This is a genomic window from Nostoc sp. JL34, assembly GCF_017114945.1.
GTDB lineage: Bacteria > Cyanobacteriota > Cyanobacteriia > Cyanobacteriales > Nostocaceae > Nostoc.
The window spans coordinates 1-57671 of record NZ_JABXKQ010000089.1 but is presented as its reverse complement, the minus strand read 5'-3'; the positions used below and the strand labels follow the sequence as shown (position 1 = coordinate 57671).

Below are 57671 nucleotides of genomic sequence, written 5' to 3'. Positions count from 1 at the left end.
TTACTTTCAGTACTATGAGAAAAAGTTACCCAATAAATGCATGAAATTCATAAGGTATAATTTAAAAAAACATTATTTCATGTGTTAAATTTATGTCAATTCAATACAAGTTTAAATAAGCTAATATCCATTCAGAATAGATGTTTGAAAAATGAGAACTTAGTAAAATCTCTAATTAAATAAAATTTTCAAATACTGGTGTCAATATTTGTATAGAATCTCAAATGACTTAAATAAATTAGCAAAGTATAGCAATCCTAAATCAACGTGAGTTCGATGAACCTCTCCCTCTCAGAAATGGAAAGGGAGAAGCAATGAAAAATTCAGCTTTTTGCTCCCCTCTCCGTGTCGGAGAGGGGTTGGGGGAGAGGTCAAATAAGACTTGTCAAACTCACGTTAAATCATTTGTAAACAACGAGATTCCCGACTTCTTAGATAAGTCGGGAATCTGAATCTTGTTATTTTCACAAATTAAATAGGATGATGATATGTAATAATAATTACAATAGTTGGGAAATCTACTGTGTTAACTCAAGATAAAAAACTGCTTTTAATTGGTCAGGTAACAGATTTAAGCGGAATCCCCATTAGGACAATTCGTTATTACGAGAGTTTAGGTTTAATCAATTCATTAAGACGAACAGAGGGAGGCTTTCGCCAGTTTTCATTGGATGTGCTAACTCGTCTAGCATTCATTAAAAGGGCGCAAAATCTTGGTCTTAGCCTAGAAGAGATTGGAAATATTCTTCACGTTTATGACCAAGGACAAACTCCCTGTGGTGAAATCAAAGAAAAACTTGAAGAGAAGGTTTTGCAGATTGATCGCCAAATTGATCAGTTGTTAACTTTACGCTCTGAAATAAAGGGATTACTTTCAGGTTGGAAGAATATCAGCGACCACCATGAGGATACAATTTGTCCGATTATTCAAAATCCTCCTCAGTGCTGTTAGTGGTAGCAGGGCGTTTAACCTGGGATAAGTAAATAAAAAGTAAGAAATGAAGTTTGAGCAATTTCTTCATTATTCACTCATAACTTAAGATTCAGGACTTTTATAAAGAAGAAACCACCACAACTCTACCCCAATTAAGGCTAAACCTGCGATCGCAACACCAACTTTCAAGCCCAAAGGTTGCTCAATGCGTTGAAATTGGCTAGTTTGCTCTGACGAGTGGGCTGGCATTTCGGCTAATGTTATACCTGATGTGCTAGTGAGCAGCACTACAGCTATCAGGCTTCCCCAAAGCGTTTTTTTACTGAACATTTCCTAAATTACCCTGCAATTATGAGATAGCTTTTGGTTGAAAGTTACGCAACCTGAGGGCATTGCTAACAACAGAAAGCGAAGAAAGAGCCATCGCAGCGCCGGCGATAATTGGATTGAGTAACCAACCAAAGATAGGGAACAAAATTCCTGCTGCAATGGGAATACCAATGACGTTGTAAATAAAGGCAAAGAAGAGATTTTGCTTGATATTGTTAATGGTGGCGCGGCTTAGTTGAATTGCTGTGACAATTCCTTGCAAATCTCCAGAAATTAGGGTGATATCGCTTGCTGCGATCGCTACATCTGTTCCCGTACCAATAGCAATTCCCACATCAGCCTGTGCTAGCGCTGGCGCATCATTGATGCCATCACCTACCATTGCAACAAGGGATTGGTGATTGGGGAAGGTGGGGCCCCCTCTGGGGATAAGGGGTAATGGGGATTGGGTATTTTTCCCTAGTCCCCAGTCCCTAGTCCCCAGTCCCTCTCTTTGCAAAGATTGAATAATTGCCGCCTTTTGGTCTGGACGCACTTCGGCAAAGATTCGCTGAATGCCAACTTGTCTTGCGATCGCATCAGCAGTTTTACGATTATCTCCGGTGAGCATTACTACTTCTAAACCTAACTTTTGTAAAGCTTTCACCACTGCTGCTGAGGAGGGTTTGAGGGCATCAGCAATACCCATTATTCCTTGTAGTTCGCCATCTACAGCAATCAAAATGACTGTTTTACCAGCAGTTTCCCAAGCATCTTTATACTGCTGGAGACTTATGGTGTTAATTCCAAGTTCTGTTAACCAGCGTTGTGTACCAATTTGCACAAGCTGATTTGCAACAACTGCTTGCACGCCACTACCTGCATTAGCTGCAAAGTTCTTTGCATCTATTAAACTCACTTCTTGAGACTGGGCGTATTTCACCACCGCTGCTGCTAAAGGATGCTCAGAATTTCGTTCTACCGCTGCTGCTAATTGTAAAAGCTGGATTTCATTACTATTAGCTGTGCCGTTGACAGTTACAAAGTCTGTAACTGTCGGTTTACCCTGAGTCAAAGTGCCAGTTTTATCTAAAACGATGGTTTGAATTTTGTGTGCTAGTTCTAAGCTGTCCGCACCCTTAATCAAGATGCCATTTTCTGCACCTTTGCCCGTTCCTACCATGACAGATGTGGGAGTAGCTAAACCCAAAGCACAAGGACAAGCGATAATTAGTACACCCACCGTTGTCATTGTGGCTAGAGTGAGGTTGCCCGTGAAAATAAACCAAATGATGAAAGTGGTGATCGCAACGGCAATCACAGCTGGTACAAACCATCCTGTCACTTGATCTGCCAAGCGCTGAATTGGTGCTTTAGAACCTTGCGCTTGTTGCACTAGTTTGACAATTTGAGCCAAAAATGTATCATTTCCGACTCGTGTCACCCGAAACTGAAATGCACCCGCACCGTTAATCGTCGCTCCAATTACCTCATCTCCTGGCTGCTTTTTGACTGGCAAACTTTCACCAGTCACCATCGCTTCATCTACCGTCGAAGCGCCTGCAATAACTTCGCCATCTACTGGAATCTTTTCACCAGGACGCACCAAAATCACATCGTTGATTCTGACTTCGGCGATGGGAAGATCAATTTCCCTACCATCACGAATGACTCTGGCATCTCTAGCTTGTAGTCCAATGAGTTTGCGGATGGCTTCAGAAGTTTGTCCCCTAGCACGATTTTCCAACAACCGCCCCAGCAAAATTAAGGTAATGACAATGGCGGCAACTTCATAATAAATATGAGGAATCAAGCCCTGAGCAATAAAAAATTTCGGGAAAATAGTGACAAACAAAGAATATAGATACGCTGCACTTGTGCCCAAAGCAATCAGCGTGTCCATCGTCGCCGTATGGCGCTTGAGGGATTTCCAGCCATTTTGATAAAAAGATCCACCACACCAAAAGACGACGGGTGTTGTTAGCACTAACTGCACCCAAGAATTTTGTAGGAAACTTGGAATTAAGGGTAAGTTCAGCCCAGTCATCATGGGCAACGACCCCAAAAGTAGGAAAATGCTGATTACACCTCCCACTACTACCTTGAGGGAGAGTTGGCGTTGTAATGCTTGCCTACTCGCTTTCTCAGCATCATCTTCTTCGGAGAGCAATTCTTCCTGGAGTGAGTCACAAGAGTATCCCGCAGATGCGATCGCAGTTTGGATTTTCTCTAAATTGGCTAGAGAGCGATCGTACTTGATGGTGGCTTGCTCTGCTCCAAAATTAACGTTGCAGTCAATTACCCCAGAAACAGAGCGAATTGCCTTTTCGATATTATTGGCGCAAGCAGCACAACTCATGCCTCGAAGTTTGAGTGTGAGAGTATCCATAAGTAGATGAACCGCTGTGATTGGTGTGGGAGGATCTTAAAAATTAAGCAACTGGATAGCCAGCAGCAGCCAACGCTTCCTTAATTGCTGTTTCTGATGCTTGAGTTTCTACATTGACCAGCTTGGTTGTTGGATCAGCCTGAACGCTAGCATTGGCATCGACTGCCTGAAGTGCTTTGGTGATCTTGCTTGCACAAACAGAACAAGACATGCTGGGAACTGTGAGTTGGAGAGTCATAGATTTACGGGATAAAATACACAACCTAGCCAGATTAAGCTGGATGACTGAGACGTATCCCTCACACGTCAGAAATTTCTGGTTGAGGGTCGCCTTGAATTCATCCTAGACTCTCTAGCCGGCTAGAGAGTCTAGAGATTTTTAAAAGTTTTTCGCTAAACTTCAAATTTCTTTACAAGTTTGGTTTAACTGAGTAACTTATATCTTGCACCAGGCGACTAGAAGTCGCGGCTACACAAGACTTCTAGTCGCCTCCGCAGGTTGAAAAGCCTTGATTTTGCCTTAGTCCGCGTAGGCGGACGTTTGTATAGCCGCGGTTTCTAATCGCTAGGGCTAGGTGCAAGATGTGAGGTAACCGTTGCCCATCAAAAAATACAACGTACTACAAACACTTGTCATCCGATGACAGTGTGTGTTATTAAGGCTATATAACCACATTAGTCAGAATTAACCTGTTGTTTTGCCCACAGTTCTGGAAAAATGACCTTCTGCACTAATTGAGACGCGGCTGCTGAACCAAGTCTCCTCCTCTCTTCACAACAAAGGGTCTTCTTTAAGACCTTATTTGGAGTTTTCATGCAGCCAAAAAATCTCAAACGTCTCCTGCGTGCTTTAGAGCGGCAAGGTTTAGATGTAACTTATAGCGATGTCTGGCGACAAGCCGCTCCGTGTCTACGCACTTATTCTGTCCGTCTAATTAGTTCTCCCGATGCGCCTGTAGCAGAAGTGTTACTACCAGAAGACTTCCCCGTAGAAGCTAAGGCATTGAAGCAGTTAGCAAATTTAGCAAGCGTCCGTCACCCGTCAGGTGGATGCGTTTGTCGTGCCTGTGCTACGCCTGACTTTCACCCAGGTGATGCGGGTGTTGCTATTGGTTCAATTGTAGAAACTGTGGGTCAGGTCATCCCTGGTGCTGTCGGTTCTGACATCAATTGTGGGATGCGCCTGCATGTTGTTGATTTGACAATCGACGAATTTCTAGCAAAGCGTGACCAATTCGTAGAACGGATGAAGGGGGATTACTTCTTCGGTACGCGTGATGTGACGATGACTGCTGACGCAATGCGATCGCTATTTCAGTATGGAGTTCCTGGTTGGCTGGATGCCATGCTAGATCAGCCTACTGGGAGTGTAGTGAAGTCTGATTTGCAACAACTTGCCCAAGAGAGCAAACGCATCTTCTTAGGTGGTTCAATGGATGGTGACTGGAAACTAGCACCAGAAGAATTGGTTCCCGATGCCGGACTAGTACGCGATGGCGGACTAGCAACCATTGGCGGTGGTAATCATTTTGTCGAAGTGCAACGGGTTGATAAAGTCGAAAATCGCCCACTTGCCCACGCCTGGGGAGTGCGCGAGGGACAGCTAGCTTTTATGATTCACTCTGGTTCTCGAAACGTGGGTAAGTATATCGGGGGAATGTGGCGAGATAAAGCTAAGGCGACTTGGCAAAAAGGTCTGAAGTATCCTGATTCTCAGATTTTTCCTCTTTCTACTTATTCTCACCCCGAACTAGTTACCAGTTACCTGCAAGCTGAAGCCACTGCTGCTAACTATGCATTTGTCAATCGCCTCCTATTAGCGGAACTGCTACGTCTCCGTTTACGGGAAGTATACAAAGATGTGGAAGCACCGCTAGTTTATGACTTGCCTCATAACATCACCTTACCAGGAGGTGAAGGATGGGTGACACGCAAGGGTGCTTGTCCCGCCTATATAGGCCAACCAGTGATTATCCCCGGTTCAATGGGTGCTTATTCTTATCTGATGGTGGGTAGAGGCAATCCAGCATTTTGTAATTCAGCGTCACATGGGGCGGGAAGAATTCGTTCTCGCTTCGATCTCAGTCGCAAAGGTGCATCTCAAAGTGAGACAGAACTGGGATTAACCGGAGTAGACTGCATCACCCTGCGTGAAGAACGCCGAATTGAAGAAGCACCCGCCGCCTACAAACCGATTCAGTCTGTCATTGATGTGCAGGTTGAGGCTGAAATGGTGGACGTTGTGGCGCGGTTGAGTCCGGTGTTGACGTTTAAGGCGTAGCTGCCAAATAAAAAGCCCCTGGTGTTGACCAGGGGTATCCATCTTTATTCCCTACTTATTAGAATCGCATCTGTGAAGCTATAGTAAATCCGTAGTAATGTGATTAACGCATCGACTTGATGATTATTTTGCAATCAGCTAGTTTAGATCGGAATTTACTTAGCTTCATGGAAAAGAGTGATGTCTACGAGGGGCTATTGGCGTCGCTTCTTACTCTTCACTTGATCAAAAAAAGGTTTAGCACTCAGCTAAACCTCTGTCTATATATTTAGTGCTTAAGCAGATACTTAGATTAATTTAGACCTATTTTGATAGCAGTTCATCTTCCTATAGACTGTATCCAAATATGCTGAAAACTGATGCAACATTACTTGATAAGTCATAATAAAAGGCTTGGTTAAACCAAGCCTTTATATATACCAAGCATTTACTACACCAAGATTAATTTAGAATGACTCTTACTTTACTTCATCTTCCTATAGGCTGTGTCCAAATATTCTGAAATCTGATATAAAATTTTCTGGTTACTTGTTAAAAAAAAGGTTTGGCTGTGAACCAAACCTCAATAATTGCTGTGCTTAACAACGTACTAAATTAATTTAGTTCTACTCTGTTTACAGATCATCATCCTAGAGGATGTGTATAAATATTCGGAAATCTGGTATCAGAAAAATTGGTATAAATCATAACTACTTTCTTAAAAAAGTATATAAAAATCTACCTAAAGGATGAAAAAATCTTGGCTTGAAACCAAGCCTCCATATATACTAAATATTTACCACATCTAGTTAATTTAAAATTACGTTAACTTCATTTTATCATCCTAAAAGATGTGTACAAATATTCTAAAAACTGATAGTCCATCAGCTAGGCATAAATTTGAAGAATAATTCTAGATTCTAACGTATAAGAATATCGACGTTCAATTTATCTTTACTCCAATGAGAGTCTATCTTTCGCTAATCTGATTTTTTATAAAAAAAGACCCTGGGTATTATTCCAGGGTGCATACACGTTTTTCAGGCATTAACAGGCTGAATAATAACTCTGTAAAATAGTTATTTCTACTATCCATAGAGTGATAGGAATATTAAGCTATGTATGGTATTAGTAGTTTTTTGTTGCTTGGTCTATTTATATCTGGTATTTTATAATACTAAAATTTTAATATATGATGATCTTTTATCTTCCTTTAGTATCAGGTAAAACTTTATATAATCTGATAATAACCTCTTATTTAGATTAAACTCAGAGATTTGAGAAAAGTATTTTACTGATTCTTACTTAATTGGTGTTACTCACAAAAAAGGCATGGCTAAAAGCCACGCCCTATATATACCAAGTGTTTACCATACCTAGCTAATTTATAATTACTTTGATTCCAGTACATCTGTCTCTAGTAGGTTTACAAAAATTCTACAAAGTGTTGGTAGATTGACAATTTATCGATGTAAAAAGGCTTGTATTAAACTAAATATTAATCTAATACCAGTGCTTTAGACAATTTATGTGAAATTATACTTAATGGTAACTCATATCAATTAAAAGATAAAGTGAGAAGTATGACCTACAAACAAATCTAGGGACTGAGTAAAAAATATATTGTCAGCAAAAGTAGTTACATAACAACAATTATTGTGTGTAATTCTGTCTGAGAATTTGCCAGATATTTAATCAGTCAATTAATAAAAAAGGCTTGGTGATGAACCAAGCCTTAGATAAGAGTAGAGTCTATCAGCAGAATTTAGTTATTTTAGTCTATCAATACATCTATCGTTAGGGAGTATACAAATATTGTAAAAATTGCTATAGGGCGATGATGTAGCCATGAAAAAGGTTTAGCACTCAGCTAAACCTCCATAGAAAGCAGTTATTCGACACACCAGAATTAATTTAGAGCTACTCTTACTTCTGGTCATCTTCCTCTAGGATGTGTACAATAATTATAAAATCTGATAGTAAGTCATATCGACAATTTAACAAATAATTCAACCTCCTTTAGATAGATAAATAGTTAAATATAGGAAAATCAAAATAAAATTTATCCGCTCTCAAACTAACATATAGTAATTGTCTAATTTAATCAATAAATAGCAGGTTTTTTCGGCAAAATTTTGATTGGATTAAACTTCAATTTTTTTCAATTAATTCGTGTATTTAAGCTAGTTTTATTTTCGTGTATGGCAGAAAATATATCTATATTTGAATCTAATTGATTAGAAAAAATTCTCCAAATAATTTTGCGATTGCTAATAACTAAACGAGCATAAATAAACAAAAAAATGTAGTAATCACTGAAAACTTTTACCCTGAATACTAAAGTAATTCCTACGACCCATAATTTGTATTTTCTGTTTAACTAAGTTTACCTACTTAGCAAGTATCTGTGAAATTTTACATTATTTAACCCCTAACTGTTGCAATCCCCTTACCTGGAAATATAAGGTTTGGTTATGATATTTTTTGATATTTTTGTAGCATCTGATACTATATAAAATCTCAATAATCTAGAAACAAATTTATGTACTCGCGCTATGGTAAAGTAGTAGGCAGGGTTAGAGAAACAATGATTGTCAATAAAGAAGCAATATCTCACGGTCAGCCGCTTCTTTTCAGCAACCTATTAAACATTAATCTCTTAGTTTACCTACTTGTAAAAACTTATTCAATCGCATCTGTAAAACTAATTAAGATTGTGTTTTCATTCTATTCAGTACGTAAACTTCAGTACGGAATTTAACAGCTAATCGTTTGGATTACTTGTTTATCCAGTATCTTTAAAAGCTCAAAGCATACACAGGTAAAGCGATACTGTTATAAATAATCATCTGATGTTTCTATATAAACTTATGATGAACTCATTCAGAAAATATTCTGTAATTTTGCGTATAATCGAAAAGTATCTGCTAAACCTATCAGCTTGAGGTTTTCTTACCTCAGCAATTTTGTGTGGATAAGGATTACCAACTAGGCAAAAGCAAAATACAAACTAATCCTGACTGACCACTATTCTTTTGTTCCCAGGATTTATCGTCTTTATCTTCCTATAAAGACGATAAATCGTAATAAAATCTTCTGGAGAAGAGATGTATTTGACAAATTCATTCATGAGTGATGAAAAGAAGCAAAACTCTCACCAGCCTTTGATTTTGGCAGTGGAAGACCATGATGATAGTCTTCTACTAATTAGTTATGCCCTTGAGTCAATGGGTTGTAGATTTATTTGTCAAACAGATTGTTCTGCAACGGTGCTGGTAGCTAAAGAGTATCAACCAGATTTAATCTTGTTGGATATTTTGTTACCAGGACTCAGCGGTATCGATGTTGTGCGTCATCTGAAGCAAGAACCTCTAACTTGCACAATTCCAGTGGTAGCAGTCACAGCTTTAGCTAGCGCAGAAGATCGTGAGCGTATCCTCAAGGCGGGGTTTAATGATTACATCAGCAAACCTTATATGATTGAGGAATTAGAGGCTATAATTTGCCGTGGGCTTGGGAGAAGATTGGGTATTCACTCCGCTTTTGAGCTTTGTCAGGATTAGCAGTCCAACAGAGAAAGATGAAGGTGAAGGAGAAGAACTTATTATTAAGACTGACGCAGCAACGCGGAAGGTTTTTTAATAAGTAATTAGGCGGTATATGATATCAAGTGTTCTTAGGTAGTTGCACAGTAAACAAACTACCTTTACCTACTTCAGAGGTGACCTGGATAGTTCCTGTGTGCCCTTCTACAATCCGGTGGGATAGATGTAGTCCTAAGCCACTACCTGAGCGTTTATTTCTGCCTTGGCGAAATCGCTCGAAAATTGTTGCTTGATCTTCAGGCGCAATTCCATATCCTGTATCTTGTATCTCGATTGTTACCAAATCTGGATTTCCTGAATGAGGTGATGTTTCAAAAATGCGGATTGTTATGCCTCCTGTATCTGTAAATTTGATGGCATTTGCGATCAAGTTGTTTAGCACCCGCCGTAGTTCCAAGCGATCGCCCATAATAATACCAGCGTTTTTACCCAGGGTATCTAATTTACTAGTGTCTATTTTCAAGATTAAGCCTTTTTCACTAGTTAGAGGACTTAGTTCGCTGACTACTTCTTGAGATATCTCACGTAAATCGCATATCTCCCAATTCAACGTTTTTTTACCTGCCTCAAAGCGATAGACTTCTAACAGGGTGTTCACCATTTCCATTAAATTTTGGTTACTGCGAATCATGACTGCGATCGCCTGTTTCATTTCCGGCGAAATTTTGCAGAATGTTTCCATCTCAAACAAATTCAACATCCGATCGGCGGCTACTAAGGGAGTTCGCAAATCATGAGTCAAACGGGAAACAAAGTCTTCCCGTTGGCGGGCCATTTTTTGTTGTTCGTCCAGACTGTGCTTGAGACGCAATAGCGATCGCACTCTTGCCAGTAGTTCATCAGTATCAAATGGTTTACGAATAAAATCGTCAGCACCAGCATCCAAACCTTCCACAACGCTCGATTCGTGAAAGGCAGTAATCAACAGAATTGGGATATAAGAGAGTGCAGGGTTCTTCCGAATCCGACGTGTGACTTCATAACCATCAATCCCCGGCATCATCACATCTAACAAAATCAGATCGGGTGGAGATTGGTCAATTTGCCGCAAAGCCTTTATTCCATCTGAAGCCAAATCAATTTCATACCCCTCACTTTCTAAAATTGTTTGAACCAAAATAAGATTATCTGGAGTGTCGTCAACTGCGAGGATACGATAAATTTTATTATTTTCAACTACAGACATGATTTATCAACTTTTATCAATTTCTTTGGAAGTAATTTATAGTTTAAATTTAGGATATCCTATTGGTGCTTTCCGGCTTTGAGAAGATGATTGATGTGGATTCTTAGCAGAGCAAAAAACTCCGTCACTATCTCCCTGTATAGGTGGAGGTTCGCCTGCTCCCGTCGGCAATGTGATTTGACGCGGCAATTCAATTTTAAACATTGAACCGATCCCCAATTTGCTCTCAAGAAATATTTTGCCGCCCATCATTCGTACCAGCGAATCTATAATTGCTAAACCCAGACCTGTACCTGGATATTTGCGAGTGATAGTTTGATCGACTTGCCGAAATGCTTCAAAAATACGTTTAAAATCTCTGGGGGCTATACCAATACCTGTATCCTGAACAATAATTGCCACTCGATTTGCAGGTAGTTCCTTAACCTCAACCCAAATATCCCCAGACTCTGTGAACTTAATGGCATTAGAGAGTAGGTTAATTAAAATCTGTTTGATCCGAACTGGATCATTAAATACCAAAGGATTTTGCAAATCGGTTTGCACTAACAATGAGAGATTCTTGGCGTCAGCTAGGGAACGCATTTCAGCGACAGCAAGATTTATTACCTTTGATATATCAAATATTTCCGCCTTTAAGTCTAATCGTCCTGCCTCTAGCTTGGAAAAGTCGAGAACTTCATTGAGTAGCATCAGCAAATGCTTCCCATTATTTAAGATGCGCTCAACCATATCTGCTTGCTGGTGCGTTAGTTGACCGAACTTAGGACGCAATAGTATTTGCGAAAAACCAATAATCGCATTCATTGGCGTTCTGAGTTCGTGGGACATAGTTCCCAAAAAATGTGATTTTAGTAGTGATGCCTCCGATAGCTTGAAGTTTTGCATTTGAATCAGTTGCTGTTGTCTCTCCAATTCTTGGTTCTTACGAATCAGTTGTTCATGAGTTTCTCTGAGTTGCTGGTTTGCCAAATCTGCCTGCATTTCAGCCCGATAAACCCGAATCGCACTCCGCAAAACCTGTGCCAAGCTTTCTGGGGATATTCTCGACTTAGAGAGATAGTCTGTAGCACCAGCTTCGATTAATTGGAGAGTAATTTGTTCATCTCCTTGACCAGTTAGGACTACTAAAGGAACTTTAATTTCCGAAAAACGTAACTGTTGGATCAAGGTTAGTCCATCTTGGTCTGGTAAGTGATAGTCGAGGAAGACACAATCATAGGCACTAGTGCTTAAGGCAGAAAACGCATCATTACCATTGCCTACTTCAGACAGTTCCATTTGAACACCTGCTTTAGTCAGGGCACAACGAACTGCCATCCGGTCTACTTCGTCATCCTCTACAACCAAAATTTTCAGCGTCTCTTCCATCGGTTTTTATTTTTGCCGCCAAACATAGGTTGATGTATAACATTTCTCTTTTCAGATTATCCAACTAAAGAATATAAGATTTCGGACATCTAAAATCTGTAACTTGATTGACTAAGACATTTTGCATAATAATCGAATACTTGTTGAGCGTTGCCATTATCTCAACAAAGTTAAGCAAGGTCAAAGGCGTCAGGATATATCCAGTTTGGACATTTCCTTGATCTCAATTCAGTCTGTTGTATCTTCAATCTGGTTAATTTGCCAAAGCCTGGGAATTAAACTCCTCGCAAATGACCAATGGCTCTCAAAAAATTAGCAACTAACAAATCGAAAACTATTGAGCTGAAAACAGCAGACAGAACTGACATAAAGTAAAATAAAATACTTTACTAAGCTTAAAACAATTGTAAATGAGTGAGCAAGCGACCGTCGTCAGCCATTGGTGAGAGTTGCATACAATTATCGTGTACCATAAGCTTGAACAGTTTTGCCCATTAGATTGATTAGAGTAAGTAAAGAAGAAAGTACTCTCTATACATATTTGTAAATGTTAAGTAATCCTACCTCCTAAAACTTCAATAATTTTCTTAAATATCGCCAGACCTCTGTTGGTATTTTTCTGGCGATCGCGATCTTTCAATGTTCGCAAAATTACCAAGACCTTCTCGTGAATTTTAGTCAGAATACCAACTGCTTCCAAACCCTACTATCTGGACGCAGGCGTGATTGCCACTTGTAGTTGTGCTGGAATTTCTTTTGAGATTGTCCACCATCGAACCTGAACTTTTCACGTTATGTGGAAATATCAACAAAACCTACCCCCTAAGCAAGCTTCCCTACAGTTGGGCAAAAACTCAAAGCCTCTCCCTTCAAGAATGGAAGTGAGGGATTCCATATATGGTGAAAAATCAGACCAACAAGCTTGTGACAAAGGACGACGAATTACCTTGCTGCTGGTGATTCCCCCAAATTTGAACGTTTCCATGAGGATTCTTATTGGCTCTATCAATCCGATGAATCCAAAAGTTTGATTAAAAATCACTCGAAACCATCGTTCACTTTCTCGGAAAGCAACTTCGACCCATTGTAATTTGTCCATTTTCGTCAGCTTTTTTCAAAGCTTTATACAAGATAATAGTAATCAACGAGTAGAAGATGGCAATTCAAAGCTGAATTTTAAGCAAGAGGGAGCAATTTGGCATTAGTGTCAATAATATTTCATACTTTTTGTACAAGTATCCATATATCTCCAGCTAGATTTGTCCTCTATCGAAATATCAAAAAATCGGAGATTTATTATTTCTATCGGTGGATGCATACTGGTTGAAATATCATCTATCTTAGGTTTGGGAAAATAATGAGATAGTGCTGACAAAAGGTAATATTTTGAAAGATGCAAACAGCGCAAGAGTTGAGTGTAGCGATGAATGAAATTAGTATTATTTTAATTGAAGATCATGACTTAACACGAATGGGGCTACGAGCAGCATTACAGTCTCACAGTGCATTAAAAGTAATTGGCGAAGCGGCAAATGCTACCCAAGGATTAAAACTTTTAGAAACGGCAAAGCCAGATGTAGCTGTTGTAGATATCGGCTTGCCTGACATGGATGGTATCGAACTTACCCGTAAATTCAAACGTCACCAAGCTGAAACTGGGCAATCAACGACGAAGATTCTCATCTTGACAATGGATCATACAGAGGATGCTGTACTTGCAGCCTTTGCAGCAGGTGCTGATTCTTATTACATGAAAGAAACTAGCATCAGTAAATTAACTGAGGCCATCCAAGCAACTTACGGCGGTAACTCATGGATTGATCCGGCAATTGCCAATGTGGTATTGCGAAAGATGCGGCAAGGTATTCCTGGAGAGAGCCAAAGCTCTGACAAGCCGAAGACAGTAAAAATAGAAGCGCTGGCGTCAGAATACGAGCAAGTTTTGGAAACATACCCCCTGACTCAACGGGAATTAGAAATCCTGGAGTTGATTGTAGCTGGGTGCAGCAATGGGCAAATTGCCGAGAAACTCTACATTACAGTTGGTACTGTGAAGACCCATGTTCGCAACATTCTCAATAAACTCTGTGCTGATGACCGCACCCAAGCTGCTGTGAGGGCCTTACGTTCTGGATTGGTGGCGTGAGGAATTGGGGACTGGTGACTGGGGAGTGAGGACTGAATTTTTTCCCAATAGTCAATACAACTCTTGGAGAGGCTGCGCCAACGGCAAAGCTCAGTACAAGTGCCCAATGCTCATTCAAAATCGTTCCTGTAAACATTCCGTAATGCGTAGTGCGGCTCCTGGTTTACCCATGCGTCGCCGACCATTTTCGGCAATAATTTGCAAAATATCAGGATCTTTGAAGAGAGACTGTACGACCTTGGCAACTTCTGTTGGCTGATCAATTAAAATCAAAGATGATCCGAGAAGACGACTTTGCGCTTCAGCAAAGGTAGGGTTATATTGTGGCCCATTACCGGGAATCGCGATCGCAGGTTTGCCTAAACCGATAAACTGTTCTGTGGCTGTACCTGCCATTGCGATCGCTAAATCTCCTAAATGCAAGCAATCATTATAAGCTTGTTTTGTCAGAATCAAATATGCATTTCTTTGTTTAAATGTCAAGATATTTGGATCGGGAAGTTGGATAGGAGATGCTGATTCAGTTCGCCAGCCTTGGGATTGCACACTTTGGGATAAAATATTCGAGTCTAAACTAGGTGCGATCGCACCTAAAAACACTACTTTGTTAGAAGTATAGAAGATTGAATCTCGCTGTTGAAAACTTGCCATCAATGCAGATACAGCAATCATAATTGTTTCCCAGTTGGTGTATGCTTCTGGCGCACGAGAACCAGGAAGAAGAGTCACTACAAAAGGTCGAACTGTCTCTTGCTGTTGAGTATTCTGACTATAAAATTGTTGGCGTGAAAACGTCGGTTCTAGACCATCCATCATGGGATTACCCAAATTAAAAGCTGGAATTGGCCATTGTTTTAATGTTTCCGTCGTCAGTGCATCTCTAGGAAAAACCGCTTTACAACGGCGACGACTCATCAACCAACGTTCCCAGGGATGGTAAACTGAACCAGAAAAGTTTTCCCAACGTGCATCTTTGGATTTTCGCGGTAATATTCCCGCTTCATCCCGCACATAATATTCAGATTTTGCCGTACCCACAAAAGCATAATTAGCGCCACTGAAAGTTGCAAACAGCAGCGGGACAATATCTCCCACTGCTAAAATTGCTCTATTATTACCTAATTTTTTTTGAGAACTCACCCAACGGCGGATAGCTTTAATTTGGTTGAGGGTAAGTTGCAATAAACCACCGCGGACATCCCGCGCTAATTGGCGGCCATCCATATAAATAAAGCCGCCAGAAGGCATAGTCAGGACTGAACCGATAAAGGGGATATCCAACTGTTCATAAGCACGTCCTTCACCCACCAGAGGTAAAGCAAATATCTCTGGTGGGTTTGGTTGTCGTTGGAGTTCTTGCAAAATCCGAACAGCAATCATATCTTCCCCATGACCATTACTTAATACAAGTAACCGCAAAGGAGAAGTTGCAGCTTGGGAGTTAGAGCCTAGGTATGACCGAGATATATTACTCATAAGAAACAAAATATCAAAATTAACTGTCTGTTTGGGTAAGAGGTATAAATAGGGAAATCGGCGAAGAAGCTGGAAATTAGTATTATCCCTATTTCTTTACTTCCCTACAACTAACACCAATTTTAGATAGGTAGTATTATTTGAAATTCCTGTAACAGGCTTTTGTCAAGACTTTTAATCCAAAATCTAAAATTCAAAATTGGTATAACTCCTAGTTAATTAGGTTAAATATTATGCGAGTTTCTGCTACTGCAATTTTTACTTTAGCTACTTTAGCTGCTGCCAATATTACTCAGCAAGCAACGGCTGCATCGGCTAAAACCGTTACTCCAACCGAAAAAGCTGGTAACTTGGTAGTGCCGATAATTGAAGATACTCCCGCACGGATAGAGACAATTGCTTCCCCAGAAACTATAGTTGCACAACAATTTTCCCAAAATCCCGTCGCCGTGCAAACAGGTGCAAACAAAAATTCCCCAGTAGTCTTAAAATCAGCACAAGAGTTAAATTCCAAAATAATTCTCCCTGCTTCCCCTACTCCCCCTCTCCCCTCTTCATCCCCCAAAACCCCTACTACTGAAAGTGATTTAGTCGTCACAGCTACAGAAGTACAGGTAGTGGGAGCCAATCAAGAATTGCAAGACATTATTCGCAAAGTAATTAAAACGCAGGCTGGTGGAGAAACCAGTCAAAGTCAGCTACAAAAAGATGTAGCTGCAATATTGGATACAGGTTTATTTAGCAACGTCAGTGTGAATAGCTTTAGCACACAGGCTGGATTAAATGTAGTTTATCAAGTGCAACCAGTGATTGTGCGATCGCTGCAATTATCTGGTGCTAAAGTCCTTACCTATCAAGTCGCTCAACAACGTTTGCAATCTCAGATTGGAACCACCATCAGCCCTGCTGGACTGCAACAATCAGTAGCAGAAATTAACAAGTGGTACGCCGACAATGGTTATAACTTGGCGCGGGTGCTATCAATTAAACCCAGTTCTCAAGGTATTCTCACTGTGAATGTGGCTGAAGGTTTGGTGAGTGATATCAAGTTTCGCTTTGTCAACGATGAAGGTAAAACCGTTGATAGCAAAGGTAATCCCGTCGGCGGACGTACCAAACCAGATTTCCTCCAACAGCAACTCAAGTTGAAACCTGGTGAAATCTTCCAAGAAAATGTCGTTAAACAAGATATCCAACAGCTATATCGGACTGGTTTATTTGAGACTGTGAATGTTGTTTTAGAAGGAGATGCGACAAAACTTGATTTAGTCTATCAACTCAAAGAAACTGGGGCGCGTGGTGTTAACTTGGGTGGTAGTTACAATGCAGATCAGGGTTTAGTAGGCACAATCAGCTATCAAGATCAGAATGTCGGCGGTATTAATGATACCTTAGGTGTGAACGTTGGTGTAAGTAGCCGAGACTTACAGTTTAATACCAAATTTATCAGTCCCTATCGGACAACTAACCCCGATCGCTTCGGCTACACTGTAAATGGTTTTCGGAGTCGGGAACTTTCGGAAACCTTTGATGACAAGATTACGCTAGCTAACGGCGATAAAGTGCGGGAAGCTCAAATTGGCGGTGGTGTCAGCTTGCAGCGACCAATTGACGACTGGAGTACCTCATTAGGATTAAACTATACCCGAACTAGTATTCGCGATCGCCAAGGTAATATTACCCCAACCGACGCTCAGGGCAATCCCCTATCTGTCAGTGGAACTGGCGTTGATGACCTAACTACTGTATCCTTCACCGCCACCAAAGACCAACGAGATAATCCCCTCAATCCCACTCAAGGTTCCGTTTTGAGTCTGAGTACAGAACAATCTGTGCCCATCGGTGAAGGTAATATTTCTCTCAATCGTCTTAAAGCCAACTACAGTCAGTATTTACCAGTCCAATTATTTAATAGCAAACAGCCACAAGTCTTTGCAGTAAATGTGCAAGCTGGTACCGTCATTGGAAATTTACCGCCTTACGAAAGCTTTAACTTGGGTGGTTCCAACTCAGTGCGCGGTTACGATTCTGGAGAAGTTGGCAGTGGTCGCAGTTACGTGTTAGCTTCTGCCGAATATCGTTTTCCCGTTTTACCAATCGTAGGCGGTGTATTATTTGCCGACTTCGCCTCAGACTTAGGCTCTGGTGATACTGTATTAGGAGATCCTGCGGGTGTGCGGGATAAACCAGGTTATGGTTTTGGTTATGGGGCGGGAGTGCGATTAAATTCACCACTAGGCTTAATCCGGGCTGACTATGGCATTAATGACCAGGGAGAAAGCAAAGTACATCTAGGTATTGGTCAGCGATTTTAATCTGAGTTAAGGTGTTGCTGAAAAGTTCCAAAAATTAAATATGCGTTGTTCAGAACCCTTGTAGAGACGTAGCAGTGCTACGCCTCTACATTCTTTTTGGCTCATATCTCTATTAGCGATCGCCTCTGAAAATGACTTTTATAAATTGACAAATTTATTACACAATATTTAATAATATATACATTGCAATAATCATAGGAAAAAAGCTATTGTCACGTTTTCACGGACATTAATTTTTTAATAGTACTAGTCATGCAGAATCTAAAAAAATATTATAAATAATAGCATGGAAAAAAGTGTTATTAATGCCAGCCTTTCTACTCAAAACCTAACCTTTCGTCCAGGTGATACTCCTGTAGCATTTGAGGTAACTGTCAATAATGACAGCGATCGCTTTGTCAATTTTCAGATAGAAATTGCCGCAGCGGGAGAAACTCGAAATACAGGATATCGTTGGTATCGGCTCGAACCAGAGGTAGCAGCAGCCAAGCCACCCGGCAGTAGTACCATCTTCCAAGTCTTCATATTCAATACACCCATTGCGGGATTTGTCGGTACTGTCAACCTGATGGTGAAGATTTTTTCGCCACAGTTAGCACAACAGTCCAGACTTGTGCTGCGTCTAAAAATCGAGCGAGATAACAGACCAACACATTTAAGTGTAGAATTGCCTGTACGAGAGTTCCAAGTTTATCCCCGCAATTCTGTAGATATACCAGTACGGGTGCGGAACTTGGGGCAACAACCGACTGATGTGGTATTACGTTTTACAGGCGTTGATCCATCTTGGCTAGTTGGCAGTGCAGAACGCCGATTATCTTTAGATCCAGGTGGTTTAGCTGAAGCTACATTCCAATGCCAACCTCCATCTGTAGTGCAAGCGCCTAGTCAAAATTACCCTTTTACTATTGAAGCTGTTAGCAATAATGGTTATCCAACTAATGCTGAAGGCAACGTTGAAGTTTTGCCTGTGGGTTTTATAGACTTTACTACCATAGAAAAACACCTGAAAATTCCCAGTAAATCGGCATGGTTGCCTGACTGGAAATCTGATACAGCTTCCTTTGAATTACTATTTAAAAATGCTAGCAATCTCAACCAGCAAATTAACGTGCAGGTGCAGGGTAGAGACTGGCGAAAATGTAGTTTTAAAAAGCTACCCGAAATTGCCAATCTCCATCTAGGAGAGACAAGTAAAGTCATCCTTGATGTTAAAACAAAACGCCCTTGGGTAGGAATCGGCAAAACTTTATTATTAGAGGCCAAATCTGAATTATCCGACCAACGTTTAGGGAGTACAGATCCCGCCACGCAGACATTAGAAGTGAAGACTTTGCCAATTATACCTTTATGGTTACAATTAGCTGCGATCGCATTATTAGCCGCACTCCTAGCATTAATACTGCAACCAAGAGATGTAATGCATACTCGTTCTGTAAACTCAGTGCGTTTTAGTGGCATTGGTTTATCTGTAGTCAGTGGCTCAGATGATTGCACCTTAAGACTTTGGAGAATTGGTGCTGATAGCTTAGATCCCGATGATACAGTCAGATATGCTGGGCAACCCGTTGCTTGCGATCAACCACAACAGCCCAAAGGGTTGATGGCGATTACCGATGATGCAGTACAAGTCTTACGCTTCATGCCGTTACAAAACGATCGCGCCGCTGTTGGTCTAGATAATGGTGTAATTGAACTCAGAGATGTCCCTTCAGGTGCAAAGATCAGCCAACTTCAAGACCTTAAAGATCCTAAAGCAAAAGGCGATCGCGTTTTTGACTTAGCTTTCACCTCAAACTCACTTAACTTATTCAGTGGTTATGGCAGTGGTAAAGTTAGAGTATGGTCAAGACCAGCGCCTAACAGCGATTTTCTGCCAGAACCACAAGTTATCGACGTACAAAGTACATTGAAACTATCAGGTTTCCAAGTCCGGGCATTAAATCTCAGCCCAGATGCAAAAACTCTAGTAATTGCCGGAAACTTTAAGCGTTTCATCTTGTGGCAGTGGAATCCAATTCAATCTGGTAAACAATTCCCAGGTTTATCAGTGCAAAGTCTAGAAAAACTAGACCCATTAGTTGGGCGTGAAGACTATATTTGGGGATTAGCTTTTGTTCCTAACTCGGCAGAAAAAATCCTTGCAACATCCGATTCTGCGGGATTCATTACGATTTGGAATTTAAATCAGTGCCAAACTATCAAAAATCCCAATCCCCTCGAAAAAGTAAATGAACTCAATTGTTCGCCACTAGACCGCTGGCCAGCATCAAAAACATCTGTGCGTAGTCTGGCATTTAGTGATGATGGAGGTCTGTTAGTAAGTGGTGGCGATGATGGACGAGTCATTGTTTGGTACTTAACCCCCGAACATAAACTCGACAAAACCAAGGCAGCAGAAGGTAAAACAATTTACCAAAGCTCTAAAAAAATCAATAGTATCGACTTGAAAACTAATCAAGGAACCATGATTGTAAGTGGTAGTGAAGATTTTCAGGTCAAACTTCACCGCATCAAATAAGGGAGTCAATGACATGCAAGCTAAATTCAATCCACTGCAAGTTATTATCAACCCACCTGGAATTCAATTTGGGATGCCAGGAGATACCATTAAACTGTATGTTGTTGTGATCAATCAGGGAGATCAGAGTGCGGTTATTGACTTATATTTTGTTTTTGACGAAGTATTTCAAAATTTAACCGGTTGGTCTACTTCTCCTAGAGAAAGTTTAGCATTAGCTCCCCAACAGAATAGCGACGAAGTAACATTTGAGTTTCAAATCGCTGCTAATGCTCTCCCAGGAACCTATGACTATACATTAGTTGTAGATTCCCCTCTACATTATCCCCAAGATACTCCCATAACCTTCCCAAACCAAATTAAAGTTCTGTTAAAAGAACAGACAGCAATTCGGGTGAATGACCCGACATTTTCCATTAGACCTAACACCAACCCCAATAAACCACTAATTTTCAATCCTAGTGAGCCTCTGCAAGTAGAGGTAATAGTTGACAATCGCTCTTATCTTGTAGACAGGTTCCGCTTGAGTTGCCCAGATTTAGACGATGACTGGTTCACAATTAATTATCCTGCAACTGGATTTGAGGGGCCAGGATTAGTTTCTGAGGTGACTGCACTAGAACTCAATCCTGGTACTCAAGGTCAAATATTGTTGAAATTTCACCCACCTGGGGATACCCTCGCGGGAAGTTATTCTCCGACAATCCGCTTGTATTCAGAAAACTCTCCAGACTTAGTACTACTGGATTTGGTATACATCCAAATCCCCACAAATTATCGCCTAGATATAGAACTTAATACCATCTTGGGACAAGTTAGCCGGAGTCTTGGCAAGTACGAATTATCACTAACTAACCGGGGCAATATTGTCCGTGAACTGATATTAAGCTTAAAAAGTCGAGACGAAGAAGAACTATATACTTACAAATTTGATCCGACTGAAGTCAGATTATTACCTAATAGAAGTGCTGTGACCAATTTGACGGTCAAACCCAGACCTTGGTGGCGACGACCGTGGTTTGGTGCAGGGCTAGTAATCAACTTTCAACTCGACATCAAAGACCAACAAAATTTACCTTTACCTAACACATTGCCTCAAGGAACTTTGGTATGGAAACCACGTCCTTCGTGGCAATTTGTTCTGTTAATTTTAGCAGCTTTGGGGTTACTAGGAGGGATAGGATTCATCATTTGGCGACTTTTAAACCCCGATCCTTTGAGGTTAGAAAATTTTAGTGCCAATAACCCTCGAATTACTGAAGAGGAGGATGAGGTAGCTTTGAAATGGGATATTCACAATTATCAACAGTTACAAAAGCTGGTTCTAACAGCCAAAGGTTCGCAACCCATTCAGCCTATTACCTATGACTTTAGCAATGGCATTCCTGAAACACTGGGTAAGGGAAGTGCTAATGAAATTCCTCCTTGTCAGGTGCAAGAGAAACAAGAGCTAATTTGTAGCAACGTTAAAACTGGAGTAAAAACAAAAGGGAATTACACCTTTGAGTTACAAGCATTTTATCGGAATGGGATAAAATTATTTTCTCCAAATAACCAAGTAGCAACGCAAACAACCCAAGTAGAAATAGCTGAGAAACAAATTGCCGAAGTTGTTAATTTTCAAGCAGATAAACCACAGTATACAAAAGGTCAAAATATTCTTTTAACTTGGACAATTGTCCGTCCATTATTGCTGGCACAAGTTCAAATTACTGGCAATGCAGATGATGGTACATCTTATGGTAAACCAATTGCTTATAAATTTAATCAAGGTAATCTTGCAGACCCTAGACTTCAAAAGTTATGTACACAACAAAATCAACAACTCCGATGTATAAATATTCCTTTACCGGCATATAAAGCTGGAAAATATGCGTTTGAAATCAAAGCTTTTCCTAACAATGGAAGTCAAAAAACTAGTTTTAAAAAGACTGAATCCAAAATTGAAATATTACCGAAACCATTTAAGATTGTCTCTTTTAGAATCAACGGTAGCGAGCAACCAAATCTGGTTCTCAAAGAAGGGGAATCTGCTACCCTGAGTTGGAGAGTAGAGGGAGAAAATATTCAGGTTAAACTTCTACCATACGGCAATGACGTTCCACCAGTTGGCTCAATGAAGCTTCCAGTCAATCAAGCCTTCCCTCCTCAAATTGGACTGCTAGTCAATGATATCTCTGGTAAACAACAACCCCAGCAAAGAGGATTTGCAATCACAGTGCTCAAAAAAGTAGAGCCGACTCCTATACCTGGAATTAACCCAATTCCACCTATTCTTCCACCTAGCAATAGCCCATTTAAGACTCCCTTACCTCTGAGGTAAGTAAATCGGCACTAATATTTCAAGCTATGTTAATAAATTTAAATGTAGGGGGCGTTAGGCTTTCAACTAACGCACTTTCTTTATCTTGGTGATGGTTTTATCACTTTCCATTCATCCAAGATTTTCACACATCCTCTTAGAGACATTCTCCATAGACTATAAAAGACTTAGTTAAACCAAAAAACTTTTCTTCGTAAAGTTGGGCTTCGGGGAACAAATTCAGGAATTTTCTCTTATTGAGTAGCTTAATTGAAGTAGCTATACTTCTAGCCAGCTGTTTATCACCCACCTTGTCATACCATCCAAGAGCAAAATTGGTTAGTAGCCATACTCTAATACTTATAGGCATAAATTGAAATAAAGGAAAAACAAAGTGGGGTTCAATCGGAAAAAAAAGATTAGGTGTTTGAACAAAATATTTTTTTCCCACTCGCATTATTTCATTGGCCATTTGGCGCTGTTCATCATAATCTCCTACATGTTCAATCACTGAATTTGAAAAAACTATATCAAACTCATTGGATTGATAATTTTCCATATTTGTAGCATTTCCAATAACTTGCTTGATCTTTGGATGTGTTGAGCTTGTTTCGATAAATTTTATATTTAGTAAAGTAATTTCTACATCTTTAATTTCTTCATTCAAAAAACCTAAATTCTCCCAAAAGCTTACCGTTCCCCCAACATCGAGTATTTTTATAGGAGAGGGTATTGAGTCTAATATAGATGTGAATAAAGAGAAACGCTTCTTTCTAAGTCTACTTGCCAACGAGTCAGGAAGATGAACATCATATACTTTACGTATAAATTTATTCATTTTTTATTACCATAAAAATGATTTTATTTACCAGTGATTCTTTCGTTTAGGTAACTGGCAAAGGCCTTTTAAATCTAATCATACCAATTCTGTATGAAGATGCCCTAAACTACGTCAAACTTATAGATAGGTGCATTTAGTAATGTTAGTTATGAGTTGTTCATTTCAAATCGAGATTTAAAAAAGCCAAGAAGAATTGGAGAAAGCTCTCAGACATGTCACAGAGGCAAGTAGCAAAGAAAGATTGCAAATGCTCTATTGGCTCAAGAGTGGTCAAGTGAGCAGCAGGCGATCGCGCTTCTGAACGTTTAGAGCGTGATGAAGCAACCATAACTCGTTGGGTGAGAAAGTATAAAGATGAAGGACGAAGGGGTTTGCTTGAAGTCAAACATGCACCCGGAAAAGTTCCAAGTATCAGTGGTTCAGACTTAGAACGCAAGAAACAAAGCGGTTGAACGAGCCATCCGGGTTTCAAAGCTATGGTCAAATTCAAGAATGGCTCAAGAGCGAATTAGGACTTTCACTTGCCCACAAAACAGTGTATGAAATTGTTCGCTTTTCGTTAGGTGCGAAGTTGAAAGTGCCTCGTCCTCAAAGCACCAAACAACAAGAGTGAAAGCCTATCTCACTTAAAAAAAAACTTTCTCTTTATCCTTGAAGCTTTATTTAGCGCAGCTTCATAAAAAATTGGCATAAGCTCATTCACCGTCTTTTGGTAATCAAGTAGACATGATATTACGAGTGATTTAGCAGAAATTATATAAATACTTTTGTAGATGGGTAAGACTAGATATCCTTCCATCTGGCTAAATTTTAGAGTACTGACTTTTTAACTTTTGGCGAATTCTCAAGCTTGTTTGGATTCACCCAACGATTGACAAATTCTTTATTATCTTTGTACACCTTGATTTGCACTTGCTTGGAACTTAACTTGACTACTTCGGCGGGAATTCTTTGGACATCGCTAGAATCTGTGCGAGGCTTGTAAAGCCAAATGACTTTTTGCCCAACTTCAAAGTAGTTAGGATTGCTAGTTAAAGAAAGCGTGCTTTCTGCCCAAGAGGGAAAAGCAAGTGCTAAGTTGATCAAAAGTACTAAGACCACTAGAGTGATTTGGAAAAGTTTCATGATCATTGCACTTGTCTTGGGTTTGGTGGGGCAATCAATCTGCTGCTCTAACATTTAGCTATTGTCCTCCTTTGCTTTCTCAAAGTTGAAAGGTAGATACACTATTCGCTGACCAAGTATTGATTTGGCTTCAGCTTCTTCTAACAGTTGCTTTTGGGTATTGACGTTGTTGATTGATGATTTTGCAGAATTCATGTTGCACCTCTTTTTACCTAAGTTTGATCGCACTAGATATTTGGGGAGTTAATTACTCAGCTAAAAGCTTGTATTAATCGAAAACCAAGTTTGTATTTGTTCAAGTTCAAATCTCTACTAATTTCAGGATAAAGCGACTTATACAATAAAGTCAAATAGTCTTATTTCTTAAAAGGATAAATTATACTTATGGTAATAATTATATTGTGATGCTCTGAGTTGAGAGCAGAATCTCTATCTCAAGAGTAATAGACGCAAAAGAACACTCTGTCATAAAAATTGATAATAATATATAGTCCTTTATAAAGTTTGAGCTATATGCCTTACAGTAAAAGCATACTTGCGGCAAAGCAACCTAATATTGGCAAACTAGTTCGTGCCCTGCGGCAAGAGTTAAATCTATCTCAAGAAAAATTTGCAGCCGAGTTTGGTGTCACTTTCCCAACAATTAACCGTTGGGAAAATGGACATGTAACACCTTCTCCTTTAGCAATACAGCGAATTAGTAGCCTACTCAATGAGTTAGGTGAACGTGGTCAAATTCTTAAAGAAACATACTTCCGAGAAGAGGAGTAGGCTTTCTGAGTTCTGCATCAGAATCGGACTTGGTAGCTTAGAATATCGATGATATAAAGGTGACAATAAAAAATAACCAAAACAGCAACTTGCCCCTAAAAGACGATTTCAATGCTTTGAAAAGTCACAGTATTGGCATTTCACGCTGTATATGCCCTTGAATATCCTCCAAAATGACTGTTTAGAAGCGTAAACGTCTGATTTAGAGAGGACTTTGACCAAAAGACGACACAGATGTAGCCTGTAACCGACGCATGACCAATCGAGAGGAATCAATGAAGAACGAGTCAACGTCAGCAAGCAACGCCGACGTAAATTTCCTTCTTGGCGGGGGTGAAATGGGTGCGCGGATGCGAGAATGGGATTGGTCAAAAACTTCCCTTGGCCCAACACAGCAGTGGCCACAGAGTTTGAAGACTGCTGTGCGGATTATGCTGACTTCTCGTCAAGCCATGTTTGTTTGGTGGGGCGAGGAACTGATTAACCTTTACAATGACGCCTACAAGGCTATTATTGGCGGTAAACATCCAGAAGCACTTGGACAGCCAGCTTCCTACGTGTGGCGGGAAATATGGGATCAGGTTGGGCCTCGAGCCGAATCAGCAATGCTGAAGAACGAGGGCACTTACGACGAAGCGCTGCTGCTAATTATGGAGCGCAACGGCTACCCGGAGGAAACCTATTACACTTTTTCATATAGCCCGGTTCCTAATGACCAGGGCGACACAGGTGGGATCATCTGCGCCAATACAGACGACACACAGCGGATTCTCGGTGAGCGTCAGTTGGCACTTTTGCGCGAACTAGCGGCGAGAACGGCAGACGCGCGGACATTCGATGAAGCCTGTACGCTGAGTGCAAGTTGTCTGGAGAGTAACCCTTACGATCTCCCTTTCGCAATGATTTATCTGGTTGATCCTGCTCAGCAGCAAGTTTTTCTGGCTGGAACGTGCCGCATCGAGCAAAATCACGTAGCAGTTCCAGAAACAGTGGCTCTCGATGCTGATGGGGTTTGGCCTTTTGGGGAAGTGATCAGAACGCATCAGGCAAAACTGATTTCTGATTTGGAAATGTCTTTTAGTAGCTTACCTTGTGGTGTTTGGCAGCGATCGCCCCATCAAGCGATCGCAGTACCCATTGCCCCATCCGGTAAAACCGGAAAAGCTGGGATATTGATTGCTGGTTTAAACCCCTTCAGGCTATTCGACGACAATTATAAAGGATTCATCGATTTAGTTGCGGCTCAAATTGCAGCCAGCATTGCTAACGCCCAAGCTTACGAGGAAGAACGCAAACGCGCTGAAGCCTTGGCAGAAATTGATCGCGCTAAAACGGTCTTTTTCAGCAACGTCAGTCACGAGTTCCGTACCCCACTTACCCTGATGTTGGGGCCATTAGAGGAAACCTTAACCAATTGTGCCACTCTGCTGCCAGTCAAGGAACGAGAGCAGTTAGAAATGGTGCAACGTAACGGACTCCGCCTACTGAAACTGGTCAACAGCTTGCTAGACTTCTCGCGCATTGAAGCCGGACGGGTTCAAGCCTCTTATGAACCCACCAACCTTGCCACCTTCACCGCAGAATTAGCTAGTGTATTTCGTTCAGCAGTAGAACGGGCAGGGATGCAGTTATCAGTCAATTGTCCTTCCCTTCCAGCACCAGTATATGTAGATCGAGAGATGTGGGAAAAAATTGTTCTTAACCTGCTCTCGAATGCATTTAAGTTCACGATGGCTGGAGAAATTGCAGTCAGTTTGCAGTGGTCAAATGAACATATTGAATTCGCAGTCCGAGATACAGGAATCGGTATCTCAGCCGAAGAAATCCCTCGCCTTTTTGAACGATTCCACCGCGTCAAAGGGGCACAAGGACGCACTTTTGAAGGGTCAGGAATTGGATTGTCACTGGTGCAAGAATTGGTGCAAATGCATGGTGGAACAGTTGATGTTACCAGTGTTCTAGGAGGAGGCAGTTGCTTTACTGTGTCAATTCCGACGGGATATGCTCATTTACCTCCAGAGCGGATTAGTGCCTCTCGAACTTTAGCTTCAACCGCATTAGGTGCAACACCCTATCTAGAAGAAGCTATGCGTTGGCTACCAGAAGAGGGCAGGGGGAGAAGAGAAGCAGGGGGAGAAAAAATTGTTCAAGAAGACTACACATCATATATACATTCTTCCCCTGCCTCCCCTGCCTCCCCTGCCTCCCCTGCCTCCCCTGCCCCCCTGCCCCTCCGCTCCTTCCCCCGAATTCTCCTAGCTGACGATAATGTAGATATGCGCGATTATCTCAAGCGGCTATTAAGTCAGCAGTATGAGGTGGAATCAGTGCCGGACGGATTAGCTGCTTTGGATTCTGCTCGGGCGCGTGTCCCAGACTTGGTACTGACAGATGTCATGATGCCTGGATTAGATGGTTTTGGACTGCTGCAAGAATTACGAGCTAATCCGCAGACACGAAAAGTTCCAATCATCCTGTTGTCGGCACGGGCGGGGGAAGAGGCACGGGTGGAAGGGTTAGAAGCGGGAGCCGATGATTATCTGACTAAACCGTTCTCTGCCCGTGAATTGTTAGCGCGGGTAGAGGCAGCCCTAAAAATGGCTCGTATCCGCCAAGAGGCAATGGAACGCGAACAAGGGCTGCGAATTGAAGCTGAGGTGGCAAAAGCCCACCTAGAGACTGTCCTAGCTGGCATCCAAGACCAGTTTTTTGTGTTGGATCGAGAGTGGCGTTATACCTTTGTCAATGACCGGGTAGCAGCAGTTGTTGGTATCCAAAAGGAAAAGTTGCTAGGTAAGAGCATTTGGGAAGTGTTTCCAGATATGCTTGAAAGCGAGTTTTATACTCAGGTTCATTTGGCGATCGCACAACATACTGTTGTTCAGTTTGAATACTTTTATCCGGCTTGGCAGCGCTGGTTTGAGAATCGCGTCTACCCCAATGCTTTGGGAGTAAGCATTTTTGTTACAGATATCAGCGATCGCAAACAGGCAGAGAAAGCACTTCGCGAAAGCGAAGAAAAGTTCCGCAATATGGCTGATAATGCTCCTTTCATGGTTTGGGTAACAGACACCGAGGGCTACTGCACCTATCTCAGTCAAAGCTGGTACTACTTTACAGGTCAGAATGAGGAAATGGGTCTGGGATTTGGCTGGTTGAATGCTGTGCATCCAGAGGACTACAATGACGCCAGGAATATTTTTCTGGAAGCTAATAGGAGCTGCTCGGCTTTTCGTTTGGAGTACCGCTTGCGGCGCAAAGACGGCGAATATCGTTCTTGCATCGATGCTGCTAATCCCTGGTTTGGGGTGGATGGTCAGTTTAAAGGTTACATCGGCTCAGTGATTGACATTACAGAACGCAAAGTAGCAGAAGCCGAACGCGATCGCCTCCTGAAACTTGAGCAAGCTGCTAGAGCTGAAGCTGAAACAGCCAACCGGGTTAAAGATGAGTTTCTGGCGGTGCTTTCCCATGAATTGCGATCGCCTCTCAATCCTATTCTTGGTTGGGCGAGACTCTTACAGACTCGTGAGTTTGACGCCGCAGGGCAGAAAAAAGCTATTGCAACTATCGAGCGGAATGCTAAATTACAAGCTCAACTAATTGAAGATTTGCTCGATGTCTCTCGGATCTTACAAGGTAAGCTCAATCTCAACATGTTTCCTGTCAACTTAGTGCTTGTGATTGAGGGGGGATTGGAAACAGTGCGTTTGGCAGCAGAAGCTAAAAATATTCAAATTCAGACAATGCTGGATGCTACTTTCGGGCAAGTTTTGGGTGATTCCGGTCGTTTACAACAAGTGATTTGGAATCTGTTATCAAATGCTGTTAAATTCACTCCTGAAGGAGGAAAAATTAATATTCAACTAGAGTGCGTTGACACTCAAGCTCAGATTACTGTCAGCGACACAGGTAAGGGAATCGGCCCTGACTTTCTCCCTTATGTGTTTGAATATTTTCGTCAGGCTGATAGCACAATAACTCGAAAATTTGGTGGCTTGGGGTTAGGGTTAGCAATTGTCCGTCATTTGGTAGAATTGCATGGCGGCACGATTTGGGCAGAAAGTTTAGGTGAAGGGCAAGGAGCTATTTTCACAGTCCGACTACCGCTAATTAAAAAAGATTTAACCCCTAAACAACATATAAATATTGCTGCATTAAATCCTTCTCCTGTGACTGAAATTCTGGCAGGCATCGAAATTTTAGTTGTGGATGACGACAATGATACTCGTGACTTTCACACTTTTCTGCTAGAGGAGGCTGGAGCAAGGGTAATTGCTGTGACATCAGCAAAAGAAGCACTGCAAGTATTGGCAGAGTCAGAACCAGATATTCTGCTCAGTGATATTGGGATGCCAGAGACAGATGGTTATATGCTGATGCAGCAAATTAAAGTATTGCAGGCAAAACAAGCTAAACAAATTCCGGCGATCGCTTTAACTGCTTATGCAGGAGAAATCAACCAGCAACAAGCACTCAAATCTGGGTTTCAAAAGCATCTGTCCAAACCCGTCGAACCAGAGGAGTTAGTGAAGGCAATTGCAACTCTAATTGGTAGAGGTGGGAATTTCTGAGTGTTCAGTTGCAGTGTATAAACCGTCTAAGAGGTTGTTTGAAAAGTTGTAAAGTATACTCAAAACCCCGCTTCCATTCCTCTTCCCAAAAGGTCAAGAGGCTTTGAAACCCCCCTTCCCTACAAGGGAATGGGGGAAGGGGGGCTGGGGGGTTAGGTTTTCGAGGCTTTAGATGTTACAAAAAACTTTTCATATCAAGTCCGGTTAATTACTTATGATTACCGCATCCGTGCAAAAATCAGGAAAACCTCTTTCTCCCTGCTCCCTGCCCCCTGCACCCCTGCACCCCTGCACCCCTGCGGTCTAAATGATAAGTCTTTACCCGAACATGATATCAAACATCCTCTAAGAGGATTCCTCTGTCTTTGCGTCAGCCCTAAATGATAAATATTCAACAGTAGTTGATATTATTAACTTTTTTGAGAACTTTTGTTGTTTGTTGAGGCTAGATTTATTCTTAAGGAATATGTGTTTATTCTTAATTAATCAAGATCAAAAAACTTTTTCCTACTATAGCTTATTTTTCCCTTTGTTTCGTAACCTAAATTGTTGATCTAACTCCTCATTATTTTGCTTGATTGTACAAAGTATCTCGGCAATTAATTTAATCTTTAGTATAAAAATTCGTATGTGTTGATGAGTCACTTACTCAGCTAAATTATTCAGTTTACTTAACTCATCAAATCTTCATGTATTTGAAGTGTAGTTTATCTTTTACAGCAAAAATAGTGGGAATAATAGAATAAATTGGATTGAGCAAATTAGTTAGCCATGAGCCAAATATGTCCTATCTCCAAAACCTGTGCTTGTCGCAATGTTGCACGCTGCCGGACTAAGGAGGCAGGTAGGCTCTTTCTCTGGTTCCCCGTTCCACATACCCTGAAAAAAGTCACCTCTTACCTACAGCAATTTGCCCTTGAGTATGAACTGATGCACGAACGACCAGGTTTGAGTTTAAACTGTAGACCTGGACAGTCCCTAGAAATTGCCCGTAACCTGGCCAAACTACTTGCACCGCGAGAATTAAAAGAGACGCAAGCCCTTTTCATTCGAGGCACTATCCAACCTCAACTCCATGATTTTAGTGACATAGCCTCATTACAACGCTTCATTAAGTTGAACCAATCCGACTGGCTAGTTGAAATGCTGGCAACAGAACGATTTACCAGTTACTTCCAACCAATTGTCTCAATTAACGATACATCGCAGATTTTTGGATATGAATCGCTCTTGCGGGGACTGGATGAAGAAGGCAATTTATTACTGCCGGCACCAATTGTGGAATTAGCAACCGAAGCTGGACTCCTACCACAACTCGACCAAGTTGCTCGCCTCAGCACAATCACTCAATTCAGTCGGTATGAAGTGAGTGGGCATATCTTCATCAATTTTGCACCAACGTCACTTTATGACCCAGCCTTTTGCCTGCGTAGTACAGTAGAGGCAATTGATACTGCTGGAATTTCTCACGATCGGGTTGTTTTTGAAGTCGTGGAGTCAGACAATCCTCAAGATTTAAACCATCTCAAGGCAGTGCTGCAATACTACCGAGATGCTGGGTTTTTAGTCGCCCTTGATGACCTCGGTTCTGGTTATTCCAGCCTCAACTTGCTGCATCAGTTACGTCCAGACTTTATTAAGCTGGATATGGAGTTAATCCGAGATGTGCATCAAAACCTTTATAAAGCCTCGATTACCGAGAAGCTTCTAGAGATTACTCAAAAGTTAAACATCCAAACCGTTGCTGAAGGAATTGAGTGCATTGAGGAACTGAATTGGTTGCGAGAACGAGGTGCAAATCTTGCTCAAGGCTATTTGATTGCTCAACCCAGTGCAGTACCTGTGACTACAACCCCTCACTTTGATCCGATCGCATTAACTGTAGCATCAACACATTCTCAGCAGATTGGGCAGCGTGTCCAACACCAAAGCGAGTCTGAGCGAATTGTCGCAGCTGTAACGCAGCACATTCGCCAATCGTTGGAGTTAGACGAGATTTTACAAACCACAGCAGCCGAAGTGCGACAACTGTTTGAGGTAGACCGAGTGCTGATTTACCAGTTTGAGCCTGACTGGAGTGGGTTAGTCGCTGTAGAATCCTTAGCAGAAGGGTGTATGTCGATTTTTGGATTTCACGTCATGGATACGTGCTTTCAATCCACGCGTGCAGCTTACTTTCAACAAGGTAACACTAGAGCGATCGAAGACATTGAAACTGCGGGACTATCGCCGTGTCATATTGACCTCCTCCGAAGTCTGCAAATCAGGGCAAACCTTGTCGTGCCCATTTTGCAGCAAGAGGGTTTGTGGGGACTATTGATTGCTCACCAATGCTGTAGTAGCAGACAATGGCAGCAATCAGAGATTAACTTATTTAACCAGTTAGCAGGTCAAGCTGCGATCGCTATTCAGCAATCAGAACTTTATCACCAATTACAACAAGCAAACCAGGAATTACAGCGTCTTGCCTGTTCGGATGGTCTAACCCAAGTGGGAAATCGCCGCTGTTTTGATGACACGTTCAATGCGGAGTGGCAACGATTGGCACAAGAGCAAGGCTCGTTATCTTTGATTTTGTGTGATGTCGATTATTTTAAGCTTTACAACGATACGCATGGACATCTGGCAGGAGATGATGCACTCAGACAAGTTGCCAAGGCAATTTCTCAGACAGTTAAACACTCCGCTGATTTAGTTGCTCGTTATGGTGGAGAAGAGTTTGCAGTCATTTTGCCGAATACTGATATCGAAGGGGCTATTGCAGTTGCAAGAGATATTCAGACCAATGTTAGTGCATTACAAATGCCTCATTCCCATTCTCAGGTTAGTGAATTCATCACCCTAAGTCTTGGTGTGGCAACCATCACTCCTCATAGCCAATTATCTCCTGCAACCTTAATTGCTGCTGCTGACCAAGGACTCTACCAAGCAAAAGCACAGGGAAGAAATTGTGTGGTGCAGATGGATTGTGAGGATGCTGACCGAATAATTCATAATTAAAGACACTGTATTTATTGGCATCGGATCAATCCCACTCTCTCTGCCTGATAAAATGCCAATCAAGCGAATATGTTTTTCAATTCGGACTGCTTGCAGCGATTTTGGTAGAGTGCCTGCACGCTCCAGAGTTATAGGAAGCAAAGAAGGGACTGGGAAATTAGAGCGTGCAGCACTTACTGCTGATATCATAAAATCCCAAACATTTTGTTTCCCCGCAAGGGGATGGAAATTGAGTAAAATACTTGACATCATTTGCATAGTAATCAGCGATGGCAAGAGCAGCTACATCCACCAGGCGCAAAACCAAGCCGCAGGCAGAATCTCCCTCTTCCCTTCCCAGATGGGCAGATGACACTGAACTGGTAGGATTGGTGTTTGAACTTGAGCCAACCACTTCGACTTCCCTCTACTCCCAGTACACGATTGGACTCCATGCCTGGTTTCTTGACCAAGTAAGGCAATTCAACCCAGAACTTTCTGCATATCTTCATGATGGAGAGTCAGAAAAGCCCTTCAATATTTCGGCGCTATCAGGTCAACTCCTCGCCAGTGGAAGACAATTGCAATTGGAAGCCAAGCAAATTTACCGTTGGCACGTCAATGCTTTATCTCCAAGAGTGGTGCAGTTTCTCAAACAATGGTTAACCCAACTGCCCCAAATCCTGGACTTAAGAGGCGCTCCCCTGCAAATAAAACAGGTGAGTATCGCCCATTCAGCCACTACGTACGCGCAATTATTGCAGTCATTACCAGAGAAAACCGTCAACTTCAGCTTTGTCTCGCCTACCAGTTTTCGCCGTAAGGGTCATCATTTTCCCCTGCCGGTGCCAGTTAATCTCTTTCACAGCTACCTGCGCCGATGGAATGACTTTTCGGGTATAGCAATCGAACAAGAACCTTTTCTCGATTGGATAGATGAAGGAGTAATTATCCATCAGCATCGGTTGGAATCGATGAAGGTAGCAGCTGGAAAGCGGGGTTCGGTGACTGGGTTCACAAGGGTAATGTCCTGTGGTTTGAGTAAGGCGGCTTTGGCGAACTCTGAGTTTACCCCATTGTTTTATGCTTTGGCACGACTGGCTCCCTACTGCGGTACGGGACATAAAACTACTTTTGGACTGGGACAAACTCGCTTAGATTGGGTGGAACCAGAGACAAACGTACCCACTCAGGTGCTAACAAATCTGCTGGGAGAACGCATTGATGAGTTGACAACGCTATTCACCGCACAACGAAAACGCACAGGAGGCGATCGCACTGATAAAATTGCTTCTACTTGGGCAACTATCCTAGCACGTCGGGAGATGGGAGAATCATTACAGGTTATATCCCAAGATTTAGAGATGCCCTACGCTACTGTGAAAACTTACGTAAAATTAGCTCGGCGGGCGCTCAAGGATAATGTCAATTAATGAAGGGGACTGGGGATTGGGGATTGGGGATTAGGGAGAATAATTAATAAGCAATGCCCTTTTATTCTGTACCGAAGTTTACTTGGGCAAAATACAGACGATACAATTCACAGGAAAAGTTAACGCGATCGCCACCCAGTTTCACTAAACCTATACTTTCTAATTTATAAGCGAGGATGGATTCTAATTTTATCCGATCTTGTGCAGCAATTAACTGTTTAACCACAGCACCCAGTTCTGGCTCCTCTTGAAGTGCTGCTAAGAGTCGCCGTAAGTGGTCGTTATAAATTCCCGACTCAGTGGCTGCCTGTTCCAATAACTCCTTTAGGGTGACTTGAGAGTGAGAAATGTGATACAAAGCCAGACGCACTAAATAGGGATGTCCCCCTACCATTGCCATGAGTTGCTTGGCTTCTTTAGCATCTGTCCAATTTAGTCTATGACGCTGTGCTAAATTCTGTATCTGCTCTATGGTAAATGGCGGCAACTTCAGTGGTAACCCGATATTAAACGGGGATTGGTTGAGCTTTAGAGGAACATAAATTTCCGTTGAATAAGCTACGAGTAGCCGAAGTTTTTGCCAAATTTCCGTTTGTTTGGCTTGCTCGTGCCAAGAGCGCAGTAAGGGCAAAAATTCCTGAGCAATTACTGGATACTCGAAAACCCGATTCACTTCGTTTAATGCCAAGACCAAGGGACAGACTAGATGCTCTAACAAATACCCTTGAAAATAGTTAGTGCAGCTGACTTTGCTGCCGACCTCTTCATCCCAATAATCATCAAGTCTGGATTCTAGCTGTAACTTACTACTGATATTGGCACAAAACCAGCGTAAAAATTTATCGAGATTGGCAAAGACTGCTGAATCTGCTTGTTGAAAGTCTAAATTCACACTACGGTAGCCAACAGATGCAGTGTAATCGGTAATGCGTAGCATCAGGGAGCTTTTGCCCATCTTACTAGAACCTTTGATGCGAATTACGCATCCAGGTTCAGTTATTTCTGCGTAGGCGAGTTCTTCGATTGGAGAGCGAGGGATGTAGAAGTGAGAGGATAGCATTACCGGACCACTGGGAAATTCTAGGTTAGGGGCCTTACTGCTGGTGTATTTCTTGATCAGTTGCTGCTGCACTTTGGTGAGGGGGCGTAGCTCTAGAGTGTAGCGGAAGTTGGCTTTAGCGATCGGTTCTCCAAAGATTTCACTAAGCACATGCCACAATTGCGAAGCCACTTCTCTAATACTTTGTGCTCCATAATGGGCTTGGGCTGCCATGCTAACATAAGTTTTTCCCTCCCAGCAAGAGCGCAATACTAATTCTTGGAGCCGTGTCAAAGCCTTTTTCTGCTTTACTTCTAGGAGTTGTAGTACTTCATCAATATTCATCTTCTGGATGTATACGTTGCATTCACCTCAATTAGAATTTAGGCAACTCGGATAACAAAAAATGTAGCCAATGTTTAGGCTGTGTTTTGGAGTTAATAACAGTATATTTTTGAAAAAGCCTACAAAGCAAGTATTGACAATTTTACTTATCTCTGAAACAGTTACTATCTTTTGATAACAGCAGTTCTCAAGGCAATCTTTTGAGAAAAGTAGACTGTTATTGAGTTAAATATTACACCACTTTTGGGCTGATATTCAGTAAATTTAGAACACAAAATGTAGGCAATTTCTGAGACAATGAAGGGTTTTCAGGGGAATAAAACAACACTTTTATCTTTACTAAATTCTGAAGATGATTGAACAATACTTTTAAGGATCAAGCAAATATCAAAAAGATATCTAAATAGAAGGGTAACAATAAACGATTCCTGATGACATTGGGTTGATGAGGAATGTAGGAAGTTGCTTATATGACAAAAATTAAAGCAGCTAGGATTATGAGACATTAGTTATTAGTAGAGAACAAGCAATTTATATTCTTTAATATAGGTTGCTTTATTCCCACCCACCTGACTTGAAAGTGCTGAATGTTGAAATGTTAATAGCTTGACAATTTTAGATTGTATGAAATAATTATCATTGATCTATAGGGATACCTTGATCCTCTCAATAAGTTTTGATAATACAACCGTTAAATTAATTCCGTTTTATGCTCACGTATGAATATATTAATTATTTTGGCTGAAGTCAGCCTTGTAATCTTTGTTTTTTTATTACTGAACTGGCTTGTCAGCAAGTTATTTAAGCTACTTATTAAGGCCTCTATACTGAAGAGTGAAAATAGGAGTATAAAAACCCTGCGCCGGAATCTCACAGGGTTGTTGTTACTTGCTTGCTTGGTGTCGTGCATTCTGATTGTGGGTGCTAATGGTTATCTAGTTTATCGCGGCGAAAATCTTCAGCAATACACGCAAGCACTGATTGAACGTGTCCCATCAGGATTTTGGGTAACTCTGGAAATTGGCATAGCTCAGAGCATTGGCACTTTTATTTTAGCGGCGATCGCACTGAAATTTCTGAAATATTGGCTGAAGGTAGTCAGCACTCACGCCAAGAACTTAGAAAAAAATACTGCCGATGATCAAAGTATTGATGCTTTCTTTAGCGCTCTCTATGACAGAATCAGCGGTGGAATCTGGCTGTGGGCTGTCATCTTGTGTGCCCAGTTTCTCAGATTGTCAGCAACGGTTTCAGAATATCTGTACATTGGGCTACGGATCTATCTAATCATTGCTGTCGGGTTGCTTATACTCAAAGCAGTTACTGCGATCGTTGATAGCCTAGATGCTCTCAGTCTCAGATACTCCAACCCTGATAACCTCTTGAGATTCTACGATCGCCTCCGACACCTGATACCCTTTTTAAAGCGGTGTCTGGAATTTGTGATTTATGTCTGCATGGCAACATTGGTAATTCAGCAGGTGCAGTTAATCGCCAATATCGCCGCTTTTGGCCCGCGAATTATCAAAATTATCGGCATCATCTTCATTAGTCGTGTGTTATTTGAGGTTGTCTACTTATTTGTTGAAGAGGTGCTGTTCAAAGACCAAAATCTGACTGAGATTCAAAGAAGTAGACGCCTAACGCTCGTTCCTCTGTTTCGTAGTTTCTTACAATATCTGATTTACTTTGGTGCTACAGTTTCCATTCTCTATGCCCTCGATATTGATCCAACTCCAATACTTGCAGGTGCTGGTATTGTCGGCATAGCTGTGGGTTTAGGGGCACAAACACTAATCAACGATATAGTCTGCGGCTTCTTTATTTTGTTTGAAAACTACTACTTAGTGGGTGACTATATTGAGGCTGGAAAAGCTGAAGATAAAGTTGTTGAAGGTATTGTCGAGGCGATTGAACTGAGAACCACTCGGATCAGACATCCCAATGGCCAATTGCAGATTATTCAAAATGGCAATGTTGGCTCAATTACTAATTACTCCAAACAGTATATCTTTGCAGTTGTAGAACTTGGAGTACCTTATGATTCCAATTTAGCGCATGTGTACAAAGTGATTGAAGAAGTGGGACAGCAGTTAAAAGTAGATGAGCCAGATGTACTCGAAGGCACACAGGTGGATGGAGTCGAAAGTCTCGGAGAGTCTAACTTGTTGCTGCGGACATTGACGAAGGTGAAGCCAGGAAAACATCTTCAGATTCAGCGCATTCTTCGGAAGATTTTTACAGATGCCCTGCTGCGAGAAGGAATTGTAATTCGTGTTCGTACCGAAAGTGCCGAAGCTTAATTTGGCAATATTTTTCAACAACTTATTTTAAATAGCAATACTTGAAGTAGACATCAATGAATTATCCCCTGATCGCCCAAGTGGCAGCATCTGCATCAAAAACTCCCGTAGTAACACCACCTCCAACTTTACCAACGGGCGCACAAATTAGCTCTTTCTTCTATACATTCGGCGCATCCATAGTTGTTGTCTTCATCCTCTACATATTACTGTTCTATCTACTGCGATCGTTTTTTCGCCGCACAGAAAAAGATACAGCCTTGTTTATTCTTGGTATCTTACAAATCCCAGCGATCGCTATTTTTATCCTTGCCAGTCTAAAACTTTCTCTGACTCAACTCGGTTCAGGGGGAATTATTAGTTTGATTGATCGAGGACTTACGGCTTTTCTGATTCTTGCTTTCACTTACGGCATAACTTTGTTGTTTACGGAAGCAGCAGTATACTATTTAAAAGACTACGCTCGGAAAACTGAGGCCGTTTGGGATGACGTATTAATTCCACTCCTCCAAAATTTTATCCCAGTCATCACTTACCTAATTGGAATATCTCTGTTTTTCAGTACCATCGGGGTTGATTTAACAGGAATTGGGTTAGCAATAGGTAGTATTACTGTAGTGTTGGGGTTGGCAGTAAAAGATATTTTAAGCGATTTTTTCAGTGGATTGGTTTTGTTAGTTGATACACCTTTTCGATTTGGAGATGTCATCTCCATGCCAGATGGTTCAATTGCAATTATTAAACACATTGGCATCAGGGTGACAAAACTATATCTGATTAACGAGCATTGCGAGGTGTATACACCAAACACGACTTTGGGAGGTCAAAATATAGTTAATCTCAGTCGTCCTACAACTCACTATGCTTATACAATTCAAGTGTCAGTTAGAGTTGATGCTGATGCAGTCGTAGCAACAAACATTCTGCAACAAATTATCCTCGGACATCCAGACACATTGGGCGATATTGATGAAAAGCTTCAATGTTTGGACAGTTTTGCGGCATTGAGAGAAGCAGAGGGCGATAAACTGTCAAAAAAAGAAGCTGGACGCCTACGTTTATTAGTTGAAAAAGATGTCAATAGCCAAATGCAAAAAATTGAACAAGCATTTGAAGATTTTGTTAGAGAGGTTAAGAAGTTAGAAAAGGGGGGATTGAATACAGAAGAACTGAAAAAGCTACAAAAAAGCTACTTGGAAATATTGAGTATTATAGGGCTAGTAGTTATTACAGAACGTAAGGGTAAACGTCTGCGATCGCGCTTAGAAGAACAAGAAAAAACTGAGAAACCAACTCTAATTAGTTTGATTCGCCAATGGTATCAAACTTGGTTAAAAGATCCTGATTTAGTAATTGAAGACCAACATCTTTTACCAGACGAATGGGAACAAAAAATTGAACTTCTGAAAATTAAACTGAGTAAATTATTTCAGAAAATCTCAAATCCTGGAGTCGATGAAACCAGATTAGATGACTACTCATTAAAATTTGTGGAATGGCTGCATGATAGTTTTAAAGAGTCTAATACTGCCTGGAAAGAACCACAAGTTCAGCTAACTGATATCCAAGGCTCTGCTATGCAATTTTCTGTCCGGTTCTACGTTGATAATATTCAGTTAGAACACTGGCGACGTGGAAACCGTGTCCAAAATGAGGTGCGTCGAGAGATGGTACGGCGCTTAAGACAAGCTTATATCTACACACTAGGATGATGATTTTCAGGTATAAAATACTTTGCCTATCGATAATATAATAAAGACCCGACACCGCAACGTCCTTACTGTGGGTATTAAATAACTCATCCACTAATTAGTGTTGTATCAGACTGGATATGAAAATAGGAAATAAACTTGAAAGCGAACAAAAAATGTGTTGATTTATACAATAAAAGGGTAATGATTGTTATAGGCTTGAAAAGCCCTTTACTTTTATACTTTTGGCGAAACTTCACCGCCAAAAAAGCACCAGAGTGATAGGAAATTACCTGTAACCAAATGCGATTGATACTTATCAAACGCCAATCTGGTTAAGTTGAACATATTCCTGTCAGCAGTATAGGCGACTTCCTACGCTCTGGTTATTTCTTTGAATTATTTTAGGTCAACGGAATTCAGGTAATAGCCAATACCATCCAGAACCTTTACGGGTTAGCCAAGAGTCGTCAAAGTCTGCATGATTATCATCTAAGTACAGATGATCAGCAGGAACATCAGAAAAATCCGAGTTGTCTTGAGAGCGAATCCTGAAATTGCGACAACTTCCCTCTACTTGAATGATAACAGTGTGATTGCGATCGCTAGGAGTAGGTTGTAGGATGCTATCTCTGATGCTTTGCCGTTTTCTATCTACTTCTTGTCTATCTTTGGAAAGACAACGCACTTTCACCAATGAGTTTTCATTGGGATTATCTAGCAGATAGGGAAGAATTTGAGAGTCATGAATTGTGTGAGGAGGGTTGGCAGTTTGTGCGCTTGCCAAAGATGTTATGGATAAAAACATACTGGTAGTCAGGGCAATAATTTTCCCTCTTAGCCTGTTTTCCATAGTTTCTCTTAACGGCTAAAGAAAGCAATTGTTTGTTGTCCTTTGACTGCTGAATTTTTCTTCAGTAACAGCTTATTTATTTTCCAGCAGTTGATTGACTTGCTGTCCCCGACGACCACTTTTTATTTCATAGCGTTGGGTGAGATTATCTTCATAATTCATATCTCTAGCAGCGGCGGAGTTAACAAAAGCATCGCAATTCCTACCTTGGACGACTGTTGAAGAACTACTGCTATTTTCATCTGTGCGGTTGCTGTTTTGATCGCGGGAATTACTGTTATTTTTACTACCTTGACTAGAACCACTACCACTAGCACCAATACCTAAAAAGCTAAAACCACCACCACCACCGTCATTGTGGCTTTCAGCAGAACTGGAACGAGTATTCGTAGAGTTTGCCAAAGCAATTTTGCTAGAACTGTTGCGGGTGTTATTACCCAAGCCAACATCACTGCATAAAGCGCGGGGGTCATTTGCTAGTGTTTTCGGGTCAACCCAAGATTGATGGTCACCTAATCCTTGAATTTCAGTATTACTAACTGCATTGCTGGGTGAAGCAGGAACAGAAGTGTTAGGAGTTGCATTCCCTACAGCGGCTCCAGGGGTAATAGTAACCGGTTTGAAGATACCAGTAGACTTGACATCAAAAGGGCCGGCAAAAGCTGGTAGTGTACTACCCAGAAATGCGGTAGCTGTTAGCAAAGAACTAGCGAAGTGACGGAATTTCATGGCCATTCTCCTAATGTTTAAGCGTTAGTGTATGTTTTGGGTTTTAACCCCTGCACTTACTCAATAGGTTGACCTTGATTTTTTTATGCAGCCTAGCGTCACATTTTTTGTAAAACTAGTACAACACGGCGGAAATAAACCACCCATTCCAAATCAATGAAATAACCCTGTATTCATTTTTAATTTTTAATTTAAATCAAGGGTAGGTATTTAAAACAAGGGAGACAAAGGGAATAACCCATGCTCAATGCCCCATGCCCCCTTGTTAACTATCTCCTAGACTGAATTGCCTTGATTAACTCATAAAAAGGCTGCCAATTATCTTCCTGAGCAATTGATTCCCAAATAGACTCAATCACTGGTCTTAATAATGCCGTTTTGGGATTATTAGCAGCTAGAGTTTGGGCAATTATGTCGATGCGTAGGCGTAGCCCGTCGTAGACATCGCACTCCAAATCATTCAAAATTTTATGGTATAGTATACACCAATCATCAAAAATTCCTGAAGCACCCGGTACTGGTACAATATCTGAACTATTCATCACAAAACCTGGTTCATCTCGCCATTTAGATGAAAAAGTGCGAGCCATCTCATAAAAGAACTGGTGATAACCAACTTGGCTCTCTTTCAAAAATTCAATCGTTAGATTCAAGAGTTCTTGAGCTTGTGAATGTGGCAATTCCACAAAACCCAACTTTTTCAACATCAAAGAACTGTATTCAGCTTGATAATACTCATCAAACTTCGCTAATCCAGTCTCCATATCACCTTTATCAATAATTGCCTTCAAAGGTTCCTGGAGCATTTCTAGATTCAACTTGCAAATACTTGGTTGATGACTGTAACAGTAGCGTCCAGAATAGTCAAAATATGCAGCTATAAAGTATGGGTTATAAGTAGGGATAAATGCGTAAGGCCCATAATCAAAACTCTCTCCCGTAATCGACATATTGTCAGTATTGAGGACTGCGTGACAAAAGCCCGCCGCCATCCACTGCGCTACTAGTTCTGCAACCCGTTTAACTAATTCGGCGTAAAACAGGGCATATTTATCTTGTTCAGCCCTTAAGTGTCGATAATACTGCTCAATTACGTGGTCTAACAGCTTCTTAGTTAAATCTGGACGCTGGAAATAGTGTAGTCGCTCAAAAGTGCCAAACCGAATATGAGAACTGCTCATTCTCACCATCACAGATGAACGGGTAGGCGAAGGTTCATCGCCCCGCCAGAGAGGTAAACCTGTTTCAATCATGCTCAGACAGCGCGAGGTACGTACACCCAAGTAGTGCAACGCTTCCGCAGCCAGAACTTCCCGTACCCCACCTTTGAGCGTGAGCAAACCATCGCCACCACGAGAGTAGGGCGTTCTCCCAGAACCTTTAGTGCCAAAATCGTACAATTCGCCATCATTGGCGCGAACTTGCCCGTAGAGAAAGCCTCTACCATCACCCAACTGTCCGTTATATTCACCAAATTGATAGCCGTGGTAACGCAGTGCCAGCAGGGGCTTCCGCCCTTGAAATTGACCAAAGGCTGTGATGAAATCTTCGTCTTTGACTACTTGGGGGTCTAGACCGAAACGGGGTAATAGTTCATCGTTACGCCAACGCAGGAAGTGTTGGGGAAATTCCGCTGCTGCAACCTCGTCGTAGTAGTCACCGCCTAGAGATTCTAAGGCGCTTTCGTAGTTGAGGGTGAGAAAAGGATTGCTAGAATTCTTGTAATTTGGAGTTTCAGCCAGAGTCATTACGAGCAAAGCTTAATTCATTCTTCTCTTAATACTACCTCTGGCATCAGCATCAGCATAGACGCAAAAAGCGACCCATATCTAAAATATGGCAGCGCTACATCAAAATCTGGAATGCATAATGAATAAAATTTTGCAATTAAAGAAAAACTTAACTCAGTTAGCTATTTTAGACGCTACATTTGAGGTTTTTGGCTCAGAATCACACCAATATCAATTTAAACCTTGCTTGAGTAACAAAGATATTCAAGTGTTTGAATCCAGATACAATATTATACTACCAAGTGAATATCGAAACTTTCTCTTAGAAATTGGTAATGGTGGTGCGGGGCCAGGATACGGTTTATCTGGACTGTCGGGAATTAAATATGAAGATATCATTTCAGAAAAACTATCCCAAGAGAACTACGAAATTCTTTCTAAACCGTTTATTTTAACAGAAGCATGGAATGATTTTGATTTGATTGTCAAGAATAATAGCGGTTTTGTTGCCAACAGTGATGCTTACTTTGATGATCGATTTATTCCAGGCACTCTCACTATTACAAATTATGGTTGTGGAATTTATGCGATGTTAGTCATTAATGGTAAGCAGTCAGGAAAAATCTGGATAGATGACCGTACTAATGATAATGGGATATATCCTGCTTCTTTGACTTTTTGTCGTGCTTTTCATGACACCAACCCTGATGATTTTCATTCAAATAGCGATGAAGAACAGCCTTTGAATTTTTATGATTGGTATGAAGACTGGCTCAACCGAAGTTTAGAGCAAATCCGCCAGTCTTCTGAAACTTAACCTTAATTAAATAAAACTGAGTTTTTTATTTTTGAGTTGGTTGTGATGTTGGTGTAGTAATTCCTACTGAGTTTGATGTTGCTTGTGATGCCTGTGAAGATAGAATTTTTTTCACTTGCAGATTATAAGTTTGCAAAATTGATTGAACCTGTTTCTGTTGATCTGGATTCAGATCCAAAGATTTTAACACTATTCTGATTCTTTGACGGGATTGTAGTGCTGCCTTAAATTTAGTATCTTGGGATGGGTTTAATAGAGCCTCAATATCCTTATCTCTTTGCTGGCGAGCCACTTGGATTTGTAGGCGCTGTTGGTTTGTGAGTTTGATTGGCTGGTGTGATGCAGGACTAGTCTGAGTTTTTAAGACTGGTGTAGGGGCAGGATTTGGAACTGGTGCTGCCAAGACAATTCCGTGTAAGATGGTAGCAAAAGTGAAGATAGTAGAAAAGACAGATAAGCGCTTTATAGAATTAATGGACATTTTGAAAAACTCCTCAATTAGTTAAGAAAATTGGACACATCGGCTAAAGCTAACCTTAATAACTGAGCCGGGTAGTAAACAAATATTACTATTGCATTGGTTTGTGGACTTGTTGTGTATTTATTATGAATTTGCTATGAATTTGTATATGTTCACAACTGATATATTTAATTCATTCATATTTAGATATTGTATGATTATAAATAGCTGTCATGTAGGCAGTCCTCACAAACTAAAAATAAGTATTTGATCGAAAACCAAGCATTGCTTACTTAGAGAATTTGCCTAAAATACATTTATAAATAGCAGTTATAAATAAGTGAATTTGTAACTAGGTATCGTGAGTAGATAAAATAAATATTCTCGGCAAGACTATTCAGAAAATGTTAAAAATTAGGTGCTTTCCAATGAGGATTTGTAAGACTCGTTAAAATGTGATCTTCCCATTGTCCATTAATTAACAAATAGTCTCTAGCATATCCTTCAATAACAAAACCGAGTCTTTTGAGTACATTACCACTGCGCCGATTGTGAGGCATATAATTAGCCATGACCCGGTGAAAGTTTAACTCTTGAAATAGATATTGAGTTGCAGCTTTTAGTCCTTCTGTCATATATCCTTTAGCTTGTTTCTTTTCAGCAAGGCTATATCCCACATAGCAAAAATGAGCGGCTCCTCGGACAAAATTACTAAAATTGACAGTTCCGATAACTACTGTGGGATTTTTTTTGGTGAAAATAAATAGTTTTAACGATTGACCATTGATAAATTCCAGAAAACTATTCTCTATCTGATATTGCCAATATTCTTCAGTGAAAAAACCATCAGCCCAAAGAGGATAGAATGGAGTGAGATAAGTTTTGTTATCAATGAAGTATTTGAGAATTTGGGGTATATCTTCATGGATCGCTGCTCGTAATAATAGGCGATCGCTGGCAATTATTGGCAGTTCTGATATCATAAATTGCTTAATCGGCGGGATCTCTTCCCAGAACATTCTCTAAATTTTATAAATTCTCTCATAACCTGCGGTTTAGCAGCATCAGGTAGATTAGCTGTCTCATTATCAGGACTTATGCAAGTGTCATAGTTTTTTCATAAAGTTTGTCAAAAGTCAAGGGTCAATGAATTGATTTTATATAGACTCTGAACTCCTGACCAGCATGACAAAAGATATATGCGCCACTTGCATAAGTCCTGCCAATACCCAATACCCTTTACAACAGAGAGAGTGAGTATTTTTGCTCTTAATCTGCCATTCAAGCAAAATCTTGATAAGCTGATGTCTAATATCTAGAGCGGAAGGATTGAGAGCCAATGGGTGATAAAGCACAGTGCAGGGTACAACTTCGATAAAATCGCTTTGCCCAAACGCTGTACCGCAGCAGATTTAAGCAAAAGACAGCTCAAGATTCAACCCAGTCTACAAGAAGGATAATGATGTGGTGGGAATACGCTACGATTGGCAGGAATTAGAGATTCGGGCGATTTACAATACGCCATTGCTAGAGCTTATTTATCAAGCTGCTAGCGTGCATCGCCAATATCATGACCCAACAAAAATACAAGTTTGCAAGCTTATATCTATCAAAACCGGAGGTTGTCCAGAAGATTGTAGCTACTGCGCCCAATCTTCCCGCTATAAAACAGAGGTAAAGGCGCAAGCACTCCTAGAAAAGGAAACAGTAGTTAGCATCGCCCAAAAAGCTAAAGAAACTGGTGTTAGTCGCATTTGTATGGGTGCAGCTTGGCGCGAAGTCCGGGATAACTCACAATTTGAGGAAGTCCTGGAAATGGTCAAGGATGTGACTGCAATGGGTTTAGAAGTGTGCTGCACTCTGGGTATGTTGACGGCAAATCAAGCCAGAAAATTGTCAGAAGCGGGACTTTATGCCTACAACCATAACTTAGATACCTCGCAGGAATATTACAGCACAATTATTACCACAAGGACATATAGCGATCGCTTGAACACAATTGAGAATGTCCGGCAGACAAATGTTACTGTCTGTTCCGGCGGCATCATGGGTTTGGGCGAAACTGTAGATGACCGGGTTGGGATGTTACAAACTCTGGCAAACTTACATCCACATCCAGAGTCCGTACCGATTAATATTCTTTCACAAGTACCGGGCACACCCTTAGAAAATCAGCCTGATGTTCCCATTTGGGATATTGTGCGGATGATTGCCACAGCCAGGATTTTAATGCCAGCTTCCGATGTGCGTCTTAGTGCGGGAAGGGCGAGACTTTCTGAAGTTGAGCAAGCTTTCTGCTTTATGGCAGGAGCCAATTCTATCTTTTCTAGCGACGACAACAAGATGTTGACGGTGACAACTCCCTGTCCAGATTACGATACTGACCGAGAAATGCTGAATTTACTTGGTTTGGGAATGCGTCCGCCTTCCCAAAGACAAGAGAAAGTAGCAAGTCCGGCTGTTGTCGGATAAATATCTGATTGTGGGATAGCCGAAAGGCCTATCCCACAATAAATAATTGGATATTTTTTACCTAAATTCCCTAAGCAGGTGTCAATAAAATCAACTGCTGTTGCAAAAGGCTTCTTACCTCATCCAATCCCAGTTCTACATTTGTCAATATCTCTGCAACTGTGGAATTTTGATCGCATCTTTGCATAAACTCAAACTCTGCTACAGATAAATTCACAATTTGGTAATCGTAATTAAAGAAACATTGACTGGGAAATCCCTCAAGACAAGGATTCAGTTCGGGAATCGCTGCTAGTAGAGCGTTATCCTCTGACCAGTCAGCTTTGATTAAGGGAGGACGACCGAGGAAAAACTCGTAATGAGTTACTTCTGGGTCTAATAATTCTATCAGGCGATAAAGCTGGCGATCGCTCAATTCTTTTGCCCGTTCTACTAACTCTGGTGCTTTGCCCAAAAGTCTCTCTAAATCCCAGAAACTCGGATTCGAGAAACCAATAAATTCCAATCCCGAAGCATCAATTAATTCAAATAGCGTTTCAATGTTGTAGTCAATTTCTTGAGGATGAACGTACATATCAGCAAAGTATTCATCCTTGTTGTTTTCTAATGACCAACGTTGTTTATCGTATTTGACAATTCGGTTATTTTCTGGTAAAGAAGTGAATATTTGTCGCCCGACTTGGACACCATCGCGGTAGTCGCCTTTTTTGTCACCTTGAATAAGTGCGATCGCTTTTTGCATGAGTTGAATTTCCCAACGTCCCAACTCCCCGTACACAAAAATGTGCATTAAGCCGCCTGGGGCTAACTTCTTCGCCAAAGCTTGAATCCCGCGAATGGGATCGGGAGTATGGTGCAAAACGCCAACACAGTTAATTAAATCAAACTCACCCGGTAACTGTTCCACATCAAACAAACTGAGGTGATGAAATTCAACGCGGTTAGCTCCAGAACGCTGACAACGCTCTTTGGCTACAGCTAAAGCGCCAGTACTGAGATCAATTCCTACAACAGAAGCTTGAGGATTGAGGTGAACCAGGTACTCTGTACCCACACCAGTACCGCAACCTGCATCTAAAATCCGAATATCTTGCTTTTGAGGTTTTTGACCTGTGCAGAAGTTATGAGCGGCTAGCCAATTCCAGCGCCAGTTATAGCCTGGAGGTGGTTCATCCAACAGGGCTTCCGGCGGAAAGGGGTAGGTATTGTAGAGTTTGGCAACAGCAGCACTAACAGTTTGGGAATCGGACATGATGAGGAATAACGCAGCATTTCTGAGTTTAGCGGATAGTGGCTGATCAGGGCAAAGATTATTATTGTTTATTTCCTGATATTTATCCAACAGCAAAGTCAGTAAATTGGTGTTTATAAGGAGCGTGAAATCCTAATACAATATCTTCTTTCGGTACACCAGCAGAAATTAATTCATTAGCGATACTGATTTATGTACCATCTCTTTGTATCCAATTTTTTTGTCCTTGATATCAACATGAATGATAACTCCATAAATTCTCCGTTGTTCTTTTCAACCAATATTTAAGAGTTGATAATAATGAGGTTATGCATCAAATAACAATTGAACCTCTGTGCCATTAGCCACATCATTAACTAAATGTTTATTTAAAATCTCTTGAATAATTTTAAAGTAGTTTATTCCTTCCATAAAACAATATCCTGACTTAAGGAATTATGGGAACCTGACATTTCATGAGCAATATTGCAGCAATTCTGAGTTTAGCTAATGCGGAACACTTCAGGTAGACAAATAATTACGATCGCCATCAGCCCATATATTTTAAGTAGGAAAGTTGTTTCAGCAATGGCTGTTTCTAAGCGAGTTTGCAAACTTTGACTTAGCTTTTCTATTGCTTCCGTTTCGGTATTTCCTAAATCTTCACAGTCTGGTAAACCTAACAATATTGCTTTAACTGTGCCATCTTGTTGATTTTCAATCAACACATCATAAATTAACTTTGGTGTAGTTGTTAGAGGGGTAGTTTTTATAGCTAAATTCATAGTATTTTGATCTTTCAGATTTTATATTGATTATAACATTTAGGTCAATTTAGCCTTGAGACAAATTAAGATCACTTACTTGGTTAATTTGTGGTTTGATTTTGATCATATTGTTTTTTGCGATCGCTCCAATGATTTACAACCAATCAGAGTTTGATTTACGCTGTGAATGGGGGCTACAAGGAGTTGCTCAACTCGCTCCCATCAGTGATGTAATTGTAATAGTTGACGTTCTCTCTTTTTCTACTTGCGTGGAAATTGCCACCAACAATGGCGCGATAATTTTTCCCTACGCATATAGAGATGAATCAGCCATAGATTATGCCAAATCAGTGCGAGCGGAGTTAGCAAATCATAGACAACATTGGACTACAACTGGATATTCTCTCTCGCCAAAATCGGTGACTCAGATTCCTACTGGAACCAGACTAGTTTTACCTTCACCTAATGGTTCTTTTCTGACTTTACATACAGGAAATACACCAACTTTGGCTGGTTGCTTGCGAAATTGCCAAGCTGTAGCGCAGTTTGCTCAAAAGTATGGTGATAAAATTGCTGTGATTCCTGGCGGTGAGAGGTGGAAAGAAGATGGAAGTCTCCGTCCTGCATTTGAAGATTTAATTGGTGCTGGGGCAATTCTCAGTTATTTAGATGGCAGTTTATCACCAGAAGCCGAAGTCGCTCTTACAACATTTCAGGCTTTCCAGCAGGATTTATTGGGGTACTTGAAAAAATGCAGTTCTGGTAAAGAGTTGATTGAAAAAGGCTTTGAGTCAGATGTTGATCTGTCCGCAGCTTACAGCGTTAGTGATTGTGTGCCTTTATTTACTGATAATGCGTATGTAAATTACACGCCACAGGCTTAATCAAACTCAAAAATTACGAATTACGAATTACGAATTAATTAAACGTCGCATTGATTGGTTTGGCAATATTTGGCATTATCTATAAACTCTTGCAACTTATTCAAGGGAATTATCTGCAATGATGACCCACCTTGTACCTCAGCAGCGATGTAAGCAAACTTTTGTCCACGATAAAACTGGTCACGTCCAACTTTGGTGATATATCGAGACTTCTGAAAGTCATTAGCAATATTAGAATTATAAATATTTTGTAACAGTTTCACTGCATTGGCATTTTTTGTGGTGAATTTGAGGCGTTTATCACCACTAACAGTTATGCCTTCTTTATTCACTGTCCCATTTTGAGAAGTGACATCAGCATAAAAGTATAAATTTCCCTTTGTACCCTCGTAACCGTGGGCTTCGCTGTTGTATCTCAGAGTTGGTAGTTGAGGTCTGGTTTTTGCCCACTTGACAACGGTGTTGATGTTTTGGTCTGGAAGCGCATTTGCAGGAGTGACAGCCAAAATAACTGCGATCGCAGATAAGGTAGCATTGAATAAATAGTTAAATTTATAACTTTTGTGCATAGTATTTCCCCTGTATGTAAATACTGACTATTTGCAGATTAAACCACCACAAATTAAGAATTACTTCCAGTGCGGTGTTAGTTGTGAATGTGAGCTTATCAGTAGCAAAAACAACTTAACATTGACTAATGACCACTGTCCAGTGACTAAGTACAACATTTCAATGATTCTTAGTGAATTCTTTGTACCCCTACTCTGCGGGAAGGCGAAGTGCATCTGCGTTTAAATAAAAAAGAAATCAGTAGACAGTTCCCAACCTACTACTTAGTTACAAAACTTAGACTTTATCTCAGGCAAAGTGGGGTATGTATTTTTAAGACTGGAGACATTTAAGATACAGGTTCTACACACTTCTTAATAAACCCGCCTTGAGAACGCAAAACGTTCTAATCTAAAAGCTAACTGGGTTAATTTACTGGCAGTTTTGCAGGCAATACTCTCAAGCTCATAAAGCATAGACACACCGATGTGTCAAGCCTCAAAACAATCCAGACTTAACACATAAACGCTTATGATGGGAGTTTTACAAATCCGATGAGTGTTAAGGCAAGTGGTGGAAGCTCAGTTGCGCGTCCGCAACTATATCAAACCCTAGCTGTAGCGACAATTACCCAAGCCGAGCAGCAAGACCGCTTTTTGGGAAGTGGTGAATTAAATGAACTGGCAAGCTATTTTGCATCTGGTGCAAAGCGTCTAGAAATTTCTCAGACGCTGACGGATAATGCCGAGATTATTGTATCTCGCGCTGCCAACCGGATTTTTGTCGGTGGTTCGCCAATGGCTTTTTTAGAAAAGCCCAGAGAAGTAGAACTAGTAACTGCTGGTGGTGGTGGTGCTAATGTCCAACAGGGGATGCAACTGGGAACTGTAACCTACGTTGAAAGTCGTGGCGGGTTCTTAGAAAATTTACGCTCAATCTTTAATTCATCCCCCAGCGGCCCGACACCTGCGGGTTTCAGACCAATTAACATTGCTCGTTATGGCCCAAGCAACATGGCCAAGAGCTTGCGGGATTTATCCTGGTTCTTGCGCTACGCTACTTATGCGATCGTTGCTGGCGACCCCAACATCATAGCGGTGAATACACGGGGTTTGCGGGAAATAATTGAAAATGCCTGCTCTGGAGAAGCAACGCTAGTAGCCTTGCAGGAAATCAAAGCCGGGTCACTTTCCTTTTTCCGCAACGATGCTGAGGCTACAGAAATTGTGTCTCAGTACATGGATGTTTTGTTAACAGAATTCAAAGCAGCCACACCTTCAAATAAAGTTCGCCAACGCCCCTCTAGCGACCAGCAAGGGCTACAACTGCCGCAAATTTACTTTAATGCGGCAGAACGGCGTCCCAAGTTTGTCATGAAGACTGGGTTATCAAGTAGCGAAAAAAATGAGGTAATCAAGGCCGCATATCGGCAAATCTTTGAGCGCGACATTACCCGTGCTTATAGCTTATCCATATCTGACCTGGAATCCAAGGTGAAGAATGGCGACATCTCTGTGAAAGAGTTTGTCCGTCGTTTAGCTAAATCTCCCCTTTACCAAAAACAGTTTTACCAGCCTTTTATTAACAGCCGAGTCATCGAACTAGCTTTCCGTCACATTTTGGGACGGGGGCCAAGTAGCCGCGAAGAAGTACAAAAATACTTCTCAATTATTTCTAACGGTGGTCTACCAGCCTTAGTAGATGCTTTAGTAGATTCTGCTGAATACAGCGACTATTTTGGTGAAGAAACAGTACCCTACCTCCGGGGTCTGGGTCAAGAAGCACAGGAATGTCGCAACTGGGGCCCGCAGCAAGACCTGTTTAACTACAGTGCGCCTTTCCGCAAAATACCTCAGTTCATCACCACATTTGCAGCTTACGAGCAACCGCTACCAGATCAACATCCCTACGGTTCTGGTAATGACCCCTTGGAAATTCAGTTTGGGGCGATTTTCCCGAAAGAAACTCGCAACCCCAGTACCAATCCGGCTCCTTTTGGCAAGGATACCAAACGCATCCTGATTCACCAAGGGGCAGGGATTAATAACCAAAATAGCAATCCCAAGGCGCGGGGTGAAGCTCCTGGTACTCTTGGGCCTAAGGTGTTCAAGTTAGATCAACTGCCTGGTACTAGAGGTAAAAAGGCTACCAAAAATTCTAGCGTTAGATACTCCGAAAGCTCCACGCAAGCTCTGATTAAAGCAGCTTACCTGCAAGTTTTCGGTCGTGATCTTTACGAAGGTCAGCGCCCGAAGGTATTGGAAATCAAGCTGGAAAACGGCGACATTTCTGTGCGGGAGTTTATCCGTGGTTTGGCTAAGTCAGATGTATTCCGCAATCTGTACTGGTCATCGCTTTATGTTTGTAAAGCGATCGAGTATATTCACCGCCGCTTGTTGGGTCGTCCGACTTATGGTCGTCAAGAAATCAACAAGTACTTTGACATCGCTGCTAAACAGGGCTTTTACGCAGTGGTTGATGCCATTATTAACAGCGTAGAATACAGCGAAGCCTTTGGTGAAGATACAATTCCTTACGAACGGTATCTGACTCCTGGTGGTGTATCAGGGCGACAATTACGTGTTGGTAGCATTCGTGATGATGTTGCCGCGAAAGTTCAGAAGGAAGTCACGCCGAGCTTTGTGACACTGGGTACAGTGACAGAAAAACGGTCAGAACCAGATATTCAGTTCCGCATTAACCAAGGTGTCAGCAAGCAACGCGAACAAACCAAAATCTTCAAACTGGTGGCTAATACCAGTGACAAAGTTGCAGTCAAAACTTTGATTAGCGCTGCTTATCGTCAGATTTTTGAGCGGGATATTGCACCCTATATCGCCAAAAACGAATTTACAAAATGGGAAAGCAAGCTGGGGAACGGCGAAATTAGTGTGAAGGAATTTATTGAAGGTTTGGGTTACTCTAACCTCTACCTGAAAGAGTTCTACACACCTTACCCCAACACCAAAGTGATTGAGTTGGGAACCAAACACTTCTTGGGACGGGCGCCACTAGACCAAGCAGAAATCCGCAAGTACAACCAGATTTTGGCTACTCAAGGTATTCGTGCCTTTATTGGCGCTTTGGTAGATAGTGTGGAATATAACCAGGTGTTTGGTGAAGATACGGTTCCTTACCGTCGCTTCCCGACCCTACCCGCGGCAAACTTCCCGAATACTGAGAAGCTGTACAACCAGCTTACCAAGCAAAACGATGACGTAGTTGTGCCTAGCTTTAAGCCAGTGCAAGCCCGCGTCGGAGCTAGCGATACGGAGCTTTTGACACAGGCTATCGCAGATATATCAGCACAAACAAATGGTATAAGCCAGAACAAGCCATCATTCGCTGAACTAGGTCGTTCCTACAACGATGGTAGCGGACAAACCGTGGAACAGGGTGTGCGTAAAAATGCACGCATTTACCGTCTAACAGAAAGCACCAACCAAACCGAAAAACAACAGGCAATCAACGCCATTTATCGTCAAGTGTTGGATGTATTTAACGGTGAAGTGCCTGATAATTTCCGCCGTACTGACCTAGATAGCAAACTCCAGAATGGTGAAATTTCCGTCCGCGAGTTTGTGCGTGAACTAGCGAGTTCCCAAATCTATCGCCAGCGCTTCTATACCCCTTATCCTCATGCCAAGGTCATTGAGTTCCTCTTCCGTCACCTGTTGGGGCGTACACCCGCAACTCAGGAAGAAATTCGCCAGTATAACAATCTGCTAGCCGATAGCGGTTTGTCAGCTGCCGTAGAAGCAATAGTCGAAAGTCCAGAATATAGCCGCTACTTCGGTGAAGATGTTGTGCCTTACAACCGCTTCCCATCTCTGCCAGCAGGTAACTACCTCGGTAGTGTAGCGGTTGATTAGTGAGTAGGGGGTAGGGAATAGGGAATAGGGAATAGGGAATAGATTATTTTTAGTCCCCAGTCCCCTGTAACCCTTCCCCTGTCTCCTTCGTAACCTTTTGTAATACCGCTCTCAGATTGCAGTTTGAACAGCAAATTCTGAAAAGCAATATTACAAAGTATTAAGAGCAGTCATAAATGCTCAACAGAATGCCGGAAAATGTTTTGCGGAAGGTAACTGAGTTTAAAAGCTTGTGTACTTATGTTGACTCAAGCAAGCTCGTAATTTATTAGCCGTAGCAGTTATAAAACTGTTGTGTTTAAAAGAACGAGAAATAAACTCAGTAAACCAAATTTCAAGTCGCACCAGTTTAATCAAATCCTGGTTTCATTCGTATTGGAGGAATCCATTAATGAGTATCGTCACGAAAGCTATCGTGAATGCTGACGCAGAAGCCCGCTATCTCAGCCCTGGTGAGTTAGATCGGATCAAGTCATTTGTTGCAAGTGGTGAGCGCCGTGTGCGGATTGCTCAAATTTTGTCAGAAAATCGCGAACGGCTTGTTAAGCAAGCTGGCGATCAACTGTTCCAAAAGCGTCCTGACGTTGTGTCTCCTGGTGGAAACGCTTACGGTCAAGAATTGACTGCTACTTGTCTGCGTGACCTAGATTACTACCTCCGCCTCGTTACCTACGGTATCGTTGCTGGTGATGTTACCCCCATCGAAGAAATTGGTGTTATCGGTGCCCGTGAACTTTACAAGTCCTTGGGAACTCCTATCGATGGTGTCGCTGAAGGTATCCGTGGATTGAAGAATGTAGCTGGTACATTGCTGTCTGGTGATGATGCTAGTGAAGCTGGTAGCTACTTCGACTACCTAGTTGGCGCTCTTCTAGGATAGGGTAAAGCTGTTTACCTACTGAAACAGAAGTATTGCAATACGGTTGGAAATAAGGAATTAACAACATGGCTCAAGACGCAATTACCGCTGTCATTAACTCCGCAGACGTTCAAGGTAAATACCTAGACTCTTCTGCTTTAGAAAAGCTAAAAGGCTACTTCGCCACTGGTGAACTACGGGTACGTGCTGCTAGCACCATCAGCGCTAACGCTGCTGCGATCGTCAAAGAAGCTGTAGCAAAATCTTTGCTGTACTCTGACATCACCCGTCCAGGTGGTAACATGTACACCACCCGCCGCTATGCTGCTTGCATCCGCGATTTGGACTATTACCTCCGCTATGCCACCTACGCTATGTTAGCTGGCGATCCTTCCATCCTTGATGAACGTGTACTAAATGGCTTGAAAGAAACCTATAACTCCTTAGGTGTTCCCGTCGGTGCTACCGTGCAAGCTATCCAAGCAATCAAGGAAGTAACCGCCAGTTTGGTAGGTTCTGACGCCGGCAAGGAAATGGGCGTTTACTTAGACTATATCTCCTCTGGCTTAAGCTAAGAACTAGTTTGCGCTTAAAAATTTAGGTGCGGCTTTATTAAGGTCTGGAAATCAATCGTGAGTGCTAGAACGTTATATTGCTTATCTTGGTAAATTATCAGTGATGAGTGTTGGTGGTCTAGTATTGATGTTTGATTTCCAGCCTTTGAATGATTAAAAGATTTGCACTAAAGATTTTGAGATAAAAAAGTTTTCACAAGGTATACAGGAGATTTTCCAAATATGTCCCGTTTGTTTAAAATTACTGCTCTAGTTCCCAGCCAAACCCGAATTCGTACCCAACGCGAACTGCAAAATACTTACTTCACGAAGCTAGTTCCCTATGAGAACTGGTTCCGCGAACAACAACGTATTCAAAAAGCAGGCGGCAAAATCATCAAGGTAGAACTGGCAACTGGTAAGCAAGGTGCTAATACTGGCTTGTCGTAATTCTGTAAATAGAACATTATTTTAGGGAATTGCTAAGAGGTCTTTCTCGACCTCTTTTTTCTTAAGAATTGATACTACAAAAAACCTGGTAATTAAGAAACAATTGGGCGGATAGAATTCACTACTACACAAACAAAGTAGGTCTGGGTGATAAATATTGATAAAGAGGTCTAATATCCAGACCTCTTTCTTTTTTATTGCTTGTATTTCTGAAAGTTAAAAGTTGAACATTTCTACAAGGCGATACCCACGAGTATAAAGTGGAACTGGAGCGTCAGCATTCTGTCTCTTCTTAGCCTGTTTAACAGTTTCATCAAACACAATTAGCGTTTCTTTCCCAACTTTCAGCCAGTCTTCATAAGGCACACTCATATCTTCTTCAATACCACCAATATTAGGTGCGACCATTGCCCGGTAAGCTTCATTGAATTTCCTGCGGAACCGGAAATCTACTGAAATTCTCAGGCCTTCAGTTTTCCTTCTTACTGTTTGGTGCAATCCACGGGCATCATTAAAGTACATTGTGCCGTGTTGTAATTGTGCTTCTGTGTAGGAGACAACCATCGGAATATCCCGACCTTCATCGAAGTCTGACATCACCTGCATAGACTGTAATTCCATTTCACGGGGCATTTCACCTGCTTCGATAGTGATATTATCGATGTCGCCAAATAGCGGCAGAACTACTACAGTTGCATCAGCAGCAACACCTGCCCAGACATCGCTATGGCACTTTGAGCTAGCGAAGGGTAAACCCAACCTCTTGGCGTCAGTTTTACCGTAGACCATGCGAAGATTGACTGGTAAATCCACTGCATCAATCAGGTCATTTGCTCCTAATTGGTAGAAAGCCTCTGCGACGCTCTTTTGAAAAAGGTTAAATGCCAGAATGTGTTCTCGCTTGGGCATCAAAAGACCAGTGCCGGTGTAGTTCGGCAAAGTACTTCTTGCTTCCAGCAGTCGTTCAAGCATTTCAGCTTCCGAAAGAATGATGGGACTATTCAGACATGCTGAAATATAAGCCGCAGCAGCAATTCGGATTTGTTGGAATAACTCAGGCTTTAATGTGTGTTCAAACAGTAGTCGGTACTGTCGCCTTGTAGCAATTTTAGCAGCAAGCTCATCAAAGAGGCGATCGCCAAGCTGAGAAAATGCGATCGCCCGTTCATATTGTAAGCGATCGCGCACTGGTGATTCTGCTAACAGTTCTTCTAACATCATTTCTTCCAACGTTATTCTAAATTGGCTAAATAACTCATGTATCCAAAGCCATTTCGTTTTCAAAACCAATCTGGCTATTACAAATTAACAATATTTTTATCTTGATACTTCGTAAAATATACTGTTTTATTTCTCTTACCTATCTTGATTAAAAGAGTTAATTTTAAATTTCTAGTAAAGCATAGATGAAGCTGAAGCTGAAAAGCCGAACTATCTATAGAACCCATTTGATATCTTTTAGACGAGCAAGTAGATCAACAGAAATTAGGTGCATTGAAACAGTTTAGGGTTGAAAATGGGGTATTCAA

At 41.4% G+C, this 57671-nt stretch carries 44 protein-coding genes and 3 pseudogenes; 23 read left to right on the top strand and 24 right to left on the bottom strand.

Going from position 1 to position 57671, the window contains the following annotated elements; translation table 11 throughout:
* Positions 1 to 523: 523 nt before the first annotated feature.
* Positions 524 to 952 (top strand): heavy metal-responsive transcriptional regulator, encoded by a 429-nt coding sequence (locus HWQ44_RS16925; RefSeq protein WP_292720662.1) that lies wholly within the window; start codon positions 524 to 526, stop codon positions 950 to 952.
* Between the two features lie 84 nt (positions 953 to 1036).
* Here HWQ44_RS16925 and HWQ44_RS16920 read toward each other — a convergent pair whose 3' ends face one another.
* The 3 genes from HWQ44_RS16920 to HWQ44_RS16910 are packed head-to-tail and all read right to left on the bottom strand — an operon-like array spanning position 1037 to position 3870.
* Positions 1037 to 1264 (bottom strand): hypothetical protein, encoded by a 228-nt coding sequence (locus tag HWQ44_RS16920; protein ID WP_292720659.1) that lies wholly within the window; start codon positions 1262 to 1264, stop codon positions 1037 to 1039.
* A 19-nt stretch (positions 1265 to 1283) separates the two neighbouring features.
* Positions 1284 to 3632 (bottom strand): heavy metal translocating P-type ATPase, encoded by a 2349-nt coding sequence (locus HWQ44_RS16915; protein WP_292720656.1) that lies wholly within the window; start codon positions 3630 to 3632, stop codon positions 1284 to 1286.
* A gap of 43 nt (positions 3633 to 3675) precedes the next feature.
* The gene (locus HWQ44_RS16910) at positions 3676 to 3870 is read right to left on the bottom strand and encodes a heavy-metal-associated domain-containing protein (protein WP_292720653.1); all 195 of its coding nucleotides are present in this window, start codon (positions 3868 to 3870) and stop codon (positions 3676 to 3678) included.
* Between the two features lie 576 nt (positions 3871 to 4446).
* On the opposite strand from HWQ44_RS16910, the gene HWQ44_RS16905 reads away from it, so the two are divergent.
* On the top strand, positions 4447 to 5913 hold the full coding sequence (locus HWQ44_RS16905; protein ID WP_292720650.1) for an RtcB family protein: 1467 nt from the start codon (positions 4447 to 4449) through the stop codon (positions 5911 to 5913).
* A gap of 3086 nt (positions 5914 to 8999) precedes the next feature.
* Positions 9000 to 9455 (top strand): response regulator, encoded by a 456-nt coding sequence (locus HWQ44_RS16900; RefSeq protein ID WP_292720649.1) that lies wholly within the window; start codon positions 9000 to 9002, stop codon positions 9453 to 9455.
* Between the two features lie 103 nt (positions 9456 to 9558).
* Here the strand turns inward: HWQ44_RS16900 and HWQ44_RS16895 are convergent, their stop codons facing one another.
* From HWQ44_RS16895 to HWQ44_RS16880, 4 genes are all read right to left on the bottom strand, one after another.
* Positions 9559 to 10683, bottom strand: a complete 1125-nt coding sequence (locus tag HWQ44_RS16895; protein ID WP_292720646.1) for a hybrid sensor histidine kinase/response regulator — start codon at positions 10681 to 10683, stop codon at positions 9559 to 9561.
* A 36-nt stretch (positions 10684 to 10719) separates the two neighbouring features.
* Positions 10720 to 12054 (bottom strand): hybrid sensor histidine kinase/response regulator, encoded by a 1335-nt coding sequence (locus HWQ44_RS16890; protein WP_292720643.1) that lies wholly within the window; start codon positions 12052 to 12054, stop codon positions 10720 to 10722.
* Between the two features lie 550 nt (positions 12055 to 12604).
* Entirely contained in the window at positions 12605 to 12754 is a 150-nt protein-coding gene (locus HWQ44_RS16885; protein ID WP_292720641.1) for a hypothetical protein, read from the bottom strand.
* 105 nt (positions 12755 to 12859) lie between these two features.
* Positions 12860 to 13153 carry a hypothetical protein gene (locus HWQ44_RS16880; RefSeq protein WP_292720638.1) on the bottom strand — a complete coding sequence of 98 codons (294 nt, stop codon included), beginning with the start codon at positions 13151 to 13153 and terminating at the stop codon, positions 12860 to 12862.
* A 294-nt stretch (positions 13154 to 13447) separates the two neighbouring features.
* Here HWQ44_RS16880 and HWQ44_RS33615 point away from each other — a divergent pair.
* The 3 genes and pseudogenes from HWQ44_RS33615 to HWQ44_RS33605 form a co-directional block, all read left to right on the top strand.
* A pseudogene (locus tag HWQ44_RS33615) lies at positions 13448 to 13786 on the top strand (response regulator transcription factor); the annotation flags it as partial.
* Between the two features lie 103 nt (positions 13787 to 13889).
* A complete protein-coding gene (locus tag HWQ44_RS33610) occupies positions 13890 to 13961 on the top strand; it encodes a hypothetical protein (protein WP_366931389.1) in 72 nt (23 codons plus the stop codon).
* A gap of 35 nt (positions 13962 to 13996) precedes the next feature.
* Entirely contained in the window at positions 13997 to 14200 is a 204-nt protein-coding gene (locus HWQ44_RS33605) for a response regulator transcription factor (RefSeq protein ID WP_366931388.1), read from the top strand.
* A gap of 114 nt (positions 14201 to 14314) precedes the next feature.
* Here HWQ44_RS33605 and HWQ44_RS16870 read toward each other — a convergent pair whose 3' ends face one another.
* Complete coding sequence (locus tag HWQ44_RS16870; RefSeq protein WP_292720636.1) at positions 14315 to 15676, bottom strand: lipid-A-disaccharide synthase-related protein; 1362 nt, start codon at positions 15674 to 15676, stop codon at positions 14315 to 14317.
* Between the two features lie 233 nt (positions 15677 to 15909).
* Between HWQ44_RS16870 and HWQ44_RS16865 the strand changes: the two genes are divergently transcribed.
* The 3 genes from HWQ44_RS16865 to HWQ44_RS16855 all read left to right on the top strand — a co-directional run bounded on the left by HWQ44_RS16865 (position 15910) and on the right by HWQ44_RS16855 (position 22835).
* Positions 15910 to 17991, top strand: a complete 2082-nt coding sequence (locus HWQ44_RS16865) for an outer membrane protein assembly factor (RefSeq protein WP_292720633.1) — start codon at positions 15910 to 15912, stop codon at positions 17989 to 17991.
* 286 nt (positions 17992 to 18277) lie between these two features.
* The gene (locus tag HWQ44_RS16860; RefSeq protein WP_292720631.1) at positions 18278 to 20512 is read left to right on the top strand and encodes a hypothetical protein; all 2235 of its coding nucleotides are present in this window, start codon (positions 18278 to 18280) and stop codon (positions 20510 to 20512) included.
* A gap of 13 nt (positions 20513 to 20525) precedes the next feature.
* Positions 20526 to 22835 (top strand): hypothetical protein, encoded by a 2310-nt coding sequence (locus tag HWQ44_RS16855; protein ID WP_292720629.1) that lies wholly within the window; start codon positions 20526 to 20528, stop codon positions 22833 to 22835.
* Between the two features lie 136 nt (positions 22836 to 22971).
* Here the strand turns inward: HWQ44_RS16855 and HWQ44_RS16850 are convergent, their stop codons facing one another.
* Together HWQ44_RS16850 and HWQ44_RS16845 are read right to left on the bottom strand one after the other, a co-directional pair.
* A complete protein-coding gene (locus HWQ44_RS16850; RefSeq protein ID WP_292720627.1) occupies positions 22972 to 23652 on the bottom strand; it encodes a methyltransferase domain-containing protein in 681 nt (226 codons plus the stop codon).
* A 160-nt stretch (positions 23653 to 23812) separates the two neighbouring features.
* Positions 23813 to 23983, bottom strand: a complete 171-nt coding sequence (locus HWQ44_RS16845) for a hypothetical protein (protein WP_292720625.1) — start codon at positions 23981 to 23983, stop codon at positions 23813 to 23815.
* Positions 23984 to 24103: 120 nt separating this feature from the next.
* Between HWQ44_RS16845 and HWQ44_RS16840 the strand changes: the two genes are divergently transcribed.
* On the top strand, positions 24104 to 24268 hold the full coding sequence (locus tag HWQ44_RS16840) for a hypothetical protein (RefSeq protein ID WP_292720623.1): 165 nt from the start codon (positions 24104 to 24106) through the stop codon (positions 24266 to 24268).
* A gap of 197 nt (positions 24269 to 24465) precedes the next feature.
* On the opposite strand, the gene HWQ44_RS16835 is transcribed toward HWQ44_RS16840, so the two are convergent.
* Both HWQ44_RS16835 and HWQ44_RS16830 read right to left on the bottom strand, forming a co-directional pair.
* Positions 24466 to 24834 carry a hypothetical protein gene (locus tag HWQ44_RS16835; RefSeq protein WP_292720621.1) on the bottom strand — a complete coding sequence of 123 codons (369 nt, stop codon included), beginning with the start codon at positions 24832 to 24834 and terminating at the stop codon, positions 24466 to 24468.
* On the bottom strand, positions 24835 to 24975 hold the full coding sequence (locus HWQ44_RS16830) for a hypothetical protein (RefSeq protein ID WP_292720620.1): 141 nt from the start codon (positions 24973 to 24975) through the stop codon (positions 24835 to 24837).
* Positions 24976 to 25293: 318 nt separating this feature from the next.
* On the opposite strand from HWQ44_RS16830, the gene HWQ44_RS16825 reads away from it, so the two are divergent.
* From HWQ44_RS16825 to HWQ44_RS16815, 3 genes are all read left to right on the top strand, one after another.
* Entirely contained in the window at positions 25294 to 25551 is a 258-nt protein-coding gene (locus HWQ44_RS16825) for a helix-turn-helix transcriptional regulator (protein ID WP_292720618.1), read from the top strand.
* A gap of 275 nt (positions 25552 to 25826) precedes the next feature.
* Positions 25827 to 30125: an ATP-binding protein gene (locus tag HWQ44_RS16820; RefSeq protein WP_292720616.1), complete on the top strand. Its 4299-nt coding sequence runs from the start codon at positions 25827 to 25829 to the stop codon at positions 30123 to 30125.
* A 771-nt stretch (positions 30126 to 30896) separates the two neighbouring features.
* The gene (locus tag HWQ44_RS16815; RefSeq protein ID WP_292720614.1) at positions 30897 to 33125 is read left to right on the top strand and encodes an EAL domain-containing protein; all 2229 of its coding nucleotides are present in this window, start codon (positions 30897 to 30899) and stop codon (positions 33123 to 33125) included.
* Between the two features lie 12 nt (positions 33126 to 33137).
* On the opposite strand, the pseudogene HWQ44_RS16810 reads toward HWQ44_RS16815, so the two are convergent.
* Positions 33138 to 33242, bottom strand: a pseudogene (locus HWQ44_RS16810) (NAD(P)-dependent alcohol dehydrogenase); the annotation flags it as partial.
* A 152-nt stretch (positions 33243 to 33394) separates the two neighbouring features.
* Between HWQ44_RS16810 and cas6 the strand changes: the two are divergent.
* Positions 33395 to 34537 carry a CRISPR-associated endoribonuclease Cas6 gene (gene cas6, locus HWQ44_RS16805; protein ID WP_292720610.1) on the top strand — a complete coding sequence of 381 codons (1143 nt, stop codon included), beginning with the start codon at positions 33395 to 33397 and terminating at the stop codon, positions 34535 to 34537.
* 61 nt (positions 34538 to 34598) lie between these two features.
* Here the strand turns inward: cas6 and HWQ44_RS16800 are convergent, their stop codons facing one another.
* On the bottom strand, positions 34599 to 35921 hold the full coding sequence (locus HWQ44_RS16800) for an AAA-like domain-containing protein (protein WP_292720607.1): 1323 nt from the start codon (positions 35919 to 35921) through the stop codon (positions 34599 to 34601).
* A 719-nt stretch (positions 35922 to 36640) separates the two neighbouring features.
* Between HWQ44_RS16800 and HWQ44_RS16795 the strand changes: the two genes are divergently transcribed.
* Together HWQ44_RS16795 and HWQ44_RS16790 are read left to right on the top strand one after the other, a co-directional pair.
* Positions 36641 to 38224 carry a mechanosensitive ion channel family protein gene (locus HWQ44_RS16795; protein ID WP_292720604.1) on the top strand — a complete coding sequence of 528 codons (1584 nt, stop codon included), beginning with the start codon at positions 36641 to 36643 and terminating at the stop codon, positions 38222 to 38224.
* A 56-nt stretch (positions 38225 to 38280) separates the two neighbouring features.
* Positions 38281 to 39936 carry a mechanosensitive ion channel family protein gene (locus HWQ44_RS16790; protein WP_292720602.1) on the top strand — a complete coding sequence of 552 codons (1656 nt, stop codon included), beginning with the start codon at positions 38281 to 38283 and terminating at the stop codon, positions 39934 to 39936.
* Between the two features lie 388 nt (positions 39937 to 40324).
* Here the strand turns inward: HWQ44_RS16790 and HWQ44_RS16785 are convergent, their stop codons facing one another.
* From HWQ44_RS16785 to HWQ44_RS16775, 3 genes are all read right to left on the bottom strand, one after another.
* A complete protein-coding gene (locus tag HWQ44_RS16785; RefSeq protein WP_292720600.1) occupies positions 40325 to 40768 on the bottom strand; it encodes a hypothetical protein in 444 nt (147 codons plus the stop codon).
* A 72-nt stretch (positions 40769 to 40840) separates the two neighbouring features.
* Complete coding sequence (locus HWQ44_RS16780) at positions 40841 to 41497, bottom strand: hypothetical protein (protein WP_292720598.1); 657 nt, start codon at positions 41495 to 41497, stop codon at positions 40841 to 40843.
* A gap of 269 nt (positions 41498 to 41766) precedes the next feature.
* Complete coding sequence (locus HWQ44_RS16775; RefSeq protein WP_292720595.1) at positions 41767 to 43245, bottom strand: YdiU family protein; 1479 nt, start codon at positions 43243 to 43245, stop codon at positions 41767 to 41769.
* 121 nt (positions 43246 to 43366) lie between these two features.
* On the opposite strand from HWQ44_RS16775, the gene HWQ44_RS16770 reads away from it, so the two are divergent.
* Positions 43367 to 44044, top strand: a complete 678-nt coding sequence (locus HWQ44_RS16770) for an SMI1/KNR4 family protein (protein ID WP_292720593.1) — start codon at positions 43367 to 43369, stop codon at positions 44042 to 44044.
* A gap of 25 nt (positions 44045 to 44069) precedes the next feature.
* Here HWQ44_RS16770 and HWQ44_RS16765 read toward each other — a convergent pair whose 3' ends face one another.
* Both HWQ44_RS16765 and HWQ44_RS16760 read right to left on the bottom strand, forming a co-directional pair.
* Positions 44070 to 44525, bottom strand: a complete 456-nt coding sequence (locus HWQ44_RS16765; protein WP_292720590.1) for a hypothetical protein — start codon at positions 44523 to 44525, stop codon at positions 44070 to 44072.
* Positions 44526 to 44911: 386 nt separating this feature from the next.
* A complete protein-coding gene (locus tag HWQ44_RS16760; RefSeq protein ID WP_292720696.1) occupies positions 44912 to 45487 on the bottom strand; it encodes a GNAT family N-acetyltransferase in 576 nt (191 codons plus the stop codon).
* Positions 45488 to 45968: 481 nt separating this feature from the next.
* Here HWQ44_RS16760 and bioB point away from each other — a divergent pair, with 481 nt between their 5' ends.
* Positions 45969 to 46976 (top strand): biotin synthase BioB, encoded by a 1008-nt coding sequence (gene bioB, locus HWQ44_RS16755; protein WP_292720588.1) that lies wholly within the window; start codon positions 45969 to 45971, stop codon positions 46974 to 46976.
* A gap of 70 nt (positions 46977 to 47046) precedes the next feature.
* On the opposite strand, the gene HWQ44_RS16750 is transcribed toward bioB, so the two are convergent.
* The 3 genes from HWQ44_RS16750 to HWQ44_RS16740 form a co-directional block, all read right to left on the bottom strand.
* Complete coding sequence (locus HWQ44_RS16750) at positions 47047 to 48228, bottom strand: class I SAM-dependent methyltransferase (RefSeq protein WP_292720586.1); 1182 nt, start codon at positions 48226 to 48228, stop codon at positions 47047 to 47049.
* Positions 48229 to 48310: 82 nt separating this feature from the next.
* The gene (locus HWQ44_RS16745; RefSeq protein WP_292720693.1) at positions 48311 to 48370 is read right to left on the bottom strand and encodes a hypothetical protein; all 60 of its coding nucleotides are present in this window, start codon (positions 48368 to 48370) and stop codon (positions 48311 to 48313) included.
* 340 nt (positions 48371 to 48710) lie between these two features.
* A complete protein-coding gene (locus tag HWQ44_RS16740) occupies positions 48711 to 48992 on the bottom strand; it encodes a hypothetical protein (RefSeq protein WP_292720583.1) in 282 nt (93 codons plus the stop codon).
* 101 nt (positions 48993 to 49093) lie between these two features.
* Between HWQ44_RS16740 and HWQ44_RS16735 the strand changes: the two genes are divergently transcribed.
* Positions 49094 to 49858 carry a 2-phosphosulfolactate phosphatase gene (locus tag HWQ44_RS16735; RefSeq protein ID WP_292720581.1) on the top strand — a complete coding sequence of 255 codons (765 nt, stop codon included), beginning with the start codon at positions 49094 to 49096 and terminating at the stop codon, positions 49856 to 49858.
* 38 nt (positions 49859 to 49896) lie between these two features.
* Here HWQ44_RS16735 and HWQ44_RS16730 read toward each other — a convergent pair whose 3' ends face one another.
* Positions 49897 to 50427, bottom strand: coding sequence for a hypothetical protein (locus HWQ44_RS16730; RefSeq protein WP_292720579.1), 531 nt, complete (start codon positions 50425 to 50427; stop codon positions 49897 to 49899).
* Positions 50428 to 50961: 534 nt separating this feature from the next.
* Here HWQ44_RS16730 and HWQ44_RS16725 point away from each other — a divergent pair.
* The 4 genes and pseudogenes from HWQ44_RS16725 to HWQ44_RS16710 form a co-directional block, all read left to right on the top strand.
* Positions 50962 to 54267: pseudogene (locus tag HWQ44_RS16725) on the top strand (phycobilisome rod-core linker polypeptide); the annotation flags it as partial.
* Between the two features lie 403 nt (positions 54268 to 54670).
* Positions 54671 to 55159, top strand: coding sequence for an allophycocyanin subunit alpha (apcA, locus tag HWQ44_RS16720; protein ID WP_094341663.1), 489 nt, complete (start codon positions 54671 to 54673; stop codon positions 55157 to 55159).
* Between the two features lie 65 nt (positions 55160 to 55224).
* Positions 55225 to 55713 (top strand): allophycocyanin subunit beta, encoded by a 489-nt coding sequence (apcB, locus tag HWQ44_RS16715; protein ID WP_069068902.1) that lies wholly within the window; start codon positions 55225 to 55227, stop codon positions 55711 to 55713.
* A gap of 222 nt (positions 55714 to 55935) precedes the next feature.
* Positions 55936 to 56142 (top strand): phycobilisome linker polypeptide, encoded by a 207-nt coding sequence (locus HWQ44_RS16710; RefSeq protein WP_012411143.1) that lies wholly within the window; start codon positions 55936 to 55938, stop codon positions 56140 to 56142.
* A gap of 216 nt (positions 56143 to 56358) precedes the next feature.
* Here HWQ44_RS16710 and HWQ44_RS16705 read toward each other — a convergent pair whose 3' ends face one another.
* Positions 56359 to 57363, bottom strand: a complete 1005-nt coding sequence (locus HWQ44_RS16705) for a hypothetical protein (RefSeq protein WP_292720575.1) — start codon at positions 57361 to 57363, stop codon at positions 56359 to 56361.
* Positions 57364 to 57671: the final 308 nt, after the last annotated feature.

Coding starts and splice junctions, on each gene's coding strand:
- HWQ44_RS16895 (WP_292720646.1), bottom strand. CDS start 10,683: ATGTCTGTAGTTGAAAATAATAAAATTTATCGTATCCTCGCAGTTGAC.
- HWQ44_RS16770 (WP_292720593.1), top strand. CDS start 43,367: ATGAATAAAATTTTGCAATTAAAGAAAAACTTAACTCAGTTAGCTATT.
- HWQ44_RS16855 (WP_292720629.1), top strand. CDS start 20,526: ATGCAAGCTAAATTCAATCCACTGCAAGTTATTATCAACCCACCTGGA.
- HWQ44_RS16880 (WP_292720638.1), bottom strand. CDS start 13,153: ATGGACAAATTACAATGGGTCGAAGTTGCTTTCCGAGAAAGTGAACGA.
- HWQ44_RS16800 (WP_292720607.1), bottom strand. CDS start 35,921: ATGAATATTGATGAAGTACTACAACTCCTAGAAGTAAAGCAGAAAAAG.
- cas6 (WP_292720610.1), top strand. CDS start 33,395: ATGGCAAGAGCAGCTACATCCACCAGGCGCAAAACCAAGCCGCAGGCA.
- HWQ44_RS16705 (WP_292720575.1), bottom strand. CDS start 57,363: ATGATGTTAGAAGAACTGTTAGCAGAATCACCAGTGCGCGATCGCTTA.
- HWQ44_RS16915 (WP_292720656.1), bottom strand. CDS start 3,632: ATGGATACTCTCACACTCAAACTTCGAGGCATGAGTTGTGCTGCTTGC.
- HWQ44_RS16900 (WP_292720649.1), top strand. CDS start 9,000: ATGTATTTGACAAATTCATTCATGAGTGATGAAAAGAAGCAAAACTCT.
- HWQ44_RS16760 (WP_292720696.1), bottom strand. CDS start 45,487: ATGATATCAGAACTGCCAATAATTGCCAGCGATCGCCTATTATTACGA.
- HWQ44_RS16835 (WP_292720621.1), bottom strand. CDS start 24,834: ATGTTAGAGCAGCAGATTGATTGCCCCACCAAACCCAAGACAAGTGCA.
- HWQ44_RS16790 (WP_292720602.1), top strand. CDS start 38,281: ATGAATTATCCCCTGATCGCCCAAGTGGCAGCATCTGCATCAAAAACT.
- HWQ44_RS16910 (WP_292720653.1), bottom strand. CDS start 3,870: ATGACTCTCCAACTCACAGTTCCCAGCATGTCTTGTTCTGTTTGTGCA.
- HWQ44_RS16825 (WP_292720618.1), top strand. CDS start 25,294: ATGCCTTACAGTAAAAGCATACTTGCGGCAAAGCAACCTAATATTGGC.
- apcA (WP_094341663.1), top strand. CDS start 54,671: ATGAGTATCGTCACGAAAGCTATCGTGAATGCTGACGCAGAAGCCCGC.
- HWQ44_RS16865 (WP_292720633.1), top strand. CDS start 15,910: ATGCGAGTTTCTGCTACTGCAATTTTTACTTTAGCTACTTTAGCTGCT.
- HWQ44_RS16815 (WP_292720614.1), top strand. CDS start 30,897: ATGAGCCAAATATGTCCTATCTCCAAAACCTGTGCTTGTCGCAATGTT.
- HWQ44_RS16870 (WP_292720636.1), bottom strand. CDS start 15,676: ATGAGTAATATATCTCGGTCATACCTAGGCTCTAACTCCCAAGCTGCA.
- HWQ44_RS16730 (WP_292720579.1), bottom strand. CDS start 50,427: ATGCACAAAAGTTATAAATTTAACTATTTATTCAATGCTACCTTATCT.
- HWQ44_RS16850 (WP_292720627.1), bottom strand. CDS start 23,652: ATGAATAAATTTATACGTAAAGTATATGATGTTCATCTTCCTGACTCG.
- HWQ44_RS16710 (WP_012411143.1), top strand. CDS start 55,936: ATGTCCCGTTTGTTTAAAATTACTGCTCTAGTTCCCAGCCAAACCCGA.
- HWQ44_RS16845 (WP_292720625.1), bottom strand. CDS start 23,983: ATGGTTGCTTCATCACGCTCTAAACGTTCAGAAGCGCGATCGCCTGCT.
- HWQ44_RS16905 (WP_292720650.1), top strand. CDS start 4,447: ATGCAGCCAAAAAATCTCAAACGTCTCCTGCGTGCTTTAGAGCGGCAA.
- HWQ44_RS16860 (WP_292720631.1), top strand. CDS start 18,278: ATGGAAAAAAGTGTTATTAATGCCAGCCTTTCTACTCAAAACCTAACC.
- HWQ44_RS16785 (WP_292720600.1), bottom strand. CDS start 40,768: ATGGAAAACAGGCTAAGAGGGAAAATTATTGCCCTGACTACCAGTATG.
- HWQ44_RS16775 (WP_292720595.1), bottom strand. CDS start 43,245: ATGACTCTGGCTGAAACTCCAAATTACAAGAATTCTAGCAATCCTTTT.
- HWQ44_RS16750 (WP_292720586.1), bottom strand. CDS start 48,228: ATGTCCGATTCCCAAACTGTTAGTGCTGCTGTTGCCAAACTCTACAAT.
- HWQ44_RS16920 (WP_292720659.1), bottom strand. CDS start 1,264: ATGTTCAGTAAAAAAACGCTTTGGGGAAGCCTGATAGCTGTAGTGCTG.
- HWQ44_RS16780 (WP_292720598.1), bottom strand. CDS start 41,497: ATGAAATTCCGTCACTTCGCTAGTTCTTTGCTAACAGCTACCGCATTT.
- HWQ44_RS16830 (WP_292720620.1), bottom strand. CDS start 24,975: ATGAATTCTGCAAAATCATCAATCAACAACGTCAATACCCAAAAGCAA.
- HWQ44_RS16740 (WP_292720583.1), bottom strand. CDS start 48,992: ATGAATTTAGCTATAAAAACTACCCCTCTAACAACTACACCAAAGTTA.
- apcB (WP_069068902.1), top strand. CDS start 55,225: ATGGCTCAAGACGCAATTACCGCTGTCATTAACTCCGCAGACGTTCAA.
- HWQ44_RS16890 (WP_292720643.1), bottom strand. CDS start 12,054: ATGGAAGAGACGCTGAAAATTTTGGTTGTAGAGGATGACGAAGTAGAC.
- HWQ44_RS16795 (WP_292720604.1), top strand. CDS start 36,641: ATGAATATATTAATTATTTTGGCTGAAGTCAGCCTTGTAATCTTTGTT.
- HWQ44_RS16820 (WP_292720616.1), top strand. CDS start 25,827: ATGAAGAACGAGTCAACGTCAGCAAGCAACGCCGACGTAAATTTCCTT.
- HWQ44_RS16765 (WP_292720590.1), bottom strand. CDS start 44,525: ATGTCCATTAATTCTATAAAGCGCTTATCTGTCTTTTCTACTATCTTC.